This window comes from Streptococcus porcorum, assembly GCF_053203725.1.
On sequence record NZ_JBRUDG010000014.1, the window covers coordinates 1 to 46,461 of the forward strand.

Annotated in this window: 55 protein-coding genes; all 55 read right to left on the reverse strand. The window is 40.7% G+C overall.

Annotated features, from left to right (window positions below):
• Positions 1 to 378: 378 nt before the first annotated feature.
• The 55 genes from ACVRWY_RS05070 to plsX all read right to left on the reverse strand — a co-directional run bounded on the left by ACVRWY_RS05070 (position 379) and on the right by plsX (position 46,243).
• Entirely contained in the window at positions 379 to 1,659 is a 1,281-nt protein-coding gene (locus ACVRWY_RS05070; protein WP_354368663.1) for a glutamate-cysteine ligase family protein, read from the reverse strand.
• 194 nt (positions 1,660 to 1,853) lie between these two features.
• Entirely contained in the window at positions 1,854 to 2,240 is a 387-nt protein-coding gene (gene rplQ, locus ACVRWY_RS05075) for a 50S ribosomal protein L17 (protein ID WP_354368661.1), read from the reverse strand.
• Positions 2,241 to 2,254: 14 nt separating this feature from the next.
• Positions 2,255 to 3,193 (reverse strand): DNA-directed RNA polymerase subunit alpha, encoded by a 939-nt coding sequence (locus ACVRWY_RS05080; RefSeq protein ID WP_354368659.1) that lies wholly within the window; start codon positions 3,191 to 3,193, stop codon positions 2,255 to 2,257.
• A 48-nt stretch (positions 3,194 to 3,241) separates the two neighbouring features.
• Complete coding sequence (gene rpsK / locus ACVRWY_RS05085) at positions 3,242 to 3,625, reverse strand: 30S ribosomal protein S11 (RefSeq protein ID WP_354368657.1); 384 nt, start codon at positions 3,623 to 3,625, stop codon at positions 3,242 to 3,244.
• Positions 3,626 to 3,647: 22 nt separating this feature from the next.
• Positions 3,648 to 4,013, reverse strand: a complete 366-nt coding sequence (gene rpsM / locus ACVRWY_RS05090) for a 30S ribosomal protein S13 (protein WP_115271221.1) — start codon at positions 4,011 to 4,013, stop codon at positions 3,648 to 3,650.
• Between the two features lie 20 nt (positions 4,014 to 4,033).
• The gene (gene rpmJ / locus ACVRWY_RS05095; protein WP_000868345.1) at positions 4,034 to 4,150 is read right to left on the reverse strand and encodes a 50S ribosomal protein L36; all 117 of its coding nucleotides are present in this window, start codon (positions 4,148 to 4,150) and stop codon (positions 4,034 to 4,036) included.
• 25 nt (positions 4,151 to 4,175) lie between these two features.
• Positions 4,176 to 4,394, reverse strand: a complete 219-nt coding sequence (gene infA, locus ACVRWY_RS05100) for a translation initiation factor IF-1 (RefSeq protein ID WP_146567765.1) — start codon at positions 4,392 to 4,394, stop codon at positions 4,176 to 4,178.
• 116 nt (positions 4,395 to 4,510) lie between these two features.
• The gene (locus ACVRWY_RS05105) at positions 4,511 to 5,152 is read right to left on the reverse strand and encodes an adenylate kinase (RefSeq protein ID WP_354368652.1); all 642 of its coding nucleotides are present in this window, start codon (positions 5,150 to 5,152) and stop codon (positions 4,511 to 4,513) included.
• Between the two features lie 95 nt (positions 5,153 to 5,247).
• Positions 5,248 to 6,555 (reverse strand): preprotein translocase subunit SecY, encoded by a 1,308-nt coding sequence (gene secY, locus ACVRWY_RS05110; RefSeq protein WP_354368650.1) that lies wholly within the window; start codon positions 6,553 to 6,555, stop codon positions 5,248 to 5,250.
• 16 nt (positions 6,556 to 6,571) lie between these two features.
• Positions 6,572 to 7,012 (reverse strand): 50S ribosomal protein L15, encoded by a 441-nt coding sequence (rplO, locus tag ACVRWY_RS05115; RefSeq protein ID WP_354368648.1) that lies wholly within the window; start codon positions 7,010 to 7,012, stop codon positions 6,572 to 6,574.
• Between the two features lie 128 nt (positions 7,013 to 7,140).
• Positions 7,141 to 7,323, reverse strand: coding sequence for a 50S ribosomal protein L30 (gene rpmD / locus ACVRWY_RS05120; RefSeq protein WP_354368646.1), 183 nt, complete (start codon positions 7,321 to 7,323; stop codon positions 7,141 to 7,143).
• Positions 7,324 to 7,337: 14 nt separating this feature from the next.
• Positions 7,338 to 7,832 (reverse strand): 30S ribosomal protein S5, encoded by a 495-nt coding sequence (gene rpsE / locus ACVRWY_RS05125; RefSeq protein ID WP_354368644.1) that lies wholly within the window; start codon positions 7,830 to 7,832, stop codon positions 7,338 to 7,340.
• An 18-nt stretch (positions 7,833 to 7,850) separates the two neighbouring features.
• Positions 7,851 to 8,207, reverse strand: coding sequence for a 50S ribosomal protein L18 (rplR, locus tag ACVRWY_RS05130; RefSeq protein WP_302189095.1), 357 nt, complete (start codon positions 8,205 to 8,207; stop codon positions 7,851 to 7,853).
• A gap of 103 nt (positions 8,208 to 8,310) precedes the next feature.
• Positions 8,311 to 8,847, reverse strand: coding sequence for a 50S ribosomal protein L6 (gene rplF, locus ACVRWY_RS05135; RefSeq protein ID WP_354368641.1), 537 nt, complete (start codon positions 8,845 to 8,847; stop codon positions 8,311 to 8,313).
• A gap of 128 nt (positions 8,848 to 8,975) precedes the next feature.
• The gene (gene rpsH / locus ACVRWY_RS05140) at positions 8,976 to 9,374 is read right to left on the reverse strand and encodes a 30S ribosomal protein S8 (protein WP_354368639.1); all 399 of its coding nucleotides are present in this window, start codon (positions 9,372 to 9,374) and stop codon (positions 8,976 to 8,978) included.
• 234 nt (positions 9,375 to 9,608) lie between these two features.
• Positions 9,609 to 9,794, reverse strand: coding sequence for a type Z 30S ribosomal protein S14 (locus ACVRWY_RS05145; RefSeq protein ID WP_001085697.1), 186 nt, complete (start codon positions 9,792 to 9,794; stop codon positions 9,609 to 9,611).
• A 17-nt stretch (positions 9,795 to 9,811) separates the two neighbouring features.
• Positions 9,812 to 10,354, reverse strand: a complete 543-nt coding sequence (gene rplE, locus ACVRWY_RS05150; protein ID WP_354368637.1) for a 50S ribosomal protein L5 — start codon at positions 10,352 to 10,354, stop codon at positions 9,812 to 9,814.
• A gap of 23 nt (positions 10,355 to 10,377) precedes the next feature.
• Positions 10,378 to 10,683, reverse strand: a complete 306-nt coding sequence (gene rplX, locus ACVRWY_RS05155) for a 50S ribosomal protein L24 (protein ID WP_354368635.1) — start codon at positions 10,681 to 10,683, stop codon at positions 10,378 to 10,380.
• A 75-nt stretch (positions 10,684 to 10,758) separates the two neighbouring features.
• Complete coding sequence (gene rplN / locus ACVRWY_RS05160) at positions 10,759 to 11,127, reverse strand: 50S ribosomal protein L14 (RefSeq protein ID WP_354368633.1); 369 nt, start codon at positions 11,125 to 11,127, stop codon at positions 10,759 to 10,761.
• 24 nt (positions 11,128 to 11,151) lie between these two features.
• Positions 11,152 to 11,412 carry a 30S ribosomal protein S17 gene (gene rpsQ, locus ACVRWY_RS05165; protein ID WP_427896334.1) on the reverse strand — a complete coding sequence of 87 codons (261 nt, stop codon included), beginning with the start codon at positions 11,410 to 11,412 and terminating at the stop codon, positions 11,152 to 11,154.
• A gap of 27 nt (positions 11,413 to 11,439) precedes the next feature.
• Entirely contained in the window at positions 11,440 to 11,646 is a 207-nt protein-coding gene (gene rpmC, locus ACVRWY_RS05170; protein WP_003046054.1) for a 50S ribosomal protein L29, read from the reverse strand.
• Positions 11,647 to 11,655: 9 nt separating this feature from the next.
• Positions 11,656 to 12,069 carry a 50S ribosomal protein L16 gene (gene rplP / locus ACVRWY_RS05175; RefSeq protein WP_354368630.1) on the reverse strand — a complete coding sequence of 138 codons (414 nt, stop codon included), beginning with the start codon at positions 12,067 to 12,069 and terminating at the stop codon, positions 11,656 to 11,658.
• Between the two features lie 3 nt (positions 12,070 to 12,072).
• Positions 12,073 to 12,726 carry a 30S ribosomal protein S3 gene (gene rpsC, locus ACVRWY_RS05180; RefSeq protein ID WP_354368628.1) on the reverse strand — a complete coding sequence of 218 codons (654 nt, stop codon included), beginning with the start codon at positions 12,724 to 12,726 and terminating at the stop codon, positions 12,073 to 12,075.
• A gap of 12 nt (positions 12,727 to 12,738) precedes the next feature.
• Positions 12,739 to 13,083 carry a 50S ribosomal protein L22 gene (rplV, locus tag ACVRWY_RS05185; protein WP_354368626.1) on the reverse strand — a complete coding sequence of 115 codons (345 nt, stop codon included), beginning with the start codon at positions 13,081 to 13,083 and terminating at the stop codon, positions 12,739 to 12,741.
• 15 nt (positions 13,084 to 13,098) lie between these two features.
• Positions 13,099 to 13,377, reverse strand: coding sequence for a 30S ribosomal protein S19 (gene rpsS, locus ACVRWY_RS05190; protein ID WP_354368624.1), 279 nt, complete (start codon positions 13,375 to 13,377; stop codon positions 13,099 to 13,101).
• Positions 13,378 to 13,467: 90 nt separating this feature from the next.
• Positions 13,468 to 14,301 (reverse strand): 50S ribosomal protein L2, encoded by an 834-nt coding sequence (gene rplB / locus ACVRWY_RS05195; protein WP_354368622.1) that lies wholly within the window; start codon positions 14,299 to 14,301, stop codon positions 13,468 to 13,470.
• 17 nt (positions 14,302 to 14,318) lie between these two features.
• Entirely contained in the window at positions 14,319 to 14,615 is a 297-nt protein-coding gene (locus ACVRWY_RS05200; RefSeq protein ID WP_354368620.1) for a 50S ribosomal protein L23, read from the reverse strand.
• Complete coding sequence (rplD, locus tag ACVRWY_RS05205) at positions 14,615 to 15,238, reverse strand: 50S ribosomal protein L4 (protein ID WP_354368618.1); 624 nt, start codon at positions 15,236 to 15,238, stop codon at positions 14,615 to 14,617. The genes ACVRWY_RS05200 and rplD overlap by 1 nt, the downstream gene beginning before the upstream one ends.
• Positions 15,239 to 15,263: 25 nt before the next feature.
• Positions 15,264 to 15,890, reverse strand: coding sequence for a 50S ribosomal protein L3 (gene rplC / locus ACVRWY_RS05210; protein WP_354368616.1), 627 nt, complete (start codon positions 15,888 to 15,890; stop codon positions 15,264 to 15,266).
• A gap of 71 nt (positions 15,891 to 15,961) precedes the next feature.
• Positions 15,962 to 16,270, reverse strand: coding sequence for a 30S ribosomal protein S10 (gene rpsJ / locus ACVRWY_RS05215; RefSeq protein ID WP_002885653.1), 309 nt, complete (start codon positions 16,268 to 16,270; stop codon positions 15,962 to 15,964).
• A 421-nt stretch (positions 16,271 to 16,691) separates the two neighbouring features.
• Positions 16,692 to 17,954: an MATE family efflux transporter gene (locus ACVRWY_RS05220; RefSeq protein WP_354368613.1), complete on the reverse strand. Its 1,263-nt coding sequence runs from the start codon at positions 17,952 to 17,954 to the stop codon at positions 16,692 to 16,694.
• Positions 17,955 to 17,986: 32 nt separating this feature from the next.
• Complete coding sequence (thrC, locus tag ACVRWY_RS05225) at positions 17,987 to 19,474, reverse strand: threonine synthase (RefSeq protein WP_354368611.1); 1,488 nt, start codon at positions 19,472 to 19,474, stop codon at positions 17,987 to 17,989.
• Between the two features lie 142 nt (positions 19,475 to 19,616).
• On the reverse strand, positions 19,617 to 20,909 hold the full coding sequence (locus ACVRWY_RS05230) for a uracil-xanthine permease family protein (RefSeq protein WP_354368609.1): 1,293 nt from the start codon (positions 20,907 to 20,909) through the stop codon (positions 19,617 to 19,619).
• A gap of 337 nt (positions 20,910 to 21,246) precedes the next feature.
• Complete coding sequence (gene adhE, locus ACVRWY_RS05235) at positions 21,247 to 23,895, reverse strand: bifunctional acetaldehyde-CoA/alcohol dehydrogenase (RefSeq protein ID WP_354368607.1); 2,649 nt, start codon at positions 23,893 to 23,895, stop codon at positions 21,247 to 21,249.
• A 209-nt stretch (positions 23,896 to 24,104) separates the two neighbouring features.
• Positions 24,105 to 25,907 (reverse strand): acyltransferase family protein, encoded by a 1,803-nt coding sequence (locus ACVRWY_RS05240; protein WP_354368605.1) that lies wholly within the window; start codon positions 25,905 to 25,907, stop codon positions 24,105 to 24,107.
• Complete coding sequence (locus ACVRWY_RS05245) at positions 25,904 to 26,311, reverse strand: MORN repeat-containing protein (protein ID WP_354368603.1); 408 nt, start codon at positions 26,309 to 26,311, stop codon at positions 25,904 to 25,906. Before ACVRWY_RS05245 ends, ACVRWY_RS05240 begins: the two co-directional genes overlap by 4 nt.
• A 9-nt stretch (positions 26,312 to 26,320) precedes the next feature.
• Positions 26,321 to 26,749: a low molecular weight protein-tyrosine-phosphatase gene (locus ACVRWY_RS05250; RefSeq protein WP_354368601.1), complete on the reverse strand. Its 429-nt coding sequence runs from the start codon at positions 26,747 to 26,749 to the stop codon at positions 26,321 to 26,323.
• Positions 26,750 to 26,852: 103 nt separating this feature from the next.
• Positions 26,853 to 27,860: a Holliday junction branch migration DNA helicase RuvB gene (gene ruvB / locus ACVRWY_RS05255; RefSeq protein ID WP_354368599.1), complete on the reverse strand. Its 1,008-nt coding sequence runs from the start codon at positions 27,858 to 27,860 to the stop codon at positions 26,853 to 26,855.
• A 216-nt stretch (positions 27,861 to 28,076) separates the two neighbouring features.
• Complete coding sequence (purB, locus tag ACVRWY_RS05260; protein ID WP_354368597.1) at positions 28,077 to 29,375, reverse strand: adenylosuccinate lyase; 1,299 nt, start codon at positions 29,373 to 29,375, stop codon at positions 28,077 to 28,079.
• Positions 29,376 to 29,626: 251 nt separating this feature from the next.
• Positions 29,627 to 30,025 (reverse strand): SRPBCC family protein, encoded by a 399-nt coding sequence (locus ACVRWY_RS05265; RefSeq protein WP_029187796.1) that lies wholly within the window; start codon positions 30,023 to 30,025, stop codon positions 29,627 to 29,629.
• Positions 30,026 to 30,108: 83 nt separating this feature from the next.
• Entirely contained in the window at positions 30,109 to 30,333 is a 225-nt protein-coding gene (locus tag ACVRWY_RS05270) for a phosphoribosylaminoimidazole carboxylase (protein ID WP_354368595.1), read from the reverse strand.
• Positions 30,334 to 30,364: 31 nt separating this feature from the next.
• Complete coding sequence (gene purK, locus ACVRWY_RS05275; protein WP_354368593.1) at positions 30,365 to 31,432, reverse strand: 5-(carboxyamino)imidazole ribonucleotide synthase; 1,068 nt, start codon at positions 31,430 to 31,432, stop codon at positions 30,365 to 30,367.
• Positions 31,419 to 31,907 carry a 5-(carboxyamino)imidazole ribonucleotide mutase gene (gene purE, locus ACVRWY_RS05280; protein WP_105122077.1) on the reverse strand — a complete coding sequence of 163 codons (489 nt, stop codon included), beginning with the start codon at positions 31,905 to 31,907 and terminating at the stop codon, positions 31,419 to 31,421. Before purE ends, purK begins: the two co-directional genes overlap by 14 nt.
• On the reverse strand, positions 31,904 to 32,350 hold the full coding sequence (locus tag ACVRWY_RS05285; protein ID WP_354368591.1) for a 2-thiouracil desulfurase family protein: 447 nt from the start codon (positions 32,348 to 32,350) through the stop codon (positions 31,904 to 31,906). The genes purE and ACVRWY_RS05285 overlap by 4 nt, the downstream gene beginning before the upstream one ends.
• Positions 32,340 to 33,605 (reverse strand): phosphoribosylamine--glycine ligase, encoded by a 1,266-nt coding sequence (gene purD / locus ACVRWY_RS05290; protein WP_354368589.1) that lies wholly within the window; start codon positions 33,603 to 33,605, stop codon positions 32,340 to 32,342. Before purD ends, ACVRWY_RS05285 begins: the two co-directional genes overlap by 11 nt.
• Before the next feature lie 162 nt (positions 33,606 to 33,767).
• Positions 33,768 to 35,108 carry a LysM peptidoglycan-binding domain-containing protein gene (locus ACVRWY_RS05295; RefSeq protein ID WP_354368587.1) on the reverse strand — a complete coding sequence of 447 codons (1,341 nt, stop codon included), beginning with the start codon at positions 35,106 to 35,108 and terminating at the stop codon, positions 33,768 to 33,770.
• 204 nt (positions 35,109 to 35,312) lie between these two features.
• Positions 35,313 to 36,860, reverse strand: coding sequence for a bifunctional phosphoribosylaminoimidazolecarboxamide formyltransferase/IMP cyclohydrolase (purH, locus tag ACVRWY_RS05300; RefSeq protein ID WP_354368585.1), 1,548 nt, complete (start codon positions 36,858 to 36,860; stop codon positions 35,313 to 35,315).
• A gap of 31 nt (positions 36,861 to 36,891) precedes the next feature.
• On the reverse strand, positions 36,892 to 37,266 hold the full coding sequence (locus tag ACVRWY_RS05305; protein WP_354368583.1) for a hypothetical protein: 375 nt from the start codon (positions 37,264 to 37,266) through the stop codon (positions 36,892 to 36,894).
• 12 nt (positions 37,267 to 37,278) lie between these two features.
• Positions 37,279 to 37,830, reverse strand: coding sequence for a phosphoribosylglycinamide formyltransferase (gene purN, locus ACVRWY_RS05310; protein ID WP_354368581.1), 552 nt, complete (start codon positions 37,828 to 37,830; stop codon positions 37,279 to 37,281).
• Positions 37,830 to 38,855, reverse strand: a complete 1,026-nt coding sequence (gene purM, locus ACVRWY_RS05315) for a phosphoribosylformylglycinamidine cyclo-ligase (RefSeq protein WP_354368579.1) — start codon at positions 38,853 to 38,855, stop codon at positions 37,830 to 37,832. The genes purN and purM overlap by 1 nt, the downstream gene beginning before the upstream one ends.
• Positions 38,842 to 39,096 (reverse strand): hypothetical protein, encoded by a 255-nt coding sequence (locus ACVRWY_RS05320; protein WP_354368577.1) that lies wholly within the window; start codon positions 39,094 to 39,096, stop codon positions 38,842 to 38,844. The genes purM and ACVRWY_RS05320 overlap by 14 nt, the downstream gene beginning before the upstream one ends.
• A 2-nt stretch (positions 39,097 to 39,098) precedes the next feature.
• Entirely contained in the window at positions 39,099 to 40,556 is a 1,458-nt protein-coding gene (gene purF, locus ACVRWY_RS05325) for an amidophosphoribosyltransferase (protein ID WP_354368575.1), read from the reverse strand.
• Positions 40,557 to 40,678: 122 nt separating this feature from the next.
• Positions 40,679 to 44,398, reverse strand: coding sequence for a phosphoribosylformylglycinamidine synthase (locus tag ACVRWY_RS05330; protein WP_354368573.1), 3,720 nt, complete (start codon positions 44,396 to 44,398; stop codon positions 40,679 to 40,681).
• Positions 44,399 to 44,419: 21 nt separating this feature from the next.
• The gene (gene purC, locus ACVRWY_RS05335) at positions 44,420 to 45,127 is read right to left on the reverse strand and encodes a phosphoribosylaminoimidazolesuccinocarboxamide synthase (protein ID WP_354368571.1); all 708 of its coding nucleotides are present in this window, start codon (positions 45,125 to 45,127) and stop codon (positions 44,420 to 44,422) included.
• A 123-nt stretch (positions 45,128 to 45,250) separates the two neighbouring features.
• Complete coding sequence (plsX, locus tag ACVRWY_RS05340) at positions 45,251 to 46,243, reverse strand: phosphate acyltransferase PlsX (RefSeq protein WP_354368569.1); 993 nt, start codon at positions 46,241 to 46,243, stop codon at positions 45,251 to 45,253.
• Positions 46,244 to 46,461 lie beyond the last annotated feature (218 nt).

Below are 46,461 nucleotides of genomic sequence, written 5' to 3' on the forward strand. Positions count from 1 at the left end.
GATCAAACTCTCATTAAAAAAGTTTGAGCTCACGCTCTTCTTGTCATCGCTGACTTATTGTTTCTTGACAGGTTACTTTCGTAACCCTGCACGTTTGGTTCGTCTTGTTCAGTTTTCAAAGGTCTTTGTCGCTCTCTCGCGACAACTATATTAGTATAGCATGATAATTGATGGATTGTCAACACTTTTTTTCATTTTTTTATACCTCTATTGAATTTAGGAAAAGAAGACGACAACAACTTAGGGGCATTTGATTTAAACATCAAAAAAGAGAAGACCGTCGGGTCTCCCCTTTCTTAATATTTTATCTGCCATGGCTAACAAAGATTCCCTATTTTAGAAATAGAGATAAAAACTGATACCTACTTCATATTTGAATCAACTTAATTTTTCGTACAGTGGAGTAAGATAGTTTTCTTCCTCCCGTTTACGACGACTTAAACCTTCATAAGCACAATCTAGCAAAATTCTAGCAAAATCATTCACTAATTGTTCATCCTCATCTGAAATATCTATACTAGAAAACTTTTTACGTAAAAATTTATAATCACGGCCTAACACATCATAAAATCTATTAGATTTGATAATATTTTCAAATGCATCTAAATTAGTCAATAAACCTAAATGAAATGCTGCCACAGAAAATGTCTCTGAGAATTTTTGTGCGCAAACACTCCTAAACTCTATCGTTCCTCTCGTCGTCAAATCCTGATACTGGTAACTTCTATGATGCTCTAAATCATTTATTATAGGAAAAATAACCTGTGTTTCCCCTTGTAAGTTATACGCTGTTATTGAAGCAAATGACATATAGTCCTTTACCTTTATTGGAGGAAAATAATAAATTTCTCCTTTCCTTTGAACAGTAAAAAGAGCACTATTTGATAAATAATCAAAAAAATCTTCCTCAGATTGAAATTCTCTTGAATTTACCCCAACATTTTCTTCAAACAAGCCATGCATTGATTTTTCCCAAAATACATCTCGTGAAATAGAGGTATTCCAACTTGAGTCTTTAAAGCGAGAATTCGCAAACAAATAAGCTTTGACAGGTTCAATCGCATTAAATAAATTGATGACTTTGATATAGTTACTTCTTGATACATCTAATTGTACTTGATTCCCACAAATAAAAGCACCATATTGAGGATAGTGATGACATTGTTTGAATCCCTCTTTTTCTGATAAGGCAAGATAAGACATTAGCATTCTGTAACGGTCAGTTTTTACAGGACTGTTGTCATTTTTATCCCAATTAGGATTTACACCTATTCCTACAATCTCATGATCATAGCGATCAAGATATGACTGAATAACGGATAAATATCGTTGAAACCTCATATCAACTTCTTGAATATGTTCAACTTTTCCAAAAGCAATTTCAATTGTTGTATAGGACACTTCAAATAATATCCTATCCTCATTTACTTTTGAAAATAATTGAATAGGAAAATTATCATCATCATATTTTTCTATCTCAAAACCTAAATCACTGATCAAATGGACGAATAAAGACTTGCAAACCTCAATATTAGTAGCTTCTTGTTTCTTACTTACAATGGGAAATTCTAATTCAACACCAATAAATAAGGTGGGATCTTCCTTCAGAGAGTTTAAGTAACGTTCCTTTAAAAATTCTACTGCATATTTTTTTTCCATAAGTCATTATAGCAAATTTTATAAGAAATTAAAAACGCCTGCTTACGAAAAGATTCAAAACTTAAACCATTTCGTAAACAAGCGTTACTATTAACAATATGATGAGTGTTACCGCTGAGAATATCTCAGCGGCAGACCAGAGCTAGACTAAGGGTTTAAACCCCATCATCATAACACTCAACAAAATTGATGAATTAAACCAACTCGATGATTGCCATTGGGGCTGCATCACCACGACGTGGTTCAGTTTTTAGGATACGAGTGTATCCACCGTTACGTTCTGCATAACGAGGTGCGATTTCTGAGAAAAGTTTTTGAAGCGCAGTAGTTGATGTGTACTTATCTGTTGCTTCGTCGTAGTTCTCAGATGCAATTTCGTTACGAACAAATGCTGCTGCTTGACGACGTGCATGAAAATCACCACGTTTACCAAGAGTAATCATTTTTTCAACTGTTTTGCGGATTTCTTTTGCACGAGCTTCAGTTGTTACGATTGATTCATTGATCAAAAGATCAGTAGTCAAATCACGAAGCATTGCTTTACGTTGTGAGCTAGTGCGTCCTAGTTTACGGTAAGCCATTTTGTCCTCCTATATTATTTATCGTTTTTAAGCCCTAAACCAAGGTCTGATAGTTTTACTTTAACTTCTTCTAGACTCTTACGGCCAAGGTTTCTTACTTTCATCATTTCAGGCTCTGTTTTCTCTGTTAAATCAAGCACTGTATTGATACCTGCTCGTTTTAAACAGTTATATGAGCGTACAGACAAATCAAGTTCCTCAATGATGCGATCCAACACTTTATCATCTGACACTTTTTCTGTTTCTTTCATAACATCCGTTACCATGGCAACTTCTGTTAAATCAGTAAATAGATTTAAGTGTTCAATCAAGACACGTGCTGATAAGCCTAGCGCATCCTCAGGAATGATTGTTCCATTTGTCATGATTTCAATCGTTAATTTATCAAAACCATCATTGCTACCTACACGAGCAGGTTCAACTTGATAATTAACTTTCTTAACTGGCGTATAGATTGAATCTACTGCCAATGTCCCTACTGGTGCATCATCTTTTTTATTTTCTTCGGCAGGAATATAACCGCGATTTTTATTTACTGTCAATTGCATTTGGACACTGTGGCCTTCAGCAATTGTAAAAAGATAATGATCAGGGTTAACAATTTCGATATCACTATCTGTCAAGATATCTCCAGCAGTTACTGCTGTCGGTCCTTGAACATCCAGTTCAATAATCTTTTCGTCTTCGACGTAAGATTTTACAGCAAGCCCTTTCACATTAAGGATAATTTGCATCACATCTTCGCGGACACCTGGTACAGTATCAAATTCGTGGAGTACTCCATCAATTTTAATTGATGTTACAGCCGCACCTGGAAGGGAGGACAATAGTACACGACGAAGTGAATTACCTAAAGTCGTACCGTACCCACGCTCAAGAGGTTCGATTACAAACTTGCCATAATCTTTATTTTCATCAATTTTTGTTATTATTGGTTTTTCAAACTCAATCATTTATATACTCCCTCTTAAACGAAAAGTTGTGTAATCTATTATTACTGATTATACACGACGACGTTTTGGAGGACGAGCACCATTATGTGGTACAGGAGTCACATCACGGATTGCCGTTACTTCAAGACCAGCAGCAGCAAGAGCACGAATAGCTGACTCACGACCTGAACCAGGACCTTTTACAGTTACTTCAACTGTTTTAAGACCATGTTCTTGTGCAGATTTAGCAGCAGCCTCTGATGCCATTTGTGCTGCAAATGGTGTAGATTTTTTAGAACCTTTAAAACCAAGAGCACCTGCAGATGACCAAGCAAGAGCGTTACCATGCACATCAGTAATCATAACAATAGTGTTATTAAAAGTTGCGTGAATATGAGCAATACCAGATTCGATATTCTTTTTCACACGACGTTTACGTGTTGGTTTAGCCAATTTTTTTACCTCCTTATTTTAATTATTTTTTCTTACCTGCAATCGCAACAGCTTTACCTTTACGAGTGCGAGCATTGTTTTTAGTATTTTGTCCACGGACAGGAAGTCCACGACGATGACGGATTCCACGATATGAACCGATTTCCATCAAACGTTTAATGTTTAAGTTAACCTCACGACGAAGATCACCTTCAACTTTGATTGCATCTACTTCACGACGGATAGCATCTTCTTGATCAGATGTTAAATCTTTAACACGGATATCTTCTGAAACGCCTGCAGCTGCTAAGATTTTTTTAGATGTTGCAAGTCCGATACCGTACACATAAGTCAATGAAATTACTACGCGTTTATCATTTGGAATATCAACTCCAGCAATACGTGCCATTTTTTCTCCTTTCTACTCTCTTATCCTTGACGTTGTTTGTGTTTTGGATTTGTTGGACAAATAACCATAACACGACCGTTACGACGAATAACTTTGCAGTATTCGCAAATTGGTTTAACCGATGGTCTTACCTTCATGTTTTAATCCCTCCAATTATTTCGATTATTTAAAGCGGTATGTGATGCGTCCACGTGTCAAATCATACGGACTCAACTCAACTGTAACGCGGTCACCTACCAAAATACGAATGTAATTTTTGCGGATTTTTCCTGATACGGTTGCTAGAATCTGATGCCCATTTTCTAATTCAACAGTAAACATGGCATTAGGCATGGTTTCCACAACCTTACCTTCAATTTCAATCACATCTTCTTTTGCCACGCAAAAGTACCCCCTAAATTTCGATTTGATTTCCTCTGGTGACAGAGGTAACAATTATAAGTCAGACTAAACTAGTATATCATGAGTTTTGTCTTTATGCAAGCAGGAACTCGCTATTATTTTAAACCAGATATAGCTTTTTCAATGTCTGAGAAAACAGCAGTAATTTCTTGGTCTCCCTCAATATCATGCACTAAACCTTTAGCACGATAATGTTCAATAATGGGTTGCCCTTGAGCAATATTAACCTCTAAACGACGTTTTACAGATTCTGGTTTATCGTCTTCACGTTGATAAAAATCAGCTTCATTGTAACCTTCTGCTGGTGGATTAAATACTTTATGGAAAGTTTCTCCTGTCTCACGATGGATGATTCGTCCGCTTAAGCGCTCCACTAATTTACTTGAGTCAATATCGATATTAATAACACCTTGTAAATTAATACCTAACTTAGCTAGGGTTTCATCTAAGGCATGTGCTTGTTCAATAGTACGTGGATAGCCATCTAAAAGGAAGCCTTTTTCTTTGATATCAGCTTGCTCTAAGCGCTCTCTAACAATACCATTTGTTACTTCATCAGGAACTAGATCCCCTTTATCGATAAAACCTTTAGCCAAAATGCCCATTTCAGTCTGATTCGCCATTGCTGCACGGAACATATCCCCAGTTGAAATGTGAATCACACCAAATTCTTCAACGATTTTTGCTGCTTGAGTTCCTTTACCTGCTCCTGGTAAACCCATGATTAAAAGATTCATGTTGTCTCTCCTTATTTTGTTTTTAAATAAATTTATCAACGATCGATAAATTTATTTAAAAACAAAATAGAAGGTTGACAAGGTCAACCTATATTCTATTCTGTTACATTCATAAATCCAACATACTTTCTCTTAAGAAGATACCCTTCCAATTGTTTCATACCCTCAATACCTGTTGAAATCAAGATTAATAAACTTGTTCCTCCTAATCCAAGAATTGAAGGCAAATCAAACATATATTGAGCGATAATTGGAACTAGGGCAATAAAGGCCAGGAATAGTGACCCGATAGTTGCTAATTTCTTCAATAAAGAGGATAAGAATTTTTCTGTTTCTTGTCCTGGACGAACACTGTGAATATAAGAGCCATTTTTTTGTAAGTTCTCTGCAGTCTTTTCAGGATTAACCTGTACAAATGTATAAAAGAACGAGAATAACACAATCAAAGCTGCATAAACAAGCATTCCACTAATCGTTTGATAGGAGAAAAAGTTTTGCAAACTATCTAACCACGGGATATCTTTGTTTCCGTTTCTAAAAAACTGCAAAATTGAAATAGGGGCAGTTGTTATAGAACTGGCAAAAATAACTGGAATAACCCCTGCAGGGTTTACTTTAAGAGGTAAGTACGAACTCGTTGGAGCTCCTTGAACTAATTTAGTATATTGAATTGGAATTTTATATTCTGCTTGTTGAACAAATGTTGTAAAGAAAATGATCAGCAGAATAGAGAGAATTAAAATCCCGACAAAAATATAGGAGTTATTTAATTCACTTGGGCGAATATTCACAAATTTATCTTGATATATTTGTGAAATCATACTTGGAATTGATGAGATTATCCCCGAGAAGATAATCATTGATACACCATTTCCAAACCCTTTATCTGTAATCTGTTCTCCCAACCAAGTGACAATAACACTTCCTGTTGTTAATATCGAACCAATCAACAGATAAGTTCTTATATTAGGAGTTGAAACAAGTGATGTACTAGATAAGGCATTAAACCCTGCTGTAATAGTAATAGATTGAATCATTGCTAATACTAGAGAAATATATCTCGTCGCTTGGTTTAATTTTCGTCTCCCAACTTCACCCTGTTTGCTCCACTCAACAAACTTAGGTAAAATGTCCATTTGCAATAACTGTACAATGATAGAAGCTGTAATATATGGACTCACTCCCATTGAAAAAACAGAAAAGTTGCTCATGGCATTTCCACTAACTAAGTTCAACATATTCAAGAAAGGTAGATCACTCAATTGTTCCAAGCTTTTAGCATTGATGCCAGGTACTGTAATATGTGTACCTAATCGAAATACAAAAATGATAAAAATAGTAAATAGAATCTTAGATCTCACATTTTTTATCTTTAATGCATCTTTTAGTAATTTAAAGAACATAATGAGTTACTCCTCATTAGATAGTTTCTACAGAACCACCTTTTGCAGTAATTGCTGCTTCTGCTGATTTAGAGAATTTAGCTGCTTTAACAGTTAATTTCTTAGTCAATTCACCGTTACCCAAGATTTTTACACCTGATTTTTCAGCTTTAACGATTCCAGCTTCAATAAGTACTGCTGGAGTTACTTCTGCACCATCTTCAAAAACATTTAATTGATCAAGGTTTACAAGTGCATACTCTTTAGCATTGATGTTAGTAAATCCGCGTTTTGGAAGACGACGGAACAATGGTGTTTGACCACCTTCAAAACCTGGACGAACTCCGCCACCTGAACGAGCTTTTTGACCTTTTTGACCGCGACCTGAAGTCTTACCGTTACCTGATGATGTACCACGACCAACGCGGTTGCGAACTTTACGTGAACCTTCTGCAGGTTTTAATTCATGAAGTTTCATTATTCTATTTTCTCCTTATTTGTAAAATGCTAGCGCCTTTGAGCTGGGTAAGGACTCGAACTCAAAAACTCGCCTATACTCAAAATTACTTTTAAGTCGCAAAGAAACTCTTTGCGACTTAAAATTTCTTATTTAACGTCTTCAACAGTTACCAAGTGTGAAATAGCATTAACCATACCAAGAATAGCTGGGTTAGCTTCTTTTACAACTGAACTGTTTAATTTACCAAGTCCAAGAGCAACAACTGTTTTACGTTGTTCTGGTTTGCGTCCGATTGGAGACTTAGTCAAAGTAATTTTAATTTGAGCCATGTTAATCTCCTTTCTTATGCTAAGTCAGAAACTGAGATGCCACGTAAAGCAGCAACTTCTTCTGCACGTTTAAGTTGTTTCAAACCTTCAACAGTTGCACGAACAATATTGATTGGAGTGTTTGAACCAAGTGATTTTGAAGTAATGTCATGTACACCAGCCAATTCGATGACCGCACGAACAGCACCACCAGCTGCAACTCCAGCTCCTTCCACAGCAGGTTTCAACAATACTTTTGCCCCACCAAATTCTGAACGAACTTCATGAGGAATTGTTGTACCAACCATAGGAACTTCAATCATGTTCTTCTTAGCAGCTTCAACTGCTTTACGAATAGCTTCAGGTACTTCTTGAGCTTTACCAGTACCGAAACCAACGCGACCGTTACGATCTCCAACAACCACTAAAGCTGCAAAACGAAGACGACGTCCACCTTTGACAACTTTAGTAACACGGTTGATGGCAACAACGCGTTCTTCAATTTCAACTGCATTATCTTTAAATGCCATTTTTCAGTGTCCTCCCTATTAGAATTTCAATCCGTTTTCACGAGCTGAGTCAGCCAAAGCTTTAACACGTCCGTGATAGAGATATCCACCGCGGTCAAACACCACTTCAGAAATACCTTTAGCTACTGCGCGTTCAGCAACAAGTTTACCAACAACAACGGCTTGTTCTGTTTTAGTTCCTTTTGAAACTTCTTTGTCAAGAGTTGAAGCACTTGCGAGCGTTACACCCGCTACGTCATCAATCACTTGAGCGTAGATGCCTGTATTAGAACGGAAAATGTTCAAACGTGGGCGATCAGCAGTTCCAGAGAGTTTACCGCGAACGCGACGGTGGCGTTTTTGGCGGATTTTATTTTTATCTGGTTTCGAAATCACAATTTTCACCTCTTAAAATTTAATCAATTGTCTCAATGACAAGTTGTAAATTTTAGTTGAGTGAGTGAAGATGGGGAGTACCCAATCTTCCACCATACAACTATTATTTACCTGTTTTACCTTCTTTACGGCGAACAAATTCACCAACATAACGAATACCTTTACCTTTGTATGGCTCTGGTGAACGAAGGCTACGGATATAAGCTGCTGTTTGACCAACAACTTCTTTGTTGATTCCCTCAACAACGATTGAAGTAGGGTTAGCTACTGTGAAAGTGATACCTTCTGGAGCTTCCACTTCATCTTGGTGAGATTTACCAACTGAAAGTACAAGTTTTGTACCTTGAAGTTGAGCACGGTATCCGACCCCGCGCATCTCAAGTTCTTTTTTGAAACCTTCAGAAACACCAACAACCATGTTATTCAAGTTAGCACGTGATGTTCCGTGGATTGTTTTCATTTCTTTTGAGTCATTTGGACGGTGAAGTGTTACTTCAGTCCCTTCAACTTTGATTTCAATATTTTTATTAAACTCACGAGTGAGTTCGCCTTTAGGTCCTTTTACAGTAACAACGTTGTCATTGTTTGTAATTTCAACACCAGCAGGCAAGTTGATAATTTTATTACCAATACGTGACATAGTAGTTATATTCTCCTGTTAAATTGTCAGGCCACAATTTTGTGACGAGTTTTCACGGGAACTCATAAATAGATAGAACTTTCGCTCTGTCAATTATAAGTCAGATGTAATAGCAGTCTCTTACGAGATTACCATACGTAAGCCAATACTTCTCCACCAACGTTCTTTTGACGTGCTTCTTTATCTGTCAAAAGACCTTCTGATGTTGAAACGATTGCGATTCCAAGTCCGTTAAGAACTTTTGGCATATCTTCACGTTTTGTATAAACACGAAGACCTGGTTTTGAAACACGTTTCAAGTTTGTGATAACACGCTCACCGTTTTGACCATATTTAAGGAAAACACGGATGATGCCTTGTTTGTCATCTTCGATAACTTCAACGTTTTTTACAAACCCTTCGCGTTTAAGGATTTCAGCGATGCCTTTTTTAATGTTTGATGCAGGTACTTCAAGCACTTCGTGTTTTGCTTGGTTAGCGTTACGAATACGCGTCAAAAAGTCTGCAATTGGGTCAGTCATAACCATTTTATAGTTTCTCCTCTTACTAGTAGTTTGCAAGGTGCACTTGCTAGTTAATTCATGATACAAAGGGTGCTAAAAGCTAACGAGAACTCAATAAGCATGCTTTGTATCGGGTTTATTTATAAAATCGAGTTCGAGCTACAACTTTAGCAAAGAAGATAGATTTTCCTAGAAGTGACCTTCGTCGTCAAACCTCCTATCTTTGCATTGGTTGCTTAATGCTCTCACATCTTATTTTTACCAAGATGCTTTAGTTACACCTGGGATTTGACCTTTGTATGCTAATTCACGGAAGCAAACACGGCAAAGTTTAAATTTGCGGTAAACTGAATGTGGACGGCCACATTTTTCGCAACGAGTGTAAGCTTGCGTAGAGAACTTCGCTGGGCGTTTGTTCTTAGCAATCATAGATTTTTTAGCCATTAAATTTACCTCCTATTTTATTTTGCAAAAGGCATACCAAGGCCTTTAAGCAATTCGCGACCTTCTTCGTCAGTGTTCGCAGTTGTAACGATAACGATATCCATACCGCGTACTTTATCAACATCATCAAAGTTGATTTCAGGGAAGATCAATTGTTCTTTAACACCAAGTGTGTAGTTACCGCGTCCATCAAAAGATTTTGTTGGAACCCCGTGGAAGTCACGAACACGTGGAAGTGAAACTGATACCAATTTATCTAAAAATTCGTACATACGCTCACCACGAAGAGTAACTTTAGCACCGATCGCAACACCTTCACGAAGACGGAAGCCGGCGATTGATTTTTTAGCTTTAGTGATAAGTGGTTTTTGACCTGAGATAAGTGCCAACTCAGCAGCAGCTTTTTCAAGGTTTTTAGCATTTGATACTGCATCACCAACACCCATGTTAAGAACGATTTTCTCAACTTTAGGGACAGCCATAACTGATGAATAGTTAAATTGTTCTGTCAAAGCAGGAACTACTTCATTAAGATATTTTTCTTTTAAGCGATTTGCCATTATACTTCTCCTTTCCTTCGTGATTAATCAAGCACTTCGCCTGATTTTTTGTTGTAGCGAACTTTTTTGCCATCTACAAACTTATAACCCACACGTCCTGCAACACCGTTTTTGTCAAGAACTTGAACGTTTGATGCATGGATTGGTGCTTCTTTTTCCACGATAGCACCTTGAGGGTTTTCGTTATTTGGTTTCTGATGTTTTTTGATGATGTTAACACCTTCAACAATAACTTTGTTTACTTTTGGAAGAGCTGTTACGACAACGGCTTCTTTACCTTTGTCTTTACCAGCGATTACGCGAACTTTATCGCCTTTTTTTACAAACATTGAGTTTATCTCCTTAAAATTTCTTACGCCCTAAAGGGCACCCTAGGATAACCTAGGGGACTAGTTTGTTATAAATTAAAGCACTTCTGGTGCAAGTGAAACGATCTTCATGTAACCACCTTCACGTAATTCACGTGCAACAGGTCCGAAGATACGAGTTCCGCGAGGAGTTTTATCTTCACGGATAATAACAGCTGCATTCTCGTCAAATTTGATGTATGAACCATCTGGGCGACGAGCACCTGATTTAGTGCGGACGATAACGGCTTTCACAACGTCACCTTTTTTAACAGCACCACCAGGAGTAGCTTGTTTTACAGATGCAACGATAACGTCACCGATGTTAGCGAATTTACGACCTGAACCACCAAGAACTTTGATAGTCAAGATTTCGCGTGCGCCACTGTTATCAGCAACTTTCAAACGAGATTCTTGTTGAATCATTCCAATTTTCTCCTTTCAGGTTTATTAGATAATGACAGCTTCTTCAACCACTTCTACAAGACGGAAACGTTTTGTAGCTGAAAGTGGGCGAGTTTCCATGATACGAACGATATCGCCTTCTTTAGCGATGTTTTTCTCATCATGAGCTTTGTATTTTTTAGAGTAGTTAATACGTTTACCATAGACTGGGTGGTTACGTTTAGTTTCAACTACAACAGTGATTGTTTTGTCCATTTTGTCAGATACAACACGTCCAACAAGGGTTTTACGTTGATTACGTTCCATTATTAGAATTTCTCCTTTCCCAATCTATTATTTCATTTCAGATTGCACAGTTTTAACGCGTGCAATTTGTTTTTTAACTTCGTTCAAACGAGCAGTTTGATCAAGTTGACCTGCTGCAGCTTGGAAACGAAGATCAAACAATTCTTTTTTGAGTTCGTTTTCTTTTTTAGCAAGCTCTTCTTGAGACAAGCCACGAAGCTCAGCAACAAACTTTTTGATTTCTTCAAGTTTCATGTCTTCTCCTTACTCTGCGTCGCGTTTTACGAATTTAACTTTTACTGGAAGTTTGTGGCCAGCAAGGCGGAAAGCTTCACGAGCGATTTCTTCTGAAACGCCTGCAACTTCAAACATTACTTTACCACGTTTAACTGGTGCTACCCAACCTTCAGGTGCCCCTTTACCAGATCCCATACGTACACCGATAGCTTTAGCAGTGTATGATTTGTGTGGGAAGATTTTAATCCAAACTTTACCACCACGTTTCATGTAATGCGTCATAGCGATACGGGCAGCTTCAATTTGGCGGTTAGTGATCCATGAGCTAGTTGTAGCTTGAAGACCATATTCACCGAAGTCTACTTGTTTTCCACCTTTAGCTTCACCGCGCATTTTTCCACGGAATTCACGACGGTGTTTAACACGTTTAGGTACTAACATTTGTTATTTACCTCCCTTAGCGTTTTTACGAGCTGGTAGAACTTCACCACGGTAAATCCAAACTTTAACACCTAGTTTACCATAAGTTGTATCAGCTTCTTCCCAAGCATAATCGATATCAGCACGAAGTGTGTGAAGTGGAACTGTACCTTCAGAATATCCTTCTGCACGAGCGATGTCAGCACCGTTCAAACGACCAGATACTTGAGTTTTGATTCCTTTAGCTCCAGCACGCATAGCACGTTGGATAGCTTGTTTTTGAGCACGACGGAAAGCAACACGTTGCTCAAGTTGACGAGCAATTCCTTCACCAACAAGGTGAGCATCAAGATCTGGAGATTTGATTTCAACGATATTGATGTGTACTTGTTTTCCAGTCAATTTGTTGAGTTTAGCACGAAGTGCATCAACGTTTGCACCACCTTTACCGATAACCATACCTGGTTTAGCAGTGTGAAGTGATACGATAACTTTATTTACTGCACGTTCAATTTCGATAGTTGAAACTGAAGCGTCTGCCAATTCTTTTTGGATAAATTTGCGGATTGCAAGATCTTCATGAAGGTAATCCGCGTATTCTTTTTCAGCATACCATTTCGCATCCCAGTCACGGATGATTCCGACACGCATACCAATTGGATGTACTTTTTGACCCACGATTTTACCTCCTTATTTTTCTGACACAACAACTGTGATGTGTGTTGTGCGTTTGTTGATTGGTGAAGCTGAACCTTTGGCACGTGGACGGAAACGTTTCATAGTTGGTCCTTCGTTTGCGAAAGTTTCAGATACTACCAAGTTAGCTTTTTCCAAACCAAAGTTGTTTTCAGCATTTGCGATTGCTGAGTTAAGTGTTTTTTCAATCACACGAGCAGCTTTGTTTGGAGTGAATTTCAAGATTGCGATTGCGTCTGCAACGTTTTTACCACGGATAAGGTCAAGTACAAGACGTGTTTTACGAGGTGAAACACGGACTGTACGAGCCATTGCTTTAGCTGAAGTAATTTCTGCCATTGTGTCCTCCTCCTATTAACGACGTGTCTTCTTATCGTCAGCAGCGTGACCTTTGTAAGTACGAGTTGGTGCAAATTCACCAAGTTTGTGACCTACCATGTCTTCTTGAACGTACACAGGAACGTGTTTACGTCCATCATAAACTGCAATTGTATAACCGATGAAACTTGGGAAAATCGTTGAACGACGTGACCAAGTTTTAATTACTTTTTTCTTTTCGTCATTTGCTTGAGCTTCGATTTTTTTCATCAAATGCTCATCGACGAAAGGTCCTTTTTTAAGACTGCGTCCCATTTTTAAGTTTTCTCCTTTAAATACTGTACCACAGCGGCTTGTGCTGCCTAAGCAGCACTACCGAGCTGGCGGATGTTTAATCTTTTTATCTTATTTTTCGTTACGACGACGAACAATAAGTTTGTCTGATTTAGCTTTTTTGTTACGAGTTTTAAGTCCAAGCGCAGGTTTACCCCATGGAGTAGATGGCGCTTTACGACCAACTGGTGCTTTACCTTCACCACCACCGTGTGGGTGATCGTTAGGGTTCATTACAGAACCACGAACTGTTGGGCGGATACCTCTCCAACGGCTACGTCCTGCTTTACCATAGTTAACAAGTGAGTGTTCACCGTTACCTACAACACCGATAGTTGCACGGCAGCTAGCAAGGATCATACGAACTTCACCTGATTGAAGACGAACAAGAACGTATTTCCCTTCAGCACCAAGTACTTGAGCTGAAGTACCAGCAGCACGAACAAGTTCAGCACCTTTACCAGGTTTCAACTCGATGTTATGGATAACTGTACCAACTGGGATGTTAGCAAGTGGAAGAGCATTACCAACTTTGATATCTGCTTCTGGACCTGAGATGATACGTTGACCAACTTCAAGACCTTTAGGAGCGATGATGTAAGCTTTAACACCGTCAGTGTAGTGTACAAGAGCGATGTTAGCTGAACGGTTTGGATCGTACTCGATAGTTTTAACAACTGCTTCGATACCGTCTTTGTTACGTTTGAAGTCGATCAAACGATAGTGACGTTTGTGACCGCCACCTTGGTGACGAACTGTGATGCGACCGTTGTTGTTACGACCAGCTTTGCTTTTAAGTGAAACAAGCAAAGATTTCTCAGGAGTGCTTGTTGTGATTTCAGCAAAATCCAAAGAAGTCATGTTACGACGGCCATTTGTCGTTGGTTTATAAACTTTAATACCCACGTTATTTCCTCCTTAGATTATTCAGCTTCAGCTGCGAACAACTCGATTGCTTTTGAATCAGCTGTAAGCGTAATGATAGCTTTTTTAGTTTTGCTTGTGAAACCAGCATAACGACCAACTCGTTTTGCTTTTGGTTTTACGTTAACAGTTTTAACACTAGCAACTTTAACACCGTCAAATGCTGCTTCAACAGCTTGTTTGATCAAGAGTTTGTGTGCACGAGTGTCAACTTCAAATGTGTATTTTCCTTCTTCAAGGGCATACATTGATTTTTCCGTAATAACTGGTTTTTTAATTACGTCGTACAAGTTCATTATGCAAGAACCTCCTCGATTGTAGAGATTGCTTCTTTCGTTACAAGAAGTTTGTCTGCGTTTACGATATCAAGAACACTTGCAGTTGTTGCAGTTGCAACTTTAACGTTTGGAAGGTTACGTGCTGATAATTCAGCAAATTTGTTTCCTTCTTCAATGATTACAAGTACTTTTGAGTCGATGCTAAGAGCTGAAAGAACGTTTGCGAATTCAGCAGTTTTTGGAGCTGCGAATGACAAGCTTTCTACAGCTACAAATTTATCTTCAGCAACTTTAGCTGAATAAACTGATTTCAAAGCAAGGCGACGAACTTTTTGTGGAAGTTTGTAACCGTATGAACGTGGAGTTGGTCCGAAGACAACACCACCACCACGCCATTGTGGTGAACGGATAGAACCTTGACGCGCACGTCCAGTTCCTTTTTGACGCCATGGTTTACGTCCGCCACCTGATACTGCTGAACGGTTTTTAACCGCGTGAGTACCTTGACGAAGGCTAGCACGTTGGCTAATGATAACATCAAATACTACTGATTCGTTTGGTTCGATACCGAAGATTGCGTCGTTAAGAACAACTTCGCTAACTTCTTTACCAGTTTGGTCAAATAGTTTTACGTTTGCCATTTTAACTGTTTTCCCCTTTCCTTAATTATTTAGCAGCTTTAATTGCTGATTTGATAGTGATAAGAGATTTCTTAGCACCTGGTACATTACCTTTGATAAGGATAACGTTTTTCTCTGGGATAACTTGAACAATCTCAAGGTTTTGGATTGTCACACGGTTACCACCCATACGTCCTGCCAAGCGTTTGTTTTTGAAAACGCGGTTAGGGGCAACAGGTCCCATAGAACCTGGACGACGATGGTAGCGTGAACCGTGAGCCATAGGTCCGCGTGATTGTCCGTGGCGTTTGATAACACCTTGGAAACCTTTACCTTTAGAAGTTCCAGTTACGTCAACAACATCGCCAGCCGCGAAAGTGTCAACAGTGATTTCTGCACCAACTTCCAAGCCTTCAATGTTTTTGAATTCACGAATGAAGCGCTTAGGAGCAGTGTTAGCTTTAGCTACATGGCCTTTGGCGGGTTTGTTACTCAATACTTCGCGTTTGTCATCAAAACCAACTTGAACAGCTTGGTAACCATCAGTTTCAACAGTCTTAACTTGAAGTACTACGTTTGGAGTTGCTTCGATGACTGTTACAGGGATGAATTCACCAGCTTCAGTGAAGATTTGAGTCATTCCCACTTTTTTCCCTAAGATTCCTTTTGTCATGAGAAAATATTCCTTTTCTAGATTTTATATTCAAAAAGTTTTTTACGAGCGTTTTTTATGCTCAAAATCAATTAAAGTTTGATTTCTACGTTAACACCACTTGGAAGATCCAATTTCATCAAAGCGTCAACTGTTTTTTGAGTTGGGTTGATGATATCGATCAAACGTTTGTGTGTACGCATTTCGAACTGCTCACGAGAATCTTTGTACTTGTGAGTCGCACGGATGATAGTGTAGAGGCTACGTTCTGTTGGAAGTGGAACTGGACCAGCTACTGTTGCTCCTGTACGAGTTGCAGTTTCTACGATTTTTTCAGCCGCAGTATCAAGTGTACGGTGCTCGTACGCTTTCAAGCGGATACGGATTTTTTTGTTTGCCATCTTTTTCTCCTTTTTCGTCTATTTAAGATAATAGGCTAGCTCCTCAAGAAAACCAACACCTGTTGCGTGGCAATGCAACCGAGTGTGTCGCAACCTCTTGTATCATAGCTAAAGCTGTTGTTTTTACAGCACCATAATATCATATCAAAAAACTCCTGCGAGTGCAAGAGTTTTTATTCTTTTTTTATCATTTTATCCACGATGGCGACGACGTGCTGTCAGACCTAGGGCTGTTGTTAGTGTTAACATTCATTAATCTGGGGTAGCTTTACCACTTAGTGAAGTTTGGCTCTTGGAAGTATCCAATCTTCTCCTTGAACTGAGATAAATTGACGCATACTACTTCTTCCTTACCACCAAATCCTTTTGTCAAGGGGTTTTGTGGTGAAAAATTAAAAAAACAGGTTTTAAACCTGCTTTTTTATGTTGATTTTTTTAATGTCTTAGATTTTAGATAGAGAAAGGCGAAGCGCCAAATATTATCGGCTATAGTAGCCAACCAAACGCCTGCCAAGCCTAGTCCAAGAGGGAGAGCTAAGAGATAGCCTAAGCCGATACGTATCCCCCACATGCCGATACTAGTCGCATAAAATGGTAGCTTTGCTTTTCCCAAGCCTTGAAAGACAGCCGTATAGATCAAAGTCCCAGAGGTCGCCAAAGTCCCTAAAAATGAAAAGAGGAGAACGACAGAAGAATAGCTCTGGACCGCACTATCTTGGCTAAAAGCTGCAGATAAGGGAGTCCCACATAGCCAAACTAGACCACTAATCGTTGCCATCAATAGACTAGATAAAAGATAAGCCTCTTTAATCAATATCTTTAGTTTGCTCCGATCCTCCTCTTTTTTTGCCTTAGCCACAAGGATGACCGTTGCTGTTGCTAAGCCCAGACCTGGCATGTAATTAAACTGGGTGAGGGTCTCACCGATAGCATTTCCAGCTACTGCCTTTGTCCCTAGCATCACCACGATAGCCACGATAACCACATCCCCTAAACGCATCATCAGACGCTCACCTGCTATGGGCAACGCTTGCGCCAAAAAGTCTCGAGACACTCTTAACTCAGGGATAAGGACAGCTAAATCTAGCTTGGCAAAGAAAAACAGGATGACACAACCTATCAGACGAGACAAAACTGTCGAGATAGCCACACCTACTACCCCAAAATCAAAGATAAAGACGGAAAGAGCTGATAGGATAGCATTTAACAAATTAGTCAGCAGACTGACATAGGCTGGAAGTTGCACCTTTCCTTTTACCCTTAAAATAGCACCTAAGCTAGTAAGATAAGCAAGGCTAAAAGAACCTCCTCCAACAATAGCTAGATAAAGTCCACCTAAGTCTGACAGATTTTTTTCTGCTCCCAATAGACCAAGCAGTTGTGAAGAAAAGAGCATGGAGATCAAACCAAGACAGGTACTAAGCCAAAAGGTTAGAGAGAGGGCTTGTCTGATACTAGCTCTTGTCAACTGTTGGCTGGCTAGGCGGCTAGAGATAGCAGCTGCTAAAGCAATAAAGAGAGCTTGGTAAACTGCCAAGATGTTATTGGCTACTGCTACACCCGAAATGGCTAAAACGCCTAATTGCGCCACTAGATAGTTGTCAACGACCCCCATCAGCATCTGAAGGAGATTTTCTACAATAGCTGGTAAAGCTATTTTCATCAATTCTTTTCTATATAACATGGTATGACAAAAATAGAGCGGGAATCCCCACTCTATTTAACTCCTAGATAAGTTTCAACGGCTACTTGCATGTCTGCTGCGGCTACAACAGTGGTATGGCGTACCGGTGCTGTTTGAAGACCATCCACGGCCTTAGGAATAGCAACACCTGATAAGGCATGTAACTCTTCTACAGCTTTGAAATCATCGCCACTATCTTTTCCTGTTACAGCTGATACAGCCACTCTCGGAAACTTGTATGGGCTAGCTGTTGAGGCAATCACTACCTTGCTTTGATCACCTGTTTTTTCTGCATAAGCTTGATAAACTGCTGACGCTACCGCTGTATGAGGATCTTCAATGTAATTGGCTTCTTTGAAGACACGGTTAATCTCTGCTTCTGTTTCTGCTTCTGTCGCAAATCCGGCAGCAAACAAGTCAAGAATAGCCGTATCGACATCGTCTAGACGGTATTCACCTTTTTCTACCAAATCTGTCATCAAGGCTTTTGTTTTTGCAGCATCATTTCCAAGAAGATGGAAAATCAGACGCTCAAGGTTAGACGAAACAAGAATATCCATTGATGGGCTTGTGGTTACCTTGAAGTCACGTTTTTTATCGTAAGTTCCTGTGTTAAAGAAGTCCGTTAGGACATTGTTTTCGTTTGATGCACAAATCAACTTGCCAATTGGGACACCAATCTCACGCGCATAATAAGCCGCTAAGATATTACCAAAGTTACCTGTTGGAACGGTAATGTTAATCTGTTCGCCGTTTTCAATCGCACCTGTTTTTAACAACTGCGCATAAGCATAAACATAATACACAACTTGTGGCACAAGACGACCAACGTTCATCGAGTTGGCTGATGAGAACTGGGCACCTTTATCTAGCAATTTGGCACGAAGCGCTTCGTCATTAAACATGTGTTTAACATTGGTCTGTGCATCGTCAAAGTTTCCATCAATGGCAATAACATGTGTGTTGTCCCCAGTTTGAGTGGTCATTTGCAACTCTTGGATTTTTGAAACACCATCTTTTGGGTAAAAGACAATAATCTCAGTGCCTGGAACATCAGCAAAGCCTGCCATAGCAGCCTTACCTGTATCACCTGATGTCGCAGTTAAGATGACGATTTTATTGTCCACGCCCTGCTTTTTAGCAGATGTTGTCAAAAGATAAGGAAGGATAGACAAAGCCATGTCTTTAAAGGCAATGGTTGAGCCATGAAAGAGCTCCAGGTTGTACTGATTCCCTAACTTGACTAAAGGAGCAATGACTGGCGTATCAAACTTATCATCATAAGCGTTGGTGATACAGTAGTCCAACTCTTCTGCTGTAAAATCATCTAGGAAAGCTGAAAGGACTAATTTTGCCACTTCTTGATAAGAAGCGTCTTTAAGTTGGTTAAAGTTAAGCTCTACTTGAGGGGTTGTGATTGGTGTAAAGAGCCCACCATCTGTTGCCAAACCTTGTAGAATAGCTTGACTAGCAGTTACCTTATTATTTTCATCACGGGTTGATTGATATACTAATGTCATGATTGTTCCTCATTTTTATAGATAGTCTTCTTTTTATCATACCATAATTGTCAGAAAATTGATACAGATTTGGCGCAATATCCTAAAGTTTTCTCAGCCTATTCAAAAAAGCTAGGTGTAAAAATCCTAGCTTTTTAAAGGGTTATTCTTCAATTTCATCATTGGACGCCGCTGGCAAGACGAGGTTTAAGAGAACACCAACCAAGGCAGCCAAGGCTGTTCCTGAAATCACAAGATCAGAACCAAGTTTTAAGACACCTCCGCCAAGACCTAAAACAAGCATGGCACTGGCAATCACCAAGTTACGTGACTCCATAAAGTTAACACGCGCCTTAATCAAAACTTTCAACCCATTACTTGCAATAACACCATAAAGGAGAATAGACATCCCTCCCAAAACAGCACTTGGAATGGTTGAAATCAAAGCTGTAAACTTAGAAAAGAAACTCAACCCAATAGCAATAAAGGCGGCATTACGGATCACTGAAACACTAGCGATACGTGTCAAACCAACAACACCAGTATTTTCGCCGTAAGTCGTATTGGCTGGACCACCGATAAAGGCGGATACAGCTGTTGCAACCCCATCACCAATCAAGGTGCGATTTAAACCTGGCTTTTTCAAGAAGTTACGACCACAAATTTCACCTAAAACCATGTGATCTCCGATATGTTCTGCAATTGTCACGATAGCAATTGGTAAAATAGCAAAAGCTTCTGGTCCAAAGTAAAGATTGTATTCTTTAAAACTCTTAATCCCTGTCGCAAACGGTAAGCTAATATCTGGTAGGGCAAACCATGCTGCTTCTTTAACTGGTGTAAAATCTACCATCCCTAAGCAAACAGCTACCAGATAACCCCCTACAATCGCAATCAAAAATGGGATGACACGCATAAAGCCACGGCCACGTGTTTGAATAGTTACTGCAATCATGAAGCTCACGGCAGCAACTAACATATTTTTCCAGTTCCCATCTTCTACAAAACCAGCTGATGTTACCGCTGTGTTAGCAAGTCCTAAACCGATTACCATAATCATCGGCCCAATGACAATTGGAGGTAAAAGACGGTCAATCCAAGCTGTTCCGATTTTTGAAACCACTAAGGCTACGACCACATAGATCAAGCCGACCATCATGATACCAGTTTGTCCTGCGCTGATATCTCCTCCCATCTGCTCCTTGGCAAAAGCCATCGCTGAAATGTAGGCAAATGAAGAACCTAGGTAAACTGGGACACTAAACTTGGTAGATACCATATAGATCAATGTCCCTATCCCTGAAGCCAGTAAAGCTGTCGAAACAGACATCCCTAATAAAATCGGAACTAGGATTGTCGCTCCAAACATTGCAAAAACGTGCTGTACACTCAGTAACAAGCCTTTTGCAGTATCTGGCTTTTCATGAATATCAAATAATAAACGTTTCTCTGCCATTTTATCTCCTTTTTCCTCCTATTTGGATGGCACCTAAATAGGAAGGTGTTTTTTCTATTGGACTTATTTTTGACAAAAAAATAAGTCTCCATAACGAAATGAGACTTGGGTAGATTGATTTTCGATAAAGTTACACCACAAAATAAATGCAGATTTTAGTATTTTCTGCTCCTGTTTTGTAGTTTATTGTTCGAAGTCCCTTAGTAGGCTCCCTGTCCTACCTTAAAAGTCCTAATTTCAATTATCCATTTTACCTAATTTCTCCATCCTTGACAAGCCCCTAAATCAAAAAATGAGATTGAAACATCGTGTGTTTCAATCTCATTGGCTGATAAACTTATTTTAGACGTCCTGGGCGTTCTTTGTAGCCATAGAAAGCATCTTCGATGATTTCTTGCATGTGATCCACCATAGCCAGACGTGGGTTAGCTGGGGTACACTGATCTTCGTAAGCAAGAAGCGCTAATTCACGAGAGTGTTCTTTCAACTCTTTCTCGTCAATACCTTGTGCTTTCAGATTCATCTCAATACCAATACGCTCACCAAGGTCATAGACAGCTTGTGCATAAGCTGCGACAGCTTCTTCTGGTGTTGAACATGGCAAACCTAGCATACGAGCAATATCTTGGTATTTTTCATCTGCTTTGTAGTAGTTGTATTTAGGCCATGTTGCTGTCTTAGATGGACGTGTTCCGTTATAGCGGATAACATATGGTAATAAGATCGCGTTAGTACGACCGTGAACAGTATGGAAACGTCCTCCGATTTTGTGTGCCATTGAGTGTGAAATTCCTAGGAAGGCATTAGCAAAGGCCATACCTGCAATAGTTGAAGCGTTATGCATTTTTTCGCGTGATGCAAAGTCTGCATTTTTAACAGAACTTTCTAGGTTTTCAAAAACAAGCTTAATGGCTTGAAGGGCAAGACCATCTGTAAAGTCGTTGGCTACTGTTGACACATAAGCTTCTGTGGCGTGGGTCAAAACATCCATACCAGTGTCAGCTGTAACATGAGCTGGCACGGTCATAACCAAGGCAGGATCCACAATGGCAATGGTTGGTGTCAATGAATAATCTGCAATTGGATATTTGCGGTTATTTGCTTTATCAGAGATAACGGCAAATGGTGTCACTTCTGATCCCGTACCAGATGTGGTTGGAATAGCGATAAACTTAGACTTCTTACCAAGCTCTGGGAATTTGAAGGCACGTTTTCGGATATCCATGAATTTTTGAACAAGGTCATGGAAGTCCACTTCTGGTTGCTCATAGAAGAGCCACATAACCTTAGCCGCATCCATTGGTGAACCACCACCTAGTGCGATAATAGTATCTGGTTTAAAGGTACGCATCATCTCGGTTCCTTTATAGACCGTTGTGATGTCTGGATCTGGCTCAACATCTGCAAAGATTTGATAGACCACATTATTGCGACGAAGGTGAAGTTGCTCCAAAATACGATCCAAGAAACCAAACTCAACCATGGCATGGTCAGTTACAATCATGACACGTTCAACATCACGACATTTTTGGAGGTATTGAATAGAATCACGTTCGAAGTATGTTTTTGAAGGAACTTTAAACCATTGCATATTGTTTCTACGTCTTCCTACTTTTTTGATGTTCAAGAGATTAACCGCACTCACGTTATCACCGATAGAGTTACGGCCATAAGAACCACAGCCAAGTGTTAATGATGGTAAGAATGAGTTGTAAACATCACCAATACCACCGAAGGTAGATGGTGAATTCCAAATCACACGAATGGCACGAACCAAAGTTCCAAATTCTTTGGCTAAAGCTGCATCTTCTGTATGGATAGCTGCAGAGTGACCTAAACCATCAAACTCAACCATGAGACGCGCTTTTTCAAGACCATCTTCACGAGAATCTGATTTCAAGACAGCAATTACTGGTGACAATTTCTCGCGTGTCAACGGTTCATTGATACCAACTTCCTTACATTCTGCTGCTAGGATATTTGTGCCTTCAGGAACTGAGAAGCCTGCTTGTTCTGCAATCCAAGTCGCTGGTTTTCCGACGATGTTTGGATTTAATTTAGCTTCTGCACAATTTTTACCGTTGGCTTTAGCTCCAAAGCAAAATTCTTCTAGGAGAGCTTTTTCTTTTTTATTAACAAAGTAAGTGTGATAGGATTTAAACTCTTTGACAAAGTCATCATAGATTTCTTTATCAACAATCACAGCTTGCTCTGAGGCACAGACCATCCCATTATCAAATGATTTAGACATGACAATATCATGAGCTGCCTGACGAACGTTAGCAGACTTTTCAACATAGGCTGGAACGTTACCTGCACCCACACCAAGAGCTGGCTTACCACATGAGTAAGCTGCGCGTACCATGGCATTACCACCTGTAGCAAGAATCGTAGCAATTCCATCATGGTTCATCAAAGCCACGGTTGCTTCCATTGAAGGTTTTTCAATCCACTGGATACAGTTTTCAGGAGCTCCTGCAGCAATGGCCGCATCACGCACAATACGAGCAGCATGTGCTGATGACTCTTGAGCTGAGGGATGGAAGGCAAATACAATAGGGTTACGTGTTTTGAGAGAAATCAATGATTTAAAGATTGCCGTTGAGGTTGGGTTAGTAGTTGGTGTAATCCCACAGATAACTCCTACAGGCTCTGCAATCAATGTTAATCCTGTTACATCATCTTCTTCGATGACACCAACTGTTTTAGTATGGCGCATATTATTCACCACATGCTCGCAGGCAAAGAGGTTTTTAGTTGCCTTGTCCTCGAAAACACCACGACCTGTTTCCTCATAAGCATGCATTGCTAAAACACCATGGGCATCTAGGGCTGCCACTGAGGCTTTTGCAACGATATAATCTACTTGTTCTTGATTAAGTTTTCGCATCTCCTCTAGGGCAACAAGACCTTTTTTCACTAGAGTATCGACATGCGCTTGTGCTTCAAGTGCTTTTTCTTCTTTACTTACAGTTTTATCAGCCATATTTTCCTCCAAAGTGATTCAACAAGTTTGTTAAATCTTTCACATTTGTTACGTTTTCTATTATAGCTTACTGGATTAGATTTGTAAACCCTTTCATGTAAATTTTTGTAATTTTCCTATTTTTAACGGTAAAAAATGAGACTAGGTTGATGAACCTAGTCTCAATCGTTTATTTTAAAACATTTTAGCTCAAAGCTCTAGAAGAGATGTTATTTTTCACCTTTTGCTGGAGCTTTTGCTGCTTTTTTCAAGGCAGCTTGTAGGGTTTGCGCATAAAGCTTGCCACCTTCTGAATCATCTGAGCCGTTATCTTTATAATGCACGCCATCTGTGCCAGGCCAAATTTCAGGATGATCAACTGCTACTTTATACCAATCTGCTATCGTGATGTAGTTGTATTTCTTGGCTAATGTCAACTCATAATCACGCGCTTCTTTAACAGCCGCCTGATTTTCCTTACCATTATAAGGGGTCACAAAGACTAAGTGGTGCCCTTTAGGTAAAGCATCGATGAACTGCTGGGTATCATCTTTATAATCATAAACCGAATTAACCCCAACGGCGATTACCACTGTTTCTGGAAGGGTCTCATTTTTGATATGATTTTCAAAGATATCAAATGCCAAATCGAAATTACGACTCACCGCAGAGTCTTGCTGAGCATTTGGAAGGTATTGGCTAAGAGCACCGCTTGAGCTGAGGGCAACAGAGTCTCCAATAATCAAGACTTGACTACCTGTTTTACCAATATTTTCCTTATCCGCTAAATTACGCGTCTGGCGCATTTGATCATTTGATTGGTTAAGTGAGCTCACTAAGAGATTGGTCTCAAATTCTCCCATTTTTGGAGAAACAGTCGTTAAAAAGAGCATCAAAACACCGAGAGCTGCAAAGCTAGTGTAAATCCATTTGCTATAAGGTCTGAGATCAAAGTCCCATCGGAACAAATGAGAAGACTTGCCTGCAATCAATGGCTCTAAAACATAAAAAGAAAGCGTCGCAAAAAGATAGGACAACAGCACCGTAACCATAACAGCTTGCGTGTTAGAGAGCATTTGTGAAAAAATCACGTAAAACGGCCAATGAAAGAGATAAACACCATAACTTGTATCGGCTAAGTAAGTGACAAAAGCTGGTTCTTTAATGCTCGTTTGATCACTCAAGACACGGCAGGAATAAATCATAACAGAGGCAAACAAACTTGAGAGAACAAAACCAAATAGATAAGTAAAAAGATGGTCAAAATCCAAAATCAAGCTTAGTAAGAATAACAGCGCAAAACTTCCCAAAACATAAGTGACAACTCTTGAGGTTTTCCATAAGCGAACATTCTTTTTGAAACGCTTGGTTGTATTTTGTATCCCTGTCATCGTTGCAAAAACACTACCGAGAAAGAATGGGAAACTGTGTGTCCAAGTAGAAAAATAAATACTTGAAAAATTATGGACAAAAAGCGACGAGATAAACATCGCTAAAAAGCCTGCTAAAAACAAGCCACTAGATACTATAAATACAGCACCTCGGTATTGATTGCTATTTTTTACTCTCTTTCCTAAAAACCAGAGCAAGAGCCCCCAAAAGATGTAAAAATGAACCTCAATGGCCAAACTCCATGTGTGAACAAAGAGATGCGGGATAAATTGCGCCTCGTAGTTCCCACCTGTCATAATCTCATAAACATTGGTCATAAAACCAAATGTTGCTGCAATTTGGTTACCAATACCTGCTCTAAAATCAGTCTTGATAAGAAGCGTAAAAGGTAAGGTAATCAGGACCATGAGCACCATGGGAGGAACAATTCGATAAAATCGCCTTCTAAAAAAACCAATGATATCAATTTTGTGATTTCTGCTATATTCATCCAATAATAAAGCTGTGATCAGATAGCCAGAAAAAGTAAAAAAGATATCTACTCCAATAAAGCCACCTGGGAACTGCTTTTTAAAAAAATGGTATAACAAGACCAGCAGTAGCCCTGTAATACGTACAAAAGAAAACCATTTTATTCTCATTTTTGATAAATCCCCTGTTTAAATGTTCCCTTATAGACAGCCTTGGTCTCTGTTATCAATGTTCCTTGACCATCGGCCTGACCATTCTTAAAATGTCCCTCATAAGTCCACCCAGCCTTAGCGATAAACTTCCCTTGACCACTAAAGGTGCCATTTACAAAGTTCCCTTCGTAAATATCTCCATTTTTATAAGTCAGTTTTCCTTGACCATTCATGCGATGGTTGACAACATATCCTGTATATTTGATATTCCCCTCATCTAAGACCAAGCTTGTTTTCGTTTGAAAATTCAAAACTAAAACCGACAAGGAACACGCAAAAATGACAATTAAAGTTAAAAACTCCAGCCTCTGCCGTAATATTTCTGGAGTTAGTTTCAACCTAGCTCGTTTTTCCTTCTTCATACTTATCCTCTAATCTCCATTTGCTTTCTCAAACCAAGCCTGACACCCTTTTGTGACTAGGGCATAGGTTTCTTCAAAATTACCTGTATAATAAGGATCAGGCACACCAACCTCACCAAAAAGGTGAATCTTATGATCAAACTCACCAGCTGATAAGCTTAACAGATCCGCAACGTTTTGCTCATCCATCCCTAAAATCAAATCAAATGTCTTCAAATCATCCAGACTAATCTCTTGTGAGCCTTTTGTGTGATCGTAAGCAATATGATAGTTATTTAAAATCGCCTGAGTTCCTCTATGAATAGGATTTCCATGTTCCCAACTAGATATTGCTCGACTTTCAACTTGCCAATCTGCACCTTTTGCAATATCTTTCATCACAAACTCCGCCATTGGACTGCGACAGATATTACCCAAACAGACAAAACAGACTTTCATAGGATATCTCCTTTACTCTATTATTACTATTATACCTAAATTAAGGAAAATAAAAAAGGGAGTGAGAAAATCCCCTTAAAATAAGGGGTCACTCCACCTTAATCTATGATTTTTTCGCCAAAGAATAGTCATATCCCAAATGATCATAAGCTTTCTCTGTTGCCACTCGACCTGTTCGTGTCCGCATCAAAAATCCTTTTTGAATCAGATAAGGCTCATACATATCCTCAACCGTCTCTCTCTCCTCAGCAATATTGACAGAGAGAGTTCCAAGACCAACTGGCCCTCCACCATAAAGCTCAATCATGGTTCTTAGAATCTTTTGATCTACATAATCAAGCCCTTCTCTATCAACATCAAGCATGGTGAGGGCATCATCTGTCATCTTTTCATCAATATGACCATCTCCCATAATCTGAGCATAGTCTCGAACACGCTTGAGCAGACGATTGGCAATACGAGGTGTCCCACGACTTCGCATGGCGAGTGATTTTGCTGCTTGATGCACAATATCCATTTCAAAAATATCAGCTGTTCGCTCAACAATCTCTGTCAAATCATCCAGCTCATAATATTCCATATGCCCTGTAATTCCAAAACGAGCACGCAAAGGATTAGACAGCATCCCTGCCCGCGTCGTTGCCCCAATTAGCGTAAAAGGGGGTAACTCTAGATGCACACTACGGCTTGCTTCTCCTGCCCCAATCATAATATCAATATAGAAGTCCTCCATAGCACTATAGAGCACCTCTTCTACTGCCATTGGCATACGGTGAATCTCATCAATAAAAAGGACATCTCCTGCCTCTAGATCATTTAAAATAGCCACCAAGTCCCCTGCTTTTTCGATACTTGGACCTGTTGTCTGTTTCAGATTCACTCCGAGTTCATTGGCAATCACAAAAGCCATCGTGGTTTTACCAAGTCCTGGTGGTCCAAAAAGAAGGACATGATCCATCGCTTCATCGCGCAACTTAGCTGCTTCAATAAAAATCTTCAGCTGGTTTTTGACCTTATCCTGTCCAATATATTCTTTTAAATATTGAGGACGGAGGGTACGCTCTGCATACTCCTCGTCCCCCATCATATCGTTATCTAAAATTCTTGTCATAGACCTATTTTACCATAAATTCTCTAACGATGAAAAGTTGAGCAAAAAGAAAGAGCCCTGTCAAACAGGACCCTTTCAGGAGATTTATGAAAAGAATATCAGCTAAATCTAGCTGATACTACTGAACAAGTGTTCAGTAGAAGTTTTAGGATAAAAGTAGTATAAACCTTCAACCTTAAACTTTCCTTAAGCTCTCAAATTGTTGATAAATTGTTATTACTCGCCTAATCCGACACGTTCAAAAACCTCATCTACACGTTTAGCATAGTAGTCTGGGTTGAAGAGTTCATCGATTTCTTCCTGGCTGAGTTTAGCTGTCACACGCTTATCTGCTTCAAGCAAAGGTTTAAAGTCCACTTGATTATCCCATGACTGCGCCGTTTTTGGCTGCACCAAGTCGTAGGCTTCCTCACGGGTCATGCCTTTTTCAATCAAGCTGAGCATGACACGCTGGCTGTAAATCAAACCAAAAGTTGACTCCATATTGCGTTTCATATTTTCAGGGAAGACCGTCAAGTTCTTAACGATATTACCAAAACGATTGAGCATATAGTTAATAAGGATAGTTGTGTCAGGCGTAATGATACGCTCCGCTGACGAGTGAGAAATATCGCGTTCGTGCCAAAGCGCCACATTCTCAAAAGCCGTTACCAAGTGACCACGCACCACGCGAGCCAGACCGGTCATATTTTCAGAGCCGATAGGGTTGCGTTTATGGGGCATAGCAGAGCTGCCTTTTTGGCCTTTGGCGAAATACTCTTCGACTTCGCGTTGTTCAGATTTTTGTAGCCCACGGATCTCTGTCGCCATACGCTCGATAGACGTTGCAATCAAGGCTAGGGCTGAGAAATATTCTGCGTGAAGGTCACGAGGAAGGACCTGGGTCGAAATTTCCTGCGGACGAATGCCTAATTTACCACAAACATACTCTTCCACAAATGGAGGAATATTGGCAAAGTTTCCAACCGCACCTGAAATTTTACCAGCTTCAACGCCCTTGGCCGCCACATCAAAACGCTCCATGTTGCGTTTCATTTCGCTATACCAAGTCGCCAATTTAAGACCGAAAGTCGTTGGCTCCGCATGGACACCGTGGGTCCGGCCCATCATGATGGTGTACTTGTGCTCACGTGCCTTGTCGGCGATGATAGTGGTAAAGTTTTCAAGGTCGCGACGGATAATGTCGTTAGCCTGCTTGTAGAGGTAGCCGTAAGCCGTATCCACCACATCGGTCGATGTCAGACCGTAGTGGACCCACTTGCGTTCCTCACCAAGACTTTCCGAAACCGCACGCGTGAAAGCCACCACATCGTGACGAGTTTCCTCTTCAATCTCTAAAATGCGGTCGATGTCAAAAGTCGCCTTCTCACGAATCAAGGCCACATCTTCCTTGGGAATTTCACCCAACTCAGCCCAAGCCTCATCGGCAAGGATTTCAACCTCCAACCAAGCCTTGTACTTGTTCTCTTCACTCCAAATAGCCGCCATCTCCGGGCGGGAATAACGATTGATCATGTTTAAGATACCAAGGGCGACAAGAAAGCGACTGAATTTTAGGAAACCAACGACGGACGCTTGCGTCCTAGGCGGTTTATCTAAATTCCGAGCTTTCCGCCCGAGTTCAGTTGTGCTAACTTGTAACCCATTCCTTTCTGTTTTACAATTTTTTGATAGAGAATTAAGAGTGCCCGTATTCAATTTAGAGAATACAGCTACCCTTGTTCTTTTCTATTTTTCTTTGCCCTAATGGGCGATTTTATTTTTTACTATTTAACTTCCAGCACTTTTTCTAAATCTCGGAAATACTGCTTTTGTTGCTTTCTTAGATAAAGCCAGACAAATGGTGTCAAGATAACATTTTTAACAGTGACATTTTCTGTAAAATCTAGGACAGTTTGCCCATCATGATAATCAAACTGTCCTAGCCAAGTGCCTTGGAGATTTTTATTTTCAAACTTAAGTTCCCAGAGCTTGTACAAATCGACTTTGGTCACCTTAAAATTTGTCTGAATACCAGTTTGAGTGTATTCAATAAAATGGTTCTCGTCTATCTTTTCAAAATGACCAAGATCACTTCTCCAAGTTTGATTGGATAAATCAGTGACAAGTTCCCATACCTTATCAATGGGATGAAAAAAAGTTACTTTCATATTATGTTTTACCATAAATTTACTCCTAGTTCATTTAACCACTAGCTTGATACTAGACTGGCATAAATATGGCATAGATCCCTAAAAATATTATATCCTCACTCAAACTCCTCTTTACCTATTGCAACAGATGGATAATGCCCCATTTTGGGAAGATCCCTATCTAATGGCAAGTCATAAATAGCAAGATAATCATTGGGATACTGTAACTGTAACTCTGCCATCTTTTCAGAAATAGACTGCTCATTTTTAGAAGCAAAAACAACTTCAACCACGCCAGTTTGATGACTTTCAACAAAGGCATGAACAATAATTTTAATCACAGAAATCCCCCCCTTTATAACTTTCCGATCCCTACATCTCTACCTCAGTATATTCCCCCAACACCGTCACGTGTCCCATCTTGCGATTGTGCTTCGCTTCTAGTTTACCATAAAAGTGGGGGTGAGCGGTAGGGTTTTCTTGAAGAAAGGTTTGAGCTGCTTCCATGTCTTGTCCTAGGACGTTGATCATAACGGCTGGAGAAAGCAGGCGGATAGGAGGTAGAGGCTGTCCTAGAATGCCTCGGATATGGGTATCAAACTGTGAAAAATCACAGGCTTCAATAGAATAATGCCCCGAATTGTGTGGGCGAGGGGCGATTTCGTTAACCAGAATATCCTGCCCTGCCACAAACATTTCAACGCAGAGGGTGCCTGCTAAATGGAGCTTGTCAGCAATTTGCAGAGCCATAGTTTTGGCTTTTTCAGCAAGTTCATCTGAAATACGGGCAGGCACGATAGTTTTGTAAAGAATATTATTTCGGTGGATATTTTCCTGTACAGGAAAGACGGTGTAGTCAGAGCCATTGCCAGACACAAGGACGGAGATTTCCAGGTCGAAATTCACAAACTCTTCCAAAACACACTCAGCAGAGTTAGCTAACTGACTAGCCTCTACCAAGTCCGCCTCTTCTCGAATAACCTTCTGGCCATGCCCATCATAGCCCCCAGTGGCTGTCTTTAAGACATAGTTTTTACTGAGGTCCAGTCCTTCTAGGTCTAGGCTAGATGTGACAACTTTGTAGGGGGCGACTTGCACGCCAGCTTTTTTTGCCAAAAAATCCTTCTCAAAAATACGGTTCTGGGAAATGCGGAGGAGGTCTGTCCCTTGAGGGAGCTGACCGTCCTTGATGACCGCGTCCAGTCCGTCGGCATCGACATTTTCAAACTCGTAGGTCAGGACATGGCACCGCTCCGCCAGCTGTTTGAGGGCCGCCACATCGTGATAGGGAGCGACGATAACCTCGCTGACCTTGGAGGCTGGGCAGTCCGCCGCAGGATCCAGCGTGATCACCTTGTGACCCATGTAAATAGCGGAAATGGCCATCATCTGACCTAGCTGACCGCCGCCGATAATTCCGATTGTCTTAGATGAGGTCATCTGTCATCGCCTCCGCAATTTTTTCCTGTTCCTTGGCAAAGTCTGCCAGCTGAGCCGCAATGGTTTGGTCTTCAATGGAGAGAATGCGAAGAGCTGTCAGAGCTGCGTTGGTCGCACCTGCCTCACCGATCGCCATAGTCGCAACGGGCACGCCACCCGGCATCTGCACGATAGAATAGAGCGAATCCACACCACTGAGGGCACGGGATTGGACAGGCACGCCGATGACAGGCAAGGTGGTCTTGGCTGCTACCATACCTGGCAAATGAGCCGCACCACCCGCTCCTGCGATAATAACCTTGATGCCACGGCCACGCGCTTCCTCGGCGTGACGGAACATGAGGTCTGGGGTGCGGTGGGCAGAGACCACTTTCTTTTCATAGGCTACGCCAAATTTGTCCAGCACATCGGCTGCTTTTTTCATGGTTTTCCAGTCAGAACTAGAGCCCATGATGATGGAAATGATTGGTTTCATGATGTTACCTCGTTTATATCTTCTGCGTCGACTACCTGATAGCCTCTTTCTTTCAAGGCTTGGGCAAATAAACCGCTACCTGCAACTTTTTGTCCTGAAAAGGTGCCGTCGTAAACCTGCTTGACACCACAGGACGGACTTCTAGATTGTAGAATGGCCATTTCTATCTCTTGTCCTTCTAGTCTTTCAAGCGTTCTGGCAATGCCTTGTTGAAACGCTTTGTCATAAGATGCTCCGTTCACATCTCGTACACTTCCGTCCACAATTTCGACAGGTTCTCGCGGAGTGGGAAGGCCACCTGCAACCTCTGGACAAACCGATAGGGCTTGCTTGTTCGCTACAGCATCAACAACTGCTTGATTGTAATTATTTCCGCCGTTGTACTTGCAATTTTCTCCGAGCAAGCAGGCACTGACTAAGACACAGGTTTGCTTATTTTCCAATGGCCTTACTTCCAATATCTGTCCGATAAAAGAGGCCTGTCGTATCTTGATTTTTCAGCTCCGAGTAAATTTTTTCCTGGGCTTTTTGGACGGTGTCTGCTGTGGTGACTAACATATAGACCCGACCGCCGTTTGATAGCAGTGCTCTGCTATTTTCCGCAAAACGAGCCCCTGCATAGTAAGTGATGATATCACCCTCGGTCTTTGCTGGCAACTCTACGCCTTTTTCATAATCCAGAGGGTAGCCATTTGATGCCACAACTACGCCAAGCGTCACGCCACTATCCAGCCAAGTAATCTGTGGCTCTCTACCTTCTAAAATATCAGTGATATTTTGGGCAAAGTCTGATGTCAAACGAGGCAAGATAATTTGGGTTTCAGGATCCCCAAAGCGAGCGTTAAACTCGATAACCTTAGGCCCTTGCTCCGTCAAAATCAAGCCCGCATAAAGAATCCCAAGGTATGGACGTCCTTCTGCTATCATCCCATTAAGAACAGGCTTGATGATGGTGTCAACTGCCGTGTCCACCACACTTTGAGGAAGATGAGGAACTGGCGCATAAGCTCCCATACCACCTGTGTTTGGTCCCTTGTCACCGTCAAAGGCACGTTTGTGATCTTGGGCAGTCGGCATAATGTAGAACTTGTCACCATTGACAAAGGCAAAGAGAGAGAACTCCTCACCTGCCAAGAACTCCTCGATGACCACACGCGCACCTGAGTCACCAAACTTATTGTCTAAAAGCATGTCACGCGCCGCATCGACTGCTTGCTCAACAGTTTCTGCAACCACTACGCCTTTTCCTAGCGCTAAGCCATCTGCCTTCACCACAATTGGTGCGCCTTGCTTTTCGATATAGGCTTTAGCTTCTTCGAAATCTGAAAATGTGCCATAGGCTGCTGTTGGAACATCGTACTTGACCATGATGTCCTTGGCAAAGTCTTTTGACCATTCCAGCTCTGCGGCTAATTTTTTAGGACCAAAGGCTTTTAGTCCTACCTGTTCAAAATCATCGACAATACCTGCTGCTAAGGCATCATCTGGACCAATAAAGGTCCAAGAAATGTCATTTTCTTTGGCAAAGGCAATCAATTTAGAATGTTCGGAAATTCCGATATCAACCAAATCAAGACCATCCAAGGCCATACCATCATTTCCAGGAGCGACAAAAACCTGCTCGACACTGTCAGATTCTAATAATTTCTTTGCGATCGCATGCTCACGACCGCCAGACCCCACAACAAGTAACTTCACAGATGAAACCTCATTTCACGAATTTTATATACCGATTATACCAAAAACAATCGTCTATTTCCAATAAAATCTGGTAGTTATAAGGAGAATTGATAAAAGAGTTCGGTTCATAACAAAAAATCAACCAAGGCTTACGCTGGCTGATTTTCTAAAAATAATAGATTACCCATTAAAAGAAATGTGAACGTGATCATAGTGATTTTCTGTCACACTGCCACGATCTGGCATGAGATTCCAAGTGTTAGCTGGACCATAGATATTGTTCACTGGGGCATAAAATTGTTGCTCCCAAATAATATAAGAAATATTGGCAGAAGCCATATTATCAATAGCGTATTGAGCTACTTGATCGCCTAAATCTGACCCTACTGGTACCATGACATCAACAGCAAGACCTTGTCCGTGATCTTGAGGATCTCCTGCACGGTAGCCCCCGATATCACTGATTCCAAATTGATTAGCCACAGCTTGTTGGAAGCTAGCTGCCACAGGTTGAAGACCAGTACTATTGACCGCAACATTAGTTTGACTAGGCGTTGCCGCCTCACTTGTAACAGTTGTAACTTCTGATACTGGTTGAGCTTCTGAATGCACAACCTCTGAGCTAGCGACATATTCACTAGCAGGAGTTTGATTGACAATATCAGCTGTCAAGCTAGCAACCGTACTACTGTCTGAATTAACAGAAGTTGCTTCTTCGGAAGTTACTGCCTCAGAACTAGCCGTAGGAGAAGCGGGAGCAACCTCTGAGCTAGCGACATATTCACTAACAGGAGTTTGATTGACAATATCGGCTGTCAAGCTAGCAACCGTACTACTGTCTGAGGTAACAGAAGCTACTTCTTCGGAAGTTACTGCCTCAGAACTAGCCGTAATAGAAGCAGGAGCAATCTCTGAGCTGGCGACATATTCGCTAGCTGGAGTTTGATTGACAATATCAGCTATCAAGCTAGCAACTGTACTGCTATCAGAGTTAACAGAAGCTGATTCTTCGGAAGAAACCTGCTCAGAATTTGCAAGTGCTGTGGTCGCTGGTGCAGATGAAGCGACTGCTTGCTCTGAAACTGCTTCTGATATTGGTTTTAAATCAACAACTTGATCTTGCATCACTACTTGTTGACTAGCTAAATCAGCAGTGGCAACCACTTCATTTTGCAGTGGATTTTCTGTTGGAACTGAAATTTCAACAGAAGTGGCTTGATGATTTTGATCATAAACCGTTTTTAAGACAGTATTTGGAAAAATGAGATCCACATTGGCAATCTGATTAATTTGTGCGAGAACCGCTAAATCAATCTCCATCGCCTCAGCAATGCTACTCAGAGTATCCCCGTATTGAATCGTGTAGGTCACACTATTATTTTCTTCAATCAGATTTGCTTTAACTTCTTCTACAGTACGCGCTGTCCAGATGCCATCTTGCTCATCAGCTTTAGCATGACTAGCTGCAAATAGTGATAACGTCAGTGTTGAAGCAAGGACAATTTTTTTATTAATAAACATTTTTCTTCCCTTTCGTTCTCTCGATAGAAAATATCTTAACATAAATTTTGAGTAAAAAATGTCTATTTAAGGCTTCTTAAAGAAACTGTATCATAGATGTAACATTTTGATACACTTGTCATAAACTACTAATTAATAGTAATCCAAACAAAAAGAAGCTGGAAAATTCCAGCCTCTCATGATTCTATTTTTTAAATATCAGGTTTAATGACGGAAATGTCTTACGCCTGTAAAGATCATGGTCAAGCCATGTTTGTTAGCAGCATCGATAGAGTCTTGGTCACGCACAGAACCACCCGGTTGGATGATGGCTTTAATGCCTGCGGCTGCAATTTCTTCGATATTATCTGCAAATGGGAAGAAAGCATCTGAAGCAAGGACAGCTCCCTCAAGACGCTCCTTAGCCTGCTCAATAGCGATACGAACAGAGGCAACACGATTGGTTTGACCAGGGCCAACACCAAGTGTCATCTTGTCATTTGTGACAATAATACCATTTGATTTGACATATTTACAAGCTTTCCAAGCAAACTCAAGTGCAGCTTGTTCTTGTTCTGTTGGTTGACGGTCTGTCACCACTTGCCAATCAGATGGATCCTCTGCAATGACATCTTGGTTTTGTACCAAAAGACCTCCGACAACACCCGTGTACTCTTTTTCAATCTCACTCTCATCTTGCGCATCAAAAGCCAACTCAAGAAGACGGAGATTTTTCTTCTTATTGGTTAAAATAGCTAGCGCTTCTTCTGTATAGCTCGGTGCAATGATGATTTCTAAGAAAATCGGGTGCATCTTTTCAGCCGTCGCAGCATCTACTTCTCTGTTCAGCACAACTATGCCTCCGAAAATGGATACTGGATCAGCTTCATAAGCATAATCCCAAGCTGTCTCGATGTCATCGGCTTGACCGATGCCACATGGGTTCATGTGCTTGAGTGCCACAACCGTTGGACGGTCTTTAAAATCACGGATAATACGAATCGCCGCATCCGCATCACGGATGTTATTGAAAGAGAGTTCCTTACCGTTGCGCTGTTTAGCTGATGCAATCGAATAGTCCGTCGGAATCGCTGATTGGTAGAAGTCGGCATCTTGCTGCGGGTTTTCACCGTAGCGCATTGGTTGTTTGAGATCGTAAGTGATCGTCAATTTTTCAGGCTTGGTTTCACCAACTTGTGCTGTGAAATAGTCTGCAATCAAGGCATCGTAAGCTGCTGTATGACGGAAGACTTTTGCTGCTAGGCGTTGGCGCGTTTCATAAGTTGTTTCTCCATCTACTGACAATTCGTCAAGCACTACAGCATAGTCTGCTGGGTCAACAACAACGGTCACGCTAGCATGGTTTTTGGCAGCTGAACGTAGCATCGATGGTCCACCGATATCAATGTTTTCAACCGCATCGGCATAAGTCACATCTGGTTTGAGGATAGTTTCCTTGAAAGGATAGAGGTTAACCACCACCAAATCAATCAAGCCGATTTCATGGTCTTGAGTAGCCTGCAAGTGACTTTCTGTGTCACGACGCGCCAAAAGTCCACCATGGATTTTCGGATGAAGCGTCTTAACACGACCATCCATCATTTCAGGGAAGCCTGTCACATCGTCAATAGCGATAGTATCAACCCCTGCGTTATCAAGGGCAACCTTTGTCCCTCCAGTTGAGATAATCTCCCAACCAAGTTTTGTCAATTCTTGGGCAAAGTCAACAATGCCCGCCTTATCTGATACGCTAATCAGTGCGCGTTTAGTCATGTATTTTTCCTTTCTTTATCAAGGGAACAAATTAGGATCGTAAACCAATCTCTTTGTAAATTCGTTTAATTTGCTGAATAAATATATCCTCTCCTCTACCTTTTTCAATGATATCTTTCTGAGGAGTTGTAGACCAACGATAAATTTGTTCGATACTACCATAAGAACGCTTAAAAAGCTTAGCATATTTAATACAGTTCTGTTTTGTTGCCGCATCAGATAATATAATCTTTAACTCTTCATCAGTCCAAGATTTTCCTTTATTACTTATATCCAACCCTACATTATCTTTTTGAAAATCAACTAGTACAGATTCTATAAAATTAATTTTTTCTAAAAAAGTTAGTTCTTCAATATTCAAATTAAAAACTTTAAATAATTCTTTTTTGAAATCTGATTTTTTCATCATATCTCCTATTTATTTATACAAAACTCCTAAACCTCGTAAAACTTCTGGATAGAGCTGATACTCTGCTTCGTGAATACGAGCTTCAAAGCTTTCAATGGTGTCATCAGCCAAGCGTGGCACGCGTACTTGTTTGATGACTTTTCCTGTGTCAACACCGCTGTCCACCCAGTGGATAGTCACACCCGACTGGTCCACTCCAGCTTCCCAAGCATCTTCAATACCGTGAGCTCCTGGAAATTCAGGTAGGTAAGCTGGATGAATATTGATGATACGTCCCTCATAAGCTGCTAGCAAAGTAGGACCAACAATCTTCATATAACCTGCCAAGCAAACCAAGTCAATGTCATATTCTTCAAGTAACGCAACGATTGCCTCTTCGTAGGCGACTTTGTTGTTAAACTCCTTGAGTTCAAACGCATGGGCTGTCACACCGAGTTTTTCTGCACGCTCTAAGACATAAGCATCTCGGTGATCTGAAAAGACAAAGTCAACGGGAAATTGCTCTGCAATCACCTGGAAGTTTGAGCCATTGCCAGAAGCAAAAACTGCAATTTTTTTCATTACTTAATCACCACACTTGTGTCAGCTTTTTTCACGATGCGACCAAGTTCATAAACAGGCTCATCAAGCAAGGCTTTCACACGCTCAACCTTATCAGGACTGACTGCCAACATCAAACCAATACCCATATTAAAGATTTCAAACATCTCTTCATGTTTGATGCTACCATATTTCTCAATAGCTTTGAAAATTGGAAGAACAGGAACTTGATCTTCTTCAATTTCAGCCGCTAAATCATCGGCAAACATACGTGGAACATTTTCAATGAAACCACCGCCAGTGAGGTGGGCAATACCGTTAACTAACTCTTCCTTGATGAGTGGAAGCACTGCTTTCACATAGATGCGTGTTGGCTCAAGAAGAACGTCTTTCAACGGTTTCCCCTCAAGCTCTGGAAGGACCTCTTCACCCGTATAATCAGCAAAGACGCGACGAACAAGCGAATAGCCGTTTGAGTGAATCCCACTTGAAGCAAGTCCAAGAAGAACATCGCCCTCAGCAACCTTTGAACCATCAATGATTTGTGATTTTTCAGCCACACCTACAGCAAATCCAGCCAAATCATAGTCATCTTCGCCGTACATTCCAGGCATTTCAGCCGTTTCGCCACCGATTAAAGCAGCACCGGCTTGGACACAGCCTTCGGCAACTCCAGCCACTACTTGCTCTAGTTTTTCAGGGATATTTTTCCCAGTAGCAACATAGTCAAGGAAGTAAAGGGGTTCAGCACCTGCTGCAATGATGTCGTTGACACACATGGCCACACAGTCCTGACCAATAGTGTCGTGCTTATCATACTTGATGGCAAGCATGAGTTTAGTCCCAACACCGTCCGTTCCTGAAATAAGAACAGGCTCTTTAACACCTGTTTGGCTAAGGTCAAACATACCACCAAAGCCACCTAAAGCTCCCATAACCCCTGCACGCTCTGTACGAGCTACATGCTTTTTAATACGTTCAACAACTTCATAACCCGCTTCAACATCAACACCAGATTGGGTGTAAGCATTTTTATTTTCTGTCATTTTCTTTCCTTTCTTTGGAAATAGCAGAGCTGTCTTCTAACTTGATCTGCTTTTCTAACTCAATTCGAAGTCCATGATGTTGCCAGGCAGAAACACCTAAAATAACAGCTACCAACATTGGTAACCAAGCTTTTGAAAAGCCATGTTGAAACCAATTCCAGATGCCACTACCAAGACCAATCAACACCAAGACGATTTCAGCGAAGACGAAACGCTTCAGCCTTGAAAGAATTTTTATCACTACTATTTCTTCACATTTTCAATATAAAAGCTTGTCTTTTCCTCTAAACTTCGAAGGTACTCTTCTTCATAATCATAAAGAGGGGTAGGATAATTCCCATCAAAGTAAGCAACACAAAGCCCACCATTTGGTGCATCAGTTTCAAGACCAATTGAGTCCACTAAGCCTTCTAAAGAAAGGTAGGTTAAACTATCTGCACCAATAATCTCACAGACTTCATCAACCGTATGATTAGCAGAAATTAACTCTCGACGCGTTTGGATATCAATCCCATAAAAACAAGGGTATTTTAACTCAGGGCTACCAATGGCAACATGGACTTCCTTAGCCCCAGCATCACGAAGCAACTGAACAATGCGTCGGGAAGTGGTACCACGAACAATCGAGTCATCTATCATAACCACGCGCTTATCCTTCACCACACTAGAGACCGCTGATAACTTCATACGAACACCTTGCTCGCGCAACTCTTGTGTGGGTTGAATAAAAGTCCGCTGAGTGTATTGATTTTTAATCAAGCCCATTTCATTTGGTAAACCTGACTCTTCTGCAAACCCCATAGCAGCTGAAAGTGAGGAATTGGGAACCCCCACAACAATATCAGCTTCATGTTGAAATTCTTGAGCTAAACGACGCCCCATATTTTTACGAGCAGTATGGACATTTACCCCATGAATGACTGAGTCAGGACGAGCAAAGTAAACATACTCCATCGAACAGATAGCCAATTGTGTATCTGTGGTATAGGTGTCATAGTAAATCCCGCTATCATCAATAACAACAATCTCACCAGGTTCAACATCACGCACCCACTCTGCACCAACAACTTCAAAGGCACATGTTTCACTTGCAACAACCCAGGCACCATTTTTCATTTTCCCAATTGAAAGGGGACGAAAACCATTTGGATCTAAAGCGGCAACTAACTTATCCTCTAACATCAGAAGATAAGCAAAGCCCCCTTTTACAGTATTTAATGCTTCCTTGATTTTGCCCATAAAATCGGGATTGTGGCTACGTCTAATCAAGTGCATCAAAATTTCTGTATCTGATGAACTTGAAAAAATAGCACCACTTCGTTCCAACTCCGCTTTTAATGTCAAGGTATTGGTCAAGTTTCCGTTATGAGCCAAACCAATCTGCATATCTGTAAAATTAAACAAGAAAGGCTGGATGTTATCGATAGAAGCTGATCCAGCAGTAGCATAACGAACATGCCCAATTGCAGCTTGTCCTGTTAGCTTCTCTAAATCAGCAGTATTTTTAAAGACTTCTGATACTAAACCAGTGTCACGGTGGCGATGAAGTTGACCCTTGTCATTAGACAAGATGCCAGCTCCTTCTTGACCACGGTGTTGTAAACTATGAAGGCCAAAATACGTGACCTGAGCCGCTTGTGGATGTCCCCAAATCCCAAAAACTCCACATTCTTCATTAAGCGATTTTACTTCATATGTCATCATTCTTTTTCCTTTGCATTTCTTGCACTAGCAAAAATGCGTAAACCTGCAGCTAGGATAGCATCCCCAGCCTTTTATGTCATCTAGCTAGAGTAGGCAATTTTTTTGCCTAGCCCACTAGCTTATTTTCCTGTAAAGTAAGCAACAGCACTACGGAACAAATGCTGATCTTTATTTCCTGGGATATTTTGGAAAAGACCATCTTCGTAACGTTCTGAATGTCCCATCTTACCAATGATTTGACCGTTCTTGCTCGTGATCCCCTCAATCGCATGACTTGAACCATTTGGATTGTACTTAGAATCCATACTTGGTTGCCCTGCAAAGTCAACGTACTGGCTAAAGATTTGACCATTATCTCGTAGCTGTTCAAACTCTTGATCTGTTACCACAAACTTACCTTCCCCATGAGAAACTGGGATAGCATGGATATCGCCGACTTCCACACCAGCAAGCCACGGTGAGTTAGTGTTGGCAATTCGTGTTTCAACCATTTTTGCCACGTGCTGGTTAGCATCGTTATAAAAGAGGGTTGGTGATGTTTCAGTAGCATCTTCAAAGTTCCCGTATGGAAGCAAGCCTGACTTAACAAGAGCTTGGAAACCATTACAGATACCAATAATCAGCCCACCTTTTACAATAAAGCTGTCAATAGCAGCGCGAACTTTCTCATTGAGCAAGATATTAACAATAAACTTAGCCGAACCGTCAGGCTCATCTGCTGCAGAGAATCCACCTGCAAAGAAGAGGATATTGGCCTTTTCGATATTAGCAACCATTTCTTCGATGGATTGAGTAATCACCTCTTGGTTAAGTGTTCTAAATGGAACAAGATTAACCTTAGCGCCCTCTTGTTCAAAAGCTTTAGCCGAATCATATTCAGAGTTTGTTCCTGGAAAGACTGGGATATATACCACAGGTTCTGCTACAGAACTATTAGCTTTAATAACAGCATCTGAAACGACTTTAGGAACCTCTTTGAGTTCTTTGTCTTGTTCAAAAACTGTAGGATAAACTGACTCCAGACTACCCTCAAAAGCTGATGCTAAGTTCGAACCAGATAAAACTTGTCCATTCAAACTAATATCGTGATCCAGCGTTGTAAACCCAATCTTATCGACACCATCAATGTCGTCTGGACTCGTAAAGACAAAACCACCTAATTGCCCTTGTAAGACATGCTCTAGATCTGATACAGTCACTTCTGCACCAATGCGGTTACCAAAGCTCATCACTGCCAGACTTTCTAGAAGACCACCATATTTAATAGCTGAAGCTGCGGTGATACTATACTCCTCTTGCAAGGTTGAAAAGCTGATAAAGTTAGACTTAATCCGCTCAAAATCAATATCTGCTGCTAACTCCGCGCCTCTGATATAGTAAATATAATCTCCAACTGCTTTAAATTCTGGAGAAAGCACACGGTCTGCCTGACCTGTTGTCACACCGAATGCCACCAAGGTTGGAGGAACCGTTAACTCCTCAAATGTCCCCGACATGGAGTCCTTACCACCAATAGATGGCAGTCCCAGTTGAATTTGAGCTTCAATAGATCCCAAAAGAGCCGCAACAGGTTTTCCAAAACGCTCAGCTTCTTTATCCATACGTTCAAAATACTCTTGGTAAGAAAAACGTGCCTTAGACCATTCCGCACCAGTAGCAACTAAACGTGCTGTCGCTTCAATAACAGCGTAGGCTGCACCATGATAAGGAGACCAAGAGGCAATATAAGGATTATAACCCTGTGCCATAACAGAAACTGTATTAGTCACCCCAGTTTGTACTGGTAATTTTTGAACCGAACTCTCCGTTGGGGTAATTTGAAAACGTCCACCAAGAGGGTGATTGACAGTTGAACGTCCAACAGAGCTATCAAACATCGTCTGCAAGCCTTTTTGACTAGCATGATTAAGATCTGACAATACCTTAACAGCATCTTGTTCTAGAGTTTCTTTAGAGGTTGTCACCTGATAAGGTTGAGAGAGTCCACTATCAACAACACGCGCATCCACCTCTACACGAACACCATTAGTGTCAAGGAAAGAACGTTCAATATCAACAATTTTTTGACCATTCCAAGTCATCACAAGATTAGCCTTTTCAGTCACTTTTGCTACAACAACTGCTTGGATATTTTCTTTTTCAGACTCAGCGATAAATCGTTCAACATCCTTAGGAGCAACGACCACTGCCATGCGCTCTTGTGATTCAGAAATCGCAATCTCTGTTCCATTAAGCCCCGCATATTTAAGTGGCACTTGATTAAGGTCAATTTCAAGACCATCAGCTAACTCACCAATAGCCACACAGACACCGCCTGCTCCAAAATCGTTAGATTTTTTGATTAATTGGGTAACAGCTGGATTACGGAAAAGGCGTTGAATTTTACGCTCTTCAATAGCATTTCCTTTTTGGACTTCTGCCCCAGCAGTTTCAACCGATTGTACCGTTTGAACCTTAGACGAACCTGTAGCACCTCCGATACCATCTCGCCCTGTTTTACCTCCAAGTAAGATCACAACATCACCTGCTTCAGGTTTAAGACGACGCACATTATCTTTTGGTGCCGCCCCTACTACAGCTCCAAGCTCCATACGTTTGGCAACAAAACCTGGATGGAAATATTCACGAACATAAGTTGTCGCAAGGCCAATCTGGTTTCCATAAGATGAATAACCATGTGCTGCAGTTTTAGAAATCACCTGCTGAGGAAGTTTCCCTTGACGTGTCTCTGCAATCGTCTCTGTAATATCACCTGCTCCAGAAATACGCATTGCTTGGTAAACATAGGAACGACCTGACAAAGGATCACGAATCGCACCACCGATACAAGTAGCAGCGCCTCCGAAAGGTTCAATTTCTGTCGGATGGTTGTGGGTTTCATTTTTAAACATCAACAACCAAGGCTCTTTAACACCATTAACATCAACTTCAATTTCAACAGAACAAGCATTGATCTCATCAGATACTTCCATATCATCTAAACGCCCGTTAGCACGCTCATAGCGCCCAAAGATAGTAGCCATGTCCATTAAGGTTTGTGGCTTTTCAGTACGTCCTAACTCCTGACGCATTGCTATGTACTTATCATATGTTGCTTGCAATTGTTTTTCAAAAGCTGACGCTGAGAAGTCGATTTTCTTTAATTCCGTCTCAAAGGTCGTATGACGGCAATGGTCAGACCAGTAAGTGTCCAAAACTTTCAACTCTGTCTCAGTTGGCACACGCCCAATAGACTTAAAGTAATCTTGGATAAAGAGTAAATCGTCCACTTCCATAGCCAGACCTTCTTGAGCCTTATAAGCCTTAAAATCTTCTGCTGTATAAGTTTCAAAAATCTCTAAGTCAGGAATAGTTGTTGATGAGGCTGAGTAGCCTTCCAAAACCAAGGCTTTCTCCATATCCTTAAAACGTGAATCGACAGGGTTTAACAAATACTTTTTAATCGCCTCAAGCTCAGAGGATAAAATATCAGCATTAACCACATATAGTTGAGCTGTTTTGACTGTAACATCTTTAGCTCCTAGTAAGAAAAGCGCCTCTTGGCTACTCGCTGCACGTTGATCAAACTGACCGGGTAAAGCCTCAATCGCAAAAGACACTTGATGAAAAAGCTCTGCTACAGCATCGTCTGTTAAGATATTATCTGTCACAGGCTCAGAAAAAAGGTGTTGCTCAGCCTGTCCAAAAAGTTCTTCTTCTAAACCAAAAACATCATAAACCTGTACCAAACGCAGATGTTTCAAACTCGTTAACTGCAGGTTATGAATTAATTCTGCCAGTAAAGATTCTGCTTTAATCTGAAAATTATCCTTTTTCTCAACGAAAATACGTTTATCCATCTGGAACTCCCAAATCCTTCCTTATTTCAACTCTTGTAACTTTTCTAAAACGACAGTATAGACATCTGTGATGGAGCCAATATTACGACGAAAGACATCTTTATCCATATGATTGCCATCTGCATCCCAAAGGCGGCTCGTATCTGGAGATACTTCATCTGCTAAAATAATTTTGCCATCTGCCGTGCGTCCAAACTCCAATTTGTAATCAATCAAAGTCAAACCAATTTGAGCAAACAAGTCTGTCAAGACCGCATTGATTTTACGTGTTTCCTCTTTCAAGAAAGCCAGCTCATCAGCACTTGCAATTTCTAAAAAGGCAACATGCTCATCATTGATAAAAGGATCATCCAAATCATCATTTTTATAATAAAATTCCAAAATCGGTTGCTCAAGTTTGATGCCTTCATCTACACCAAAACGTTTTGAAAAGGAACCCGCTGTATAGTTGCGTAATACTACTTCTAGTGGAATAATCTCTACTTTTTGATTTAGTTGCTCTGTTTCGGACACTTGCTTTATGAAATGCGTCGCAATTCCTGCTGCATTTAAGTGTTCAAAAATCAACGATGAAATTTGGTTATTCAGCTTCCCTTTACCATCCACCGTCTCTTTTCTAGCACCATTAAGCATTGTAGCTTGATCTTTATACTGAGCCAAAATAATATTTTCATCTTCTGTTGCGAAAATATCCTTTGCTTTCCCCGAATAAATCAACTCTCTTGACATATTTTTGTTCGCCTTTCGTTTTTATCACCCTCATTCTAACATAAAGAATACACCTTTTCAATCAAATACCTAACATTTTAAAATAAATAAAATAAAAACGTTCGCTATATACGAACGTTTTTGCTATTCTTCTGTAAAAGCAGCTACGGATTTTGCTACCACATCTGTATCCAACATTTTTTTGATTTGCTTAATAGTATAGTAGATAGCTGTCGCATCACTTGAGCCATGTGCTTTAATGACAGGGGCCTTCAAGCCAAACAAGACTGCTCCACCAGCTGAACTATAATCCAATGACCCTTTCAAGCTATAAAGGTTATCTTTTAAGAAGAAGGCGCCAATCTTAGCCTTTAGACCACCTGATTGAATCGCTGACTTCAGCTGCCCCATAATTGATAAAGCTGTTCCCTCGATAGATTTCAAGACGGCATTTCCTGTAAACCCATCTGTCACCACAACATCTGCGACACCATTTAATAATTCACGCGCTTCCACATTGCCAACAAAGTTTAGGCTCTCATCTGCTGATAACAACTCATAAACTTCCTTACGAAGCGGATCTCCTTTACTACTTTCCGTACCATTGTTTAAAAGACCAATACGTGGTGAAGAGATACCACGGACATGCTTGGCATAAAAAGAGCCTAAGATCGCATATTGGTGCAGATGTTTAGCTGTATTTTCCGCATTAGCACCAAGGTCTAACATATCAAACCCATTGCCATCTCCAGTTGGCAAGGTAGATAACAGACCTGGGCGATCCACTCCCTTAATCCGTCCTACCACAAAAAGCCCAGCCGCCAAAAGTGCGCCTGTATTTCCAGCTGATAAAACCGCATGAGCTTGACCATCTTTGACACTTTTAGCTGCCAAGACCATTGAAGCATTTTTCTTACGGCGAATCGCCTTTGCTGGCTCATCATCAGAGTTAATCTTCTCATCTGTATGGATGATGCTAACACGTTCTGTCGCTGTTAGATACTGCTTAATTTTTGCCTCATCACCATAAAGCTGAATTTCAATATCCTTAAACTCAGCAATCGCACGATTGACCCCCTCCACAATCGCTTGAGGAGCGTGGTCACCTCCCATAGCATCCACTGCAATGATTTTCATATCAAACTTCCTTACTTAATGAACTAATAGCTTTATTATAGCACGATTTCAGCTTTTTTCCTATTATTGAAAATATCAGAGCAAAACAAATATGTAGCGTTACAATAGATGTGAGACTTCTAGAAGTCAAAAAAGAAGATTCCCTGATATGATAAGAGTACCACCACTCATCAAAAAAGGAATCTTCTCATGACTAGTATATCACAAAATCTTCGCTA

Excerpts from the sequence above, each read along its gene's own strand:
- ACVRWY_RS05070 (WP_354368663.1), bottom strand. The coding sequence starts at position 1,659 with ATGGAAAAAAAATATGCAGTAGAATTTTTAAAGGAACGTTACTTAAAC.
- rplQ (WP_354368661.1), bottom strand. The coding sequence starts at position 2,240 with ATGGCTTACCGTAAACTAGGACGCACTAGCTCACAACGTAAAGCAATG.
- ACVRWY_RS05080 (WP_354368659.1), bottom strand. The coding sequence starts at position 3,193 with ATGATTGAGTTTGAAAAACCAATAATAACAAAAATTGATGAAAATAAA.
- rpsM (WP_115271221.1), bottom strand. The coding sequence starts at position 4,013 with ATGGCACGTATTGCTGGAGTTGATATTCCAAATGATAAACGCGTAGTA.
- rpmJ (WP_000868345.1), bottom strand. The coding sequence starts at position 4,150 with ATGAAGGTAAGACCATCGGTTAAACCAATTTGCGAATACTGCAAAGTT.
- ACVRWY_RS05105 (WP_354368652.1), bottom strand. The coding sequence starts at position 5,152 with ATGAATCTTTTAATCATGGGTTTACCAGGAGCAGGTAAAGGAACTCAA.
- secY (WP_354368650.1), bottom strand. The coding sequence starts at position 6,555 with ATGTTCTTTAAATTACTAAAAGATGCATTAAAGATAAAAAATGTGAGA.
- rplO (WP_354368648.1), bottom strand. The coding sequence starts at position 7,012 with ATGAAACTTCATGAATTAAAACCTGCAGAAGGTTCACGTAAAGTTCGC.
- rpmD (WP_354368646.1), bottom strand. The coding sequence starts at position 7,323 with ATGGCTCAAATTAAAATTACTTTGACTAAGTCTCCAATCGGACGCAAA.
- rpsE (WP_354368644.1), bottom strand. The coding sequence starts at position 7,832 with ATGGCATTTAAAGATAATGCAGTTGAAATTGAAGAACGCGTTGTTGCC.
- rplF (WP_354368641.1), bottom strand. The coding sequence starts at position 8,847 with ATGTCACGTATTGGTAATAAAATTATCAACTTGCCTGCTGGTGTTGAA.
- rpsH (WP_354368639.1), bottom strand. The coding sequence starts at position 9,374 with ATGGTTATGACTGACCCAATTGCAGACTTTTTGACGCGTATTCGTAAC.
- ACVRWY_RS05145 (WP_001085697.1), bottom strand. The coding sequence starts at position 9,794 with ATGGCTAAAAAATCTATGATTGCTAAGAACAAACGCCCAGCGAAGTTC.
- rplE (WP_354368637.1), bottom strand. The coding sequence starts at position 10,354 with ATGGCAAATCGCTTAAAAGAAAAATATCTTAATGAAGTAGTTCCTGCT.
- rplX (WP_354368635.1), bottom strand. The coding sequence starts at position 10,683 with ATGTTTGTAAAAAAAGGCGATAAAGTTCGCGTAATCGCTGGTAAAGAC.
- rplN (WP_354368633.1), bottom strand. The coding sequence starts at position 11,127 with ATGATTCAACAAGAATCTCGTTTGAAAGTTGCTGATAACAGTGGCGCA.
- rpsQ (WP_427896334.1), bottom strand. The coding sequence starts at position 11,412 with ATGGAACGTAATCAACGTAAAACCCTTGTTGGACGTGTTGTATCTGAC.
- rpmC (WP_003046054.1), bottom strand. The coding sequence starts at position 11,646 with ATGAAACTTGAAGAAATCAAAAAGTTTGTTGCTGAGCTTCGTGGCTTG.
- rplP (WP_354368630.1), bottom strand. The coding sequence starts at position 12,069 with ATGTTAGTACCTAAACGTGTTAAACACCGTCGTGAATTCCGTGGAAAA.
- rplV (WP_354368626.1), bottom strand. The coding sequence starts at position 13,083 with ATGGCAGAAATTACTTCAGCTAAAGCAATGGCTCGTACAGTCCGTGTT.
- rpsS (WP_354368624.1), bottom strand. The coding sequence starts at position 13,377 with ATGGGACGCAGTCTTAAAAAAGGACCTTTCGTCGATGAGCATTTGATG.
- ACVRWY_RS05200 (WP_354368620.1), bottom strand. The coding sequence starts at position 14,615 with ATGAACTTGTACGACGTAATTAAAAAACCAGTTATTACGGAAAAATCA.
- rplD (WP_354368618.1), bottom strand. The coding sequence starts at position 15,238 with ATGGCAAACGTAAAACTATTTGACCAAACTGGTAAAGAAGTTAGCGAA.
- rplC (WP_354368616.1), bottom strand. The coding sequence starts at position 15,890 with ATGACAAAAGGAATCTTAGGGAAAAAAGTGGGAATGACTCAAATCTTC.
- rpsJ (WP_002885653.1), bottom strand. The coding sequence starts at position 16,270 with ATGGCAAACAAAAAAATCCGTATCCGCTTGAAAGCGTACGAGCACCGT.
- ACVRWY_RS05220 (WP_354368613.1), bottom strand. The coding sequence starts at position 17,954 with ATGTTATATAGAAAAGAATTGATGAAAATAGCTTTACCAGCTATTGTA.
- thrC (WP_354368611.1), bottom strand. The coding sequence starts at position 19,474 with ATGACATTAGTATATCAATCAACCCGTGATGAAAATAATAAGGTAACT.
- ACVRWY_RS05230 (WP_354368609.1), bottom strand. The coding sequence starts at position 20,909 with ATGGCAGAGAAACGTTTATTATTTGATATTCATGAAAAGCCAGATACT.
- adhE (WP_354368607.1), bottom strand. The coding sequence starts at position 23,895 with ATGGCTGATAAAACTGTAAGTAAAGAAGAAAAAGCACTTGAAGCACAA.
- ACVRWY_RS05240 (WP_354368605.1), bottom strand. The coding sequence starts at position 25,907 with ATGAGAATAAAATGGTTTTCTTTTGTACGTATTACAGGGCTACTGCTG.
- ACVRWY_RS05245 (WP_354368603.1), bottom strand. The coding sequence starts at position 26,311 with ATGAAGAAGGAAAAACGAGCTAGGTTGAAACTAACTCCAGAAATATTA.
- ACVRWY_RS05250 (WP_354368601.1), bottom strand. The coding sequence starts at position 26,749 with ATGAAAGTCTGTTTTGTCTGTTTGGGTAATATCTGTCGCAGTCCAATG.
- ruvB (WP_354368599.1), bottom strand. The coding sequence starts at position 27,860 with ATGACAAGAATTTTAGATAACGATATGATGGGGGACGAGGAGTATGCA.
- purB (WP_354368597.1), bottom strand. The coding sequence starts at position 29,375 with ATGATCAATCGTTATTCCCGCCCGGAGATGGCGGCTATTTGGAGTGAA.
- ACVRWY_RS05265 (WP_029187796.1), bottom strand. The coding sequence starts at position 30,025 with ATGGTAAAACATAATATGAAAGTAACTTTTTTTCATCCCATTGATAAG.
- purK (WP_354368593.1), bottom strand. The coding sequence starts at position 31,432 with ATGACCTCATCTAAGACAATCGGAATTATCGGCGGCGGTCAGCTAGGT.
- purE (WP_105122077.1), bottom strand. The coding sequence starts at position 31,907 with ATGAAACCAATCATTTCCATCATCATGGGCTCTAGTTCTGACTGGAAA.
- ACVRWY_RS05295 (WP_354368587.1), bottom strand. The coding sequence starts at position 35,108 with ATGTTTATTAATAAAAAAATTGTCCTTGCTTCAACACTGACGTTATCA.
- purH (WP_354368585.1), bottom strand. The coding sequence starts at position 36,860 with ATGACTAAACGCGCACTGATTAGCGTATCAGATAAGGCGGGCATTGTT.
- ACVRWY_RS05305 (WP_354368583.1), bottom strand. The coding sequence starts at position 37,266 with ATGAAAAAATCAGATTTCAAAAAAGAATTATTTAAAGTTTTTAATTTG.
- purN (WP_354368581.1), bottom strand. The coding sequence starts at position 37,830 with ATGAAAAAAATTGCAGTTTTTGCTTCTGGCAATGGCTCAAACTTCCAG.
- purM (WP_354368579.1), bottom strand. The coding sequence starts at position 38,855 with ATGACAGAAAATAAAAATGCTTACACCCAATCTGGTGTTGATGTTGAA.
- purF (WP_354368575.1), bottom strand. The coding sequence starts at position 40,556 with ATGACATATGAAGTAAAATCGCTTAATGAAGAATGTGGAGTTTTTGGG.
- ACVRWY_RS05330 (WP_354368573.1), bottom strand. The coding sequence starts at position 44,398 with ATGGATAAACGTATTTTCGTTGAGAAAAAGGATAATTTTCAGATTAAA.
- purC (WP_354368571.1), bottom strand. The coding sequence starts at position 45,127 with ATGTCAAGAGAGTTGATTTATTCGGGGAAAGCAAAGGATATTTTCGCA.
- plsX (WP_354368569.1), bottom strand. The coding sequence starts at position 46,243 with ATGAAAATCATTGCAGTGGATGCTATGGGAGGTGACCACGCTCCTCAA.